48 protein-coding genes, 4 tRNA genes, 1 other RNA gene and 1 pseudogene are annotated in these 45512 nt (G+C 64.6%); 30 read left to right on the forward strand and 24 right to left on the reverse strand.

Translation table 11 applies throughout. From position 1 onward, the window contains the following. Nucleotides 1–453 precede the first annotated feature (453 nt). From DV027_RS12915 to DV027_RS12935, 5 genes are all read left to right on the forward strand, one after another. Nucleotides 454–672 (forward strand): hypothetical protein, encoded by a 219-nt coding sequence (locus tag DV027_RS12915; protein WP_130732418.1) that lies wholly within the window; start codon nt 454–456, stop codon nt 670–672. Then, a complete protein-coding gene (locus tag DV027_RS12920) occupies nt 669–1340 on the forward strand; it encodes a S24 family peptidase (RefSeq protein ID WP_130732419.1) in 672 nt (223 codons plus the stop codon). The genes DV027_RS12915 and DV027_RS12920 overlap by 4 nt, the downstream gene beginning before the upstream one ends. An 88-nt stretch (nt 1341–1428) precedes the next feature. Beyond that, on the forward strand, nt 1429–3234 hold the full coding sequence (gene lepA / locus DV027_RS12925; protein ID WP_130732420.1) for a translation elongation factor 4: 1806 nt from the start codon (nt 1429–1431) through the stop codon (nt 3232–3234). A gap of 145 nt (nt 3235–3379) precedes the next feature. Beyond that, nucleotides 3380–3470 (forward strand) — tRNA-Ser (locus DV027_RS12930). 565 nt (nt 3471–4035) lie between these two features. After that, complete coding sequence (locus tag DV027_RS12935; protein WP_130732421.1) at nt 4036–4860, forward strand: SDR family NAD(P)-dependent oxidoreductase; 825 nt, start codon at nt 4036–4038, stop codon at nt 4858–4860. Nucleotides 4861–4878: 18 nt separating this feature from the next. Here DV027_RS12935 and DV027_RS12940 read toward each other — a convergent pair whose 3' ends face one another. Then, the gene (locus DV027_RS12940) at nt 4879–6246 is read right to left on the reverse strand and encodes an 8-oxoguanine deaminase (RefSeq protein WP_130732422.1); all 1368 of its coding nucleotides are present in this window, start codon (nt 6244–6246) and stop codon (nt 4879–4881) included. 137 nt (nt 6247–6383) lie between these two features. On the opposite strand from DV027_RS12940, the gene DV027_RS12945 reads away from it, so the two are divergent. Next, nucleotides 6384–6947 carry a DsbA family protein gene (locus DV027_RS12945; protein WP_130732423.1) on the forward strand — a complete coding sequence of 188 codons (564 nt, stop codon included), beginning with the start codon at nt 6384–6386 and terminating at the stop codon, nt 6945–6947. A 249-nt stretch (nt 6948–7196) separates the two neighbouring features. On the opposite strand, the gene DV027_RS12950 is transcribed toward DV027_RS12945, so the two are convergent. Beyond that, nucleotides 7197–7271: transfer RNA gene (locus DV027_RS12950), tRNA-Thr, on the reverse strand. Nucleotides 7272–7509: 238 nt separating this feature from the next. Further along, nucleotides 7510–9630 (reverse strand): AsmA family protein, encoded by a 2121-nt coding sequence (locus DV027_RS12955; RefSeq protein ID WP_130732424.1) that lies wholly within the window; start codon nt 9628–9630, stop codon nt 7510–7512. Between the two features lie 218 nt (nt 9631–9848). On the opposite strand from DV027_RS12955, the gene ilvD reads away from it, so the two are divergent. Beyond that, entirely contained in the window at nt 9849–11711 is a 1863-nt protein-coding gene (gene ilvD, locus DV027_RS12960; RefSeq protein WP_130732425.1) for a dihydroxy-acid dehydratase, read from the forward strand. Between the two features lie 100 nt (nt 11712–11811). Here the strand turns inward: ilvD and DV027_RS12965 are convergent, their stop codons facing one another. Further along, complete coding sequence (locus DV027_RS12965) at nt 11812–12024, reverse strand: hypothetical protein (protein ID WP_061272419.1); 213 nt, start codon at nt 12022–12024, stop codon at nt 11812–11814. Between the two features lie 494 nt (nt 12025–12518). Here DV027_RS12965 and DV027_RS12970 point away from each other — a divergent pair, with 494 nt between their 5' ends. Continuing rightward, nucleotides 12519–13175 carry a hypothetical protein gene (locus DV027_RS12970; protein ID WP_242621902.1) on the forward strand — a complete coding sequence of 219 codons (657 nt, stop codon included), beginning with the start codon at nt 12519–12521 and terminating at the stop codon, nt 13173–13175. A 107-nt stretch (nt 13176–13282) separates the two neighbouring features. On the opposite strand, the gene DV027_RS12975 is transcribed toward DV027_RS12970, so the two are convergent. After that, a complete protein-coding gene (locus DV027_RS12975; protein ID WP_130732426.1) occupies nt 13283–13465 on the reverse strand; it encodes a hypothetical protein in 183 nt (60 codons plus the stop codon). A 96-nt stretch (nt 13466–13561) separates the two neighbouring features. Between DV027_RS12975 and DV027_RS12980 the strand changes: the two genes are divergently transcribed. Together DV027_RS12980 and DV027_RS12985 are read left to right on the forward strand one after the other, a co-directional pair. Then, nucleotides 13562–14380, forward strand: coding sequence for a DNA/RNA non-specific endonuclease (locus tag DV027_RS12980; protein ID WP_130732457.1), 819 nt, complete (start codon nt 13562–13564; stop codon nt 14378–14380). Between the two features lie 163 nt (nt 14381–14543). Next, nucleotides 14544–14807: a hypothetical protein gene (locus DV027_RS12985; RefSeq protein ID WP_130732427.1), complete on the forward strand. Its 264-nt coding sequence runs from the start codon at nt 14544–14546 to the stop codon at nt 14805–14807. A gap of 94 nt (nt 14808–14901) precedes the next feature. Here the strand turns inward: DV027_RS12985 and rpsI are convergent, their stop codons facing one another. Together rpsI and rplM are read right to left on the reverse strand one after the other, a co-directional pair. Beyond that, complete coding sequence (gene rpsI, locus DV027_RS12990) at nt 14902–15405, reverse strand: 30S ribosomal protein S9 (protein ID WP_010510194.1); 504 nt, start codon at nt 15403–15405, stop codon at nt 14902–14904. Nucleotides 15406–15410: 5 nt separating this feature from the next. Further along, nucleotides 15411–15893, reverse strand: coding sequence for a 50S ribosomal protein L13 (rplM, locus tag DV027_RS12995; RefSeq protein WP_130732428.1), 483 nt, complete (start codon nt 15891–15893; stop codon nt 15411–15413). A 231-nt stretch (nt 15894–16124) separates the two neighbouring features. Between rplM and DV027_RS13000 the strand changes: the two genes are divergently transcribed. After that, complete coding sequence (locus DV027_RS13000) at nt 16125–17471, forward strand: hypothetical protein (protein WP_130732429.1); 1347 nt, start codon at nt 16125–16127, stop codon at nt 17469–17471. Next, the gene (locus DV027_RS13005; RefSeq protein WP_130732430.1) at nt 17471–18337 is read left to right on the forward strand and encodes an SDR family oxidoreductase; all 867 of its coding nucleotides are present in this window, start codon (nt 17471–17473) and stop codon (nt 18335–18337) included. The genes DV027_RS13000 and DV027_RS13005 overlap by 1 nt, the downstream gene beginning before the upstream one ends. A gap of 46 nt (nt 18338–18383) precedes the next feature. Here the strand turns inward: DV027_RS13005 and DV027_RS13010 are convergent. Then, nucleotides 18384–18459, reverse strand: a tRNA-His gene (locus DV027_RS13010). A 61-nt stretch (nt 18460–18520) separates the two neighbouring features. Further along, nucleotides 18521–19708 (reverse strand): aminotransferase, encoded by a 1188-nt coding sequence (locus DV027_RS13015; RefSeq protein WP_130732431.1) that lies wholly within the window; start codon nt 19706–19708, stop codon nt 18521–18523. A gap of 154 nt (nt 19709–19862) precedes the next feature. On the opposite strand from DV027_RS13015, the gene DV027_RS13020 reads away from it, so the two are divergent. The 6 genes from DV027_RS13020 (at nt 19863) to DV027_RS13045 (ending at nt 26586) form a co-directional block, all read left to right on the forward strand. Further along, entirely contained in the window at nt 19863–20201 is a 339-nt protein-coding gene (locus DV027_RS13020) for a P-II family nitrogen regulator (RefSeq protein ID WP_110569573.1), read from the forward strand. A 121-nt stretch (nt 20202–20322) separates the two neighbouring features. After that, complete coding sequence (gene glnA, locus DV027_RS13025) at nt 20323–21783, forward strand: type I glutamate--ammonia ligase (protein WP_130732432.1); 1461 nt, start codon at nt 20323–20325, stop codon at nt 21781–21783. Between the two features lie 185 nt (nt 21784–21968). Next, the gene (locus tag DV027_RS13030; protein ID WP_207303489.1) at nt 21969–23045 is read left to right on the forward strand and encodes an NAD(P)H-quinone oxidoreductase; all 1077 of its coding nucleotides are present in this window, start codon (nt 21969–21971) and stop codon (nt 23043–23045) included. Then, nucleotides 23026–23817 (forward strand): alpha/beta fold hydrolase, encoded by a 792-nt coding sequence (locus DV027_RS13035; RefSeq protein WP_130732433.1) that lies wholly within the window; start codon nt 23026–23028, stop codon nt 23815–23817. Before DV027_RS13030 ends, DV027_RS13035 begins: the two co-directional genes overlap by 20 nt. Nucleotides 23818–23944: 127 nt before the next feature. Further along, nucleotides 23945–25102, forward strand: coding sequence for an energy transducer TonB (locus DV027_RS13040; RefSeq protein ID WP_130732434.1), 1158 nt, complete (start codon nt 23945–23947; stop codon nt 25100–25102). 29 nt (nt 25103–25131) lie between these two features. Further along, nucleotides 25132–26586: an AMP nucleosidase gene (locus DV027_RS13045; RefSeq protein ID WP_130732435.1), complete on the forward strand. Its 1455-nt coding sequence runs from the start codon at nt 25132–25134 to the stop codon at nt 26584–26586. 106 nt (nt 26587–26692) lie between these two features. On the opposite strand, the gene DV027_RS13050 is transcribed toward DV027_RS13045, so the two are convergent. The 5 genes from DV027_RS13050 to DV027_RS13070 form a co-directional block, all read right to left on the reverse strand. Beyond that, nucleotides 26693–27508 carry a TIGR00282 family metallophosphoesterase gene (locus tag DV027_RS13050; protein ID WP_130732436.1) on the reverse strand — a complete coding sequence of 272 codons (816 nt, stop codon included), beginning with the start codon at nt 27506–27508 and terminating at the stop codon, nt 26693–26695. Between the two features lie 15 nt (nt 27509–27523). Then, on the reverse strand, nt 27524–28135 hold the full coding sequence (locus DV027_RS13055; RefSeq protein WP_130732437.1) for a 5-formyltetrahydrofolate cyclo-ligase: 612 nt from the start codon (nt 28133–28135) through the stop codon (nt 27524–27526). Nucleotides 28136–28144: 9 nt separating this feature from the next. Continuing rightward, nucleotides 28145–28303, reverse strand: a non-coding RNA gene (gene ssrS / locus DV027_RS13060) — 6S RNA. A gap of 9 nt (nt 28304–28312) precedes the next feature. Further along, entirely contained in the window at nt 28313–28654 is a 342-nt protein-coding gene (locus DV027_RS13065; RefSeq protein WP_130732438.1) for a cell division protein ZapA, read from the reverse strand. Nucleotides 28655–28657: 3 nt separating this feature from the next. Beyond that, nucleotides 28658–28924, reverse strand: a complete 267-nt coding sequence (locus DV027_RS13070) for a hypothetical protein (RefSeq protein ID WP_130732439.1) — start codon at nt 28922–28924, stop codon at nt 28658–28660. An 80-nt stretch (nt 28925–29004) separates the two neighbouring features. On the opposite strand from DV027_RS13070, the gene DV027_RS13075 reads away from it, so the two are divergent. From DV027_RS13075 to thiE, 3 genes are all read left to right on the forward strand, one after another. Further along, entirely contained in the window at nt 29005–29391 is a 387-nt protein-coding gene (locus tag DV027_RS13075; protein WP_242621904.1) for a hypothetical protein, read from the forward strand. A 59-nt stretch (nt 29392–29450) separates the two neighbouring features. Further along, complete coding sequence (locus DV027_RS13080) at nt 29451–30371, forward strand: class I fructose-bisphosphate aldolase (protein WP_130732441.1); 921 nt, start codon at nt 29451–29453, stop codon at nt 30369–30371. 83 nt (nt 30372–30454) lie between these two features. Next, the gene (gene thiE / locus DV027_RS13085) at nt 30455–31087 is read left to right on the forward strand and encodes a thiamine phosphate synthase (RefSeq protein ID WP_130732442.1); all 633 of its coding nucleotides are present in this window, start codon (nt 30455–30457) and stop codon (nt 31085–31087) included. A 50-nt stretch (nt 31088–31137) separates the two neighbouring features. On the opposite strand, the gene DV027_RS13090 is transcribed toward thiE, so the two are convergent. Then, nucleotides 31138–32157: a hypothetical protein gene (locus tag DV027_RS13090; RefSeq protein WP_130732443.1), complete on the reverse strand. Its 1020-nt coding sequence runs from the start codon at nt 32155–32157 to the stop codon at nt 31138–31140. A 219-nt stretch (nt 32158–32376) separates the two neighbouring features. Continuing rightward, nucleotides 32377–33399, reverse strand: coding sequence for an EF-P lysine aminoacylase EpmA (gene epmA / locus DV027_RS13095; RefSeq protein WP_130732444.1), 1023 nt, complete (start codon nt 33397–33399; stop codon nt 32377–32379). Between the two features lie 51 nt (nt 33400–33450). Between epmA and DV027_RS13100 the strand changes: the two genes are divergently transcribed. From DV027_RS13100 to DV027_RS13125, 6 genes are all read left to right on the forward strand, one after another. Continuing rightward, nucleotides 33451–34515 carry a lysine-2,3-aminomutase-like protein gene (locus DV027_RS13100; protein ID WP_130732445.1) on the forward strand — a complete coding sequence of 355 codons (1065 nt, stop codon included), beginning with the start codon at nt 33451–33453 and terminating at the stop codon, nt 34513–34515. Nucleotides 34516–34601: 86 nt separating this feature from the next. Next, nucleotides 34602–35168, forward strand: a complete 567-nt coding sequence (efp, locus tag DV027_RS13105; protein ID WP_061272374.1) for an elongation factor P — start codon at nt 34602–34604, stop codon at nt 35166–35168. A 105-nt stretch (nt 35169–35273) separates the two neighbouring features. Further along, the gene (locus DV027_RS13110) at nt 35274–36095 is read left to right on the forward strand and encodes an inositol monophosphatase family protein (RefSeq protein ID WP_165399199.1); all 822 of its coding nucleotides are present in this window, start codon (nt 35274–35276) and stop codon (nt 36093–36095) included. A gap of 73 nt (nt 36096–36168) precedes the next feature. Then, nucleotides 36169–37116: an OmpA family protein gene (locus DV027_RS13115; RefSeq protein ID WP_130732446.1), complete on the forward strand. Its 948-nt coding sequence runs from the start codon at nt 36169–36171 to the stop codon at nt 37114–37116. A gap of 12 nt (nt 37117–37128) precedes the next feature. After that, on the forward strand, nt 37129–38175 hold the full coding sequence (locus tag DV027_RS13120) for a flagellar motor protein MotA (RefSeq protein WP_130732447.1): 1047 nt from the start codon (nt 37129–37131) through the stop codon (nt 38173–38175). A gap of 26 nt (nt 38176–38201) precedes the next feature. Next, nucleotides 38202–39152 (forward strand): peptidoglycan -binding protein, encoded by a 951-nt coding sequence (locus DV027_RS13125; RefSeq protein ID WP_130732448.1) that lies wholly within the window; start codon nt 38202–38204, stop codon nt 39150–39152. A 116-nt stretch (nt 39153–39268) separates the two neighbouring features. Here DV027_RS13125 and DV027_RS13130 read toward each other — a convergent pair whose 3' ends face one another. The 3 genes from DV027_RS13130 to DV027_RS13140 form a co-directional block, all read right to left on the reverse strand. Continuing rightward, nucleotides 39269–39859 carry a tetratricopeptide repeat protein gene (locus tag DV027_RS13130; protein ID WP_130732449.1) on the reverse strand — a complete coding sequence of 197 codons (591 nt, stop codon included), beginning with the start codon at nt 39857–39859 and terminating at the stop codon, nt 39269–39271. 100 nt (nt 39860–39959) lie between these two features. Continuing rightward, entirely contained in the window at nt 39960–40085 is a 126-nt protein-coding gene (gene ykgO / locus DV027_RS13135) for a type B 50S ribosomal protein L36 (RefSeq protein WP_003617324.1), read from the reverse strand. A 98-nt stretch (nt 40086–40183) separates the two neighbouring features. Next, nucleotides 40184–41119 carry a hydrogen peroxide-inducible genes activator gene (locus DV027_RS13140; RefSeq protein ID WP_130732450.1) on the reverse strand — a complete coding sequence of 312 codons (936 nt, stop codon included), beginning with the start codon at nt 41117–41119 and terminating at the stop codon, nt 40184–40186. Between the two features lie 127 nt (nt 41120–41246). On the opposite strand from DV027_RS13140, the gene DV027_RS13145 reads away from it, so the two are divergent. The 3 genes from DV027_RS13145 (at nt 41247) to DV027_RS13155 (ending at nt 42686) form a co-directional block, all read left to right on the forward strand. Further along, complete coding sequence (locus tag DV027_RS13145; protein WP_130732451.1) at nt 41247–41789, forward strand: peroxiredoxin; 543 nt, start codon at nt 41247–41249, stop codon at nt 41787–41789. A gap of 154 nt (nt 41790–41943) precedes the next feature. After that, entirely contained in the window at nt 41944–42471 is a 528-nt protein-coding gene (gene ahpD, locus DV027_RS13150) for an alkylhydroperoxidase, AhpD family (RefSeq protein WP_130732452.1), read from the forward strand. A gap of 138 nt (nt 42472–42609) precedes the next feature. After that, nucleotides 42610–42686: transfer RNA gene (locus DV027_RS13155), tRNA-Asp, on the forward strand. Nucleotides 42687–42784: 98 nt separating this feature from the next. Here the strand turns inward: DV027_RS13155 and DV027_RS13160 are convergent. From DV027_RS13160 to DV027_RS18130, 5 genes and pseudogenes are all read right to left on the reverse strand, one after another. After that, nucleotides 42785–43606 (reverse strand): fructosamine kinase family protein, encoded by an 822-nt coding sequence (locus tag DV027_RS13160; protein ID WP_130732453.1) that lies wholly within the window; start codon nt 43604–43606, stop codon nt 42785–42787. Further along, a complete protein-coding gene (locus tag DV027_RS13165) occupies nt 43603–44076 on the reverse strand; it encodes a low molecular weight protein-tyrosine-phosphatase (protein ID WP_130732454.1) in 474 nt (157 codons plus the stop codon). Before DV027_RS13165 ends, DV027_RS13160 begins: the two co-directional genes overlap by 4 nt. Continuing rightward, nucleotides 44077–44637 carry a gluconokinase gene (locus tag DV027_RS13170; RefSeq protein WP_165399198.1) on the reverse strand — a complete coding sequence of 187 codons (561 nt, stop codon included), beginning with the start codon at nt 44635–44637 and terminating at the stop codon, nt 44077–44079. Next, nucleotides 44634–45338: a ribose-5-phosphate isomerase RpiA gene (gene rpiA / locus DV027_RS13175; RefSeq protein WP_130732455.1), complete on the reverse strand. Its 705-nt coding sequence runs from the start codon at nt 45336–45338 to the stop codon at nt 44634–44636. The genes DV027_RS13170 and rpiA overlap by 4 nt, the downstream gene beginning before the upstream one ends. Before the next feature lie 95 nt (nt 45339–45433). Beyond that, nucleotides 45434–45512, reverse strand: a pseudogene (locus DV027_RS18130) (6-phosphogluconolactonase); the annotation flags it as partial.

A 45512-nucleotide genomic window follows, 5' to 3' on the forward strand; every position in this document is an offset into this window, starting at 1 on the left:
AAGCTTGGCTTATGATCGCTCATATCCGCAGAGTGCTGCGGAAAATCAATCAGGTCGCTTTTTGATTCAGACAGTTACACAAACGCCCGCGCCTGCCGCGACGACTGCCAGAACAAGCATATATTCACGAAACTTCATAAACGGAGCCTTGTACAAAATGGTTTCTACCTGAAACTTTACAGAAACATATGTCAGATTCCGGTCAGAAACATGACAATGCACTGTCATCATTCCTGAATATAGTAATCAGAAGCTGAAAGCGTAGCGCATGCAGCACATGCCACCTGCCCTACAAACGCAGGTGACCCCACTCCCCATGGTGGACAGCCCGCGATAATGGCACTATGTGACACATAAACACATACTATTACGAACTATACCCCTGAACCCGGCTGCATCCCGCCGCCCGCGTTGCGGCAACGCTGCCGCCTGCCCGCAATGGTCCCTGCCGCAATGTGGAATGAACCATACCTTGAAACCTGCTGCCGCTCCGCCCTGCACCGGCTGAAGCTGAGTGGTGAAAACGGACGCCCGGCCGGCCTGCGCGATGACCCTTGCCTGCGCAGGCTCACGGGCATGGGACTGGCCCATGTGCACGGCGGAACCCGCTTCACCATGACCGAGCAGGGGCAGGCCCGCCACCGGACCGAAATACTGAAACTGGCCCCATGATCACCCATGCCGACATCTGGCGCGCAATCGACCGCCTGGCCTCCGAGCGCGGACTGACCCCTTCAGGCCTTGCGCGGGCGGCTGGGCTGGACAGCACCACCTTCAACCCCTCCAAGCGGATCACCCCCTCGGGCCGCCCGCGCTGGCCGGGCACCGAAAGCCTTGCCCGCACGCTCAGCGCCACGGGCATATCCTTCGAGGGGTTCAGCCGCCTGCTCGCGGGCCACGGCGACCCCGAGGCGGCCGGCAAGGTGCATCATTCCCACCTCAAGATCGCCCCGTTCTCGCAACTCGCCCATCCCGAGCTCTTTGATGAAACCGGCCTGCCCGAGGGCGAACGGTGGGAGCAGTGGGATTTTCATGGCATGGCCGACCACCACTCCTATGCCGTGCATGTTGATTGCGATTCAATGGAGCCGATCTTCCGCCGCAATGGCACGCTGATCATCTCGCCCACGGCGGCCATACGCGTGGGCGACCGCGTGCTGCTCCATACCGCGCAGGGCATGGCCTGCTGCGGGCATGTGGTCGAGCGCTGGCATGACGCCCCCATAACTGCCCCGCTGCATGAGCTTGTGCGCATCCGTGGCCTTGGCGCCATTGATGGCCAGGAAATCATTCTCGATGGCACCACGCGCATCCATCGCATCACGATGGCGTGCATGTAGGCAGCCGCGCGGTCCCGCCCCGATATTTTCCTGCCCGGCATGACAGGTAGCGGCTGACTTTCATGCAAATTTACACTATGTCTCGCCCATGACCGACACGCCCCTCTCCCTGATCCGCAATTTCTCGATCATCGCGCATATCGACCATGGCAAATCGACCCTGGCCGACCGCCTGATCCAGGCCTGCGGCGCGCTGACCCAGCGGGAAATGACCAATCAGGTTCTGGACAACATGGATCTGGAACGTGAACGCGGCATCACCATCAAGGCGCAGACCGTCCGCCTGACCTACCCGGCGGAAGATGGCAAGACCTACGTGCTCAACCTCATGGACACGCCGGGCCATGTCGACTTCGCCTATGAAGTCAGCCGCTCGCTGGCCGCGTGCGAAGGCTCGCTGCTTGTCGTCGATGCATCGCAGGGGGTGGAAGCGCAGACGCTGGCCAATGTGTATCAGGCCATCGACGCCAACCACGAGATCGTGCCGGTGCTCAACAAGGTCGACCTGCCCGCCGCCGACTGTCCGCGCGTCAAGGAGCAGATCGAGGAAGTTGTAGGCATTGACGCCGAGGACGCCGTCGAGGTCTCGGCCAAGACCGGACTCAACATCGAGGCCGTGCTTGAAGCCCTCGTCAAGCGCCTGCCGCCGCCCACGGGTGATGCCGAAGCTCCGCTCAAGGCCCTGCTGGTCGATAGCTGGTACGACCCGTACCTGGGCGTGATCACGCTGGTGCGCGTGAAGGAAGGCCGGCTCAAGCGCGGCATGCGCATCCGCATGATGTCGTCCGGCGTGGTGCACCTTGTGGACCAGGTGGGCGTGTTCGCCCCGCGCATGACCAACGTGGCCGAGCTTGGCCCGGGCGAGATCGGCTACATCAACGCCGCCATCAAGACCGTGGCCGACACCAATGTGGGCGACACCATTACCGATGACCGCCGCCCCGCCGAGACCCCGCTGGCAGGCTTCAAGCCCTCCATCCCGGTGGTGTGGTGCGGCATGTACCCCATCGTGGCCGATGATTTTGAAAAGCTGCGCGACAGCCTGGCCAAGCTGCGGCTCAATGATGCCTCCTTCCACTACGAGGCCGAGACGTCCGCCGCCCTGGGCTTCGGCTTCCGCTGCGGGTTCCTTGGGCTGCTGCATCTCGAGATCATCCAGGAGCGGCTGAGCCGCGAATTCGACCTTGACCTGATCGCGACCGCGCCTTCGGTGGTCTACAAGATGCAGTTGACCAATGGCGAGACGGCGGAACTGCACAACCCCGCCGACATGCCCGACCTGTCGCTGATCGAGAAGATCGAGGAGCCGTGGATCAAGGCCACCATCATGGTGCCCGATGAATATCTGGGGGCCGTGCTGACCCTGTGCAGCGAACGCCGCGGCGTGCAGGAAGACCTGACCTACGTGGGCAACCGCGCCATGGCGGTTTACCGCCTGCCGCTCAACGAGGTGGTGTTCGACTTCTATGACCGGCTGAAATCCGTCACCCGCGGCTATGCCAGCTTCGACTACCAGATGGATGGCTACGAGGAGAGCGACCTCGTGCGCATTTCCATCCTCGTCAACCAGGAGCCGGTGGATGCGCTGTCCTTCATCGCCCACCGCTCCGCCGCCGAGACGCGCGGGCGCTCCATCTGCGCCAAGCTCAAGGAACTGATCCCGCGCCAGCTGTTCAAGATCGCGGTGCAGGCCGCCATTGGCAGCCGCATCATCGCGCGCGAGACCATTGGCGCCATGTCGAAGGACGTGACCGCCAAATGCTATGGCGGTGACATCTCGCGCAAGCGCAAGCTTTTGGAAAAGCAGAAGGAAGGCAAGAAGCGCATGCGGCAGTTCGGCAAGGTCGAGATCCCGCAGAGCGCCTTCCTCGCAGCACTCAAGATGGACCAGTAACCCCTGCCCCAACCGCCTGCCGGGCCGAATTGCGGCAGGCGGTCGGGGCATGCCGTTTTTCGCTTGCGCGGACGGAATTTGGTGATATGTTCCGCACCCATCGGATACCGCCACCCCACGGGCGTGGCCAGACTTCGATACGGCTGGAGAGATGGCCGAGCGGCTTAAGGCGCACGCTTGGAAAGCGTGTGTACGTTAATAGCGTACCGTGGGTTCGAATCCCACTCTCTCCGCCATATTGTGATTCCCCCTGATTAAATCAGTCAGCTTTCTACGCGCGACATGATCTCGTGTCGCAGGCGCTGACATGCGAATTCCTGTTCCTGTATTATCGGGGCGGTTTCCGGCATTGCGCCACCAACCGGCAGGCCCGTGCCCTCTGACCACGCGGATCAGAAAGCGTGATGCGACAATTAATTCTATCATTTTACAGTAACAGAACATTACAAACGGTCAAATACTGAGAATTTTGATATTCAATATAAATAATAGATGATAGTATATCAGTATTATTAAAATACGATATTCTCCTGCCCATGCTTCTCTCCTTTCCCTTACTGACCGGAAAAGGGCTTTTCAGGCGCGCATGCGTTGTCGTTGCGTCAATCCGCATGATCACATCGTAACAAAGAGTGACTGTCGCTTATCGACGGATTATTTTATTCCAGATAGCATGCCCCTTTGCAGGTCACGGGAATGCCATGATTCCGTCATGGCACGACAAAACAGCTTGCGGAATATCCGGTCTGGCGCGTATCAGGCGCGACTACAGGCATTGCGCTCAGGGAAGTACGAAGATCATTGGAAAAGAGTGCGTTAAACGAAAAACCCGGTTCAAGTGAAGGCCGGGTTGCCGTTGTTACGGGGGCAACGGGCGGTATCGGGCAGGCTCTCGTCCGTCGCATGCGCGCGCGGGGATACACCATCATCATCCTGTCACGCCAGGCACGGGCCGCAAGCCCCGGCGTCAACACCGTCATGTGTGACCTGACCGATATCAAGAGCATAAAGCAGGCCACAGCCGACATTGCCACCCATACGCCAAGGGTGGATGTGCTGGTACACTGCGCGGGCGTGATTACGCCGCAGGCCGTGGGCAAACTCGACAGCGCCACGATTGCCAGCCAGATTGCCGTTGACCTGACCGCGCCGATCGAACTGACCAATGCCCTGCTGCCCCTCATGGGCCGTGGGGGGCATATTGTTTTCGTCAATTCCATGGCGGCCGCTTTTCCGCTTGCGGGCAGCAGCGTCTATACAGCGGCCAAATTCGGCCTGCGCGGGTTTGCGCGCGCGCTCGAGCAGGAGCTGCGGCCCCGGCGCATACAGGTTTCCTCCATCTATCCCGCCAGCGTCAATACCTCCATGCTCAGCCAAGAAATGGCGGCGGGCGGCTCGATATACAACTTCATCGACCCCCCGCAGGAACCTGATGTCACGGCAGGGCGCATCCTTGAATGCTGCGAGCGCGGCAGCCGCGAGATCTTCAGTTCCGTGTTCGACAAGCTGTTCACCCATGCCTGCCTCACCTCCATGCGGCTGCTCAACCTGAGCCTGCCCATCATGAAACTGCTCGGGCGCAGGGGCTACCGCCGCTACCAGCGCGGCCTCCCCCCCCGGCCCTGAGCCACGGCAGGGCCGGGTTCAGGCCTTTTGCAGCAGTTCGCGCGCCAGTTCATTATGCCGGCGGGCCAGGCGTGCGGGGTCATGTTCGGTAAACTGCCCGCCCCGGACCAGCACGCGCCCGTTGACAATGGTGCAGGCCACCCGGCGGGGCGTGCAGAACACAAGGGCCGCCACCGGGTCGGCCTGCGCGCCGGCATGGTCGATGCCGCGCAGGTCAAACGCCACGATATCCGCCGCCATGCCCGGCGCGAGATGGCCAATATCGTCACGTCCCAGCACGGCCGCCCCACCGCGCGTGGCCAGTTCCAGCACTTCGCGCGCCTGCATCATGGGCTGGCCATCGGGCGTATCCAGCAGGCGGCCAAGCAGCATGGCCTGCCGGGCCTCGCCCAGCATGTGGCTGCCATCGTTCGAGGCCGAGCCATCCACCCCCAGCCCCACCCGCATGCCCGCCGCCGCCATGCGCCGCACGGGAGCAATGCCAGAGCCAAGGCGCATGTTGGAGCACGGGCAATGCGCCATGCCGGTATGGGTGGCGCCAAAACGGTGAATGCCCGCATCATCAAGCCGCACGCAGTGCGCATGCCATACATCGGGGCCGATCCAGCCGGTATCCTCGGCGTATTCGGCGGGCGTCATGTTGAATTTTTCGCGGCTATAGGCGATGTCGCTGGCGTTTTCGGCCAGATGGGTGTGCAGCATGGTGCCGGTGGCGCGCGCCAGGGCGGCGGCATTGCGCATGAGGTCGCGGCTGACCGAAAACGGCGAGCAAGGCGCCACCGCAATGCGCTGCATGGCCAGCGGTTCAGGGTCATGATAGGCCGCGATCACGCGCTGGGTGTCGGCCAGGATGGCATCCTCATCCTCCACCACGCTGTCTGGCGGCAGGCCGCCCTTGCTTTCGCCCACGCTCATGGCACCCCGGGCGGCGTGAAAGCGCAGGCCCATCTGCCGTGCCGCCTCGATCTCGTCATCCAGCCGCGCGCCATTGGGGAACAGATACAGGTGATCGCTGCTTGTGGTGCAGCCTGACCACAGCAGCTCGGTCATGGCCGTGCAGGCGGAAACGCGGATCATCTCCGGCGTCAGCCCCGCCCAGATGGGGTAGAGCGCCTGCAGCCACCCGAACAATGAGGCATCCTGTGCTGCGGGAATGACGCGGGTCAGCGTCTGGTACATGTGGTGATGGGTGTTGACCATGCCGGGCATGACCACGTGGCCGGTCATGTCCATGACCTCATCGGCGGCGGGCAGCGGGTCAGCGGGCGTGCCGATGGCGGCTACCTGCCTGTCACGCACCAGCACCCAGCCACCTTCGATCTCGCGCCGCGCGGCATCCATCGTCACGAGACGCAATGCATTCTTGAGCAAAAGGGTACGCGCCATGGGCCACCACCATACAGAAACGGGAAAACGCATGCTTATGCCGCATTTTGCGTGCCATGCCCATGGAACCACGCGAACGGGTATGGTTTCTAGAATTCTGAAACCGGCCTGCCCCCAACCCTGAAGGAGTTACCAACATGGCAGCACCCGCCGATACCCTGCATGTCGACCCGCTCGTATGGGGCCATGGCCCAAAAATATTCGAGGCGTTTTTAGAGCCGACCTGCCCGTTTTCCGTCCGGGCCTTCAGCAAGCTGCCCGAATTGCTGGATGCTGCGGGACCGGAGCGCATCACCATCAAGATCCGCCTCCAGTCGCAGCCGTGGCATATGTTCTCGGGCGTGATCGTGCGCTGCATCCTTGCTGCCGCAACCCTGCCCGACGGGCGGGACGCCGCCCGTGCCGTCATGGCGGCCGTGGGCGCGCACCGTGAGGAATTCGAGTTCACCGACCATTGCGCCGGACCGAACATGGATGCGACCCCCAACGACATCATCCGCCGGATCGAAAGTTATAGCGGGCTGAAACTCGCCGCGGCCTTTGCCGTGCCCGCCCTGCAGAAAGCCATCAAGTGGCAGTGCAGATATTCGCGCCAGAACGGCATTCACGTCTCGCCCACCTTCATGGTCGATGGCCTGATCGACCCCGCCATCAGCAGCGGCGATACGGTGGCGCAATGGATGGCGCGTATTTTTGCCTGACCGGCCATAAAGGGCAAAAGACCCGGCACGCTGCCTTCATTTTTAAAAAAGGCAGCGTTTCTTCAAAGTTTTAGAAAAACGCTTCACCCACACATGCCGGACCGATGTGACGGGTTTGACAGGCCAGGCGAATCGGACAGCAACAGAACACCAAGGAAACATGTTTCCCTGATTTGTTGTTGAATTGTTGTTGCTATCAGCCCCAAAAAATCGCCGTGGCGGTTTATCCGCGATTTTTGTAGGCAATCATGGTGCCGGGTGAGGGATTTGAACCCCCGGCCTTCGGTTTACAAAACCGCTGCACTACCACTGTGCTAACCCGGCATTATAGCATTCCTGCCATGCTGTTCCCCCTTTTTGCCGAAATGGCCTGCACGGTCAAGCAGGGATTCGCAGGGCTGGCGACTGCACGAAAAACCCAAACGGAAAACGGCACGCAGACAGAAGAAAGTTTTTGGTGAAGCTTTTTTCAAAAAGCTTCAAGCAACGCCGCCTTTTTGAAAAAAGGCGGCACCCAAAAACTTTTATCATTTAATATCAATTATTTAATTAGACGCAATCCTCAATGCGCTGCCATTTTCCTGGCCCAGGCGGCATGAATGCGCGCGCGTTCGGCCGCACTCAGCCCGCCACTGCCAACCGCCGGGGCCGGTGCAGGCGAAGCACTTGCCCGCGCATGGCGCCCGTGGCGCACCGGGCGCGTGGCATGCGGCGCAATGCCTGCCGCCGGGTTCTCATTCACATCCCGTATCGCGCTGGCGCAGGACGAGTTCTTGCCCACGCCGCCTTCAATGGTGGGCAGCAGGCCGATGGGCGAGAACACGAAGCCCGTCAGCACCGAGGCCACGGCACGGCCGATAATCTCGGCGCCTGGGCGGATATTGGGGCTTTTGAGCGGCCCGGTGATGTAGAGCGGGCCGGGAAAGGACGCAACGGCGAAATGCCGCGAATGCGTGAGCAGCGTATAGTCGATGGTATTGTTGCTGAACTTGATGTCGCCCTTGCCCACGGTGCGCGTATCGCCCGTCTCGAGCAGCATGGTGCGGGTGTGGAAGACGCCCTCATTGAGCGGCATGTCGGCTATGAGGCATTTGAGGTCGGTACGCGCGGGCAGGCCAAGGGCGGAAAGCAGCGCCTTGCCCAGTTCCAGCCCCAGCAGGTCGGGCAGGATGGCCGAAATGTCACCGCCCTCATCCAGCGCCACGGTAATACCACCATTGCCACTGCCCACGATCTGGGCCAGCGACTGGCCATGGCCATGCACCATGATGTGCCCGCCAATAATGCCCTGGCCGTGCAGGTTGCGGCCCATGGCCTGCATGAGGCGGGCAAGGTCGATCTGCTCCATGTCGATGCGGATGCGCGCATCCACGCCGTTGCCCTGCGGCACGAAGGTGCCGCTACTGGCCAGCCGCCCCCGGCCCACGCCAAAATTCAGGTGATGCACGTCAATCGTGCCATCGCGGATATCGGCCAGCACGTCGATATTGTCGAGCGGGACGTGTCGGTTCTCGATATGGTCGCCATGATAGGCGAGATGGACATTGGTGGCCCTGAGCCTGGGCATGTTGATCGGCGTTGTGGGCAGCACGGCGCCACTGGCCTCATGCGCCTTTGCCTCTGCCGCCTGCTGCGCGGTGGAAGGATGATCGCCCGGCGTCGCGCCAAAGAAACCACCCAGATCGGCAAGGTCCACGTGGCGGGAGTGCAGGTCGGTATCGACAAAGGTCACGGCCTGGTGCGGGTCCACGCTGAGCGTGCCGCCCAGGTCGCTGGAGCCGACCGTGCCCTCGAATTCATGAAAGCGCACCCGGCCATCGACATAATCAAGCCCGCCCGCCACATGGTAGGCGGGAGTTTGCGGAATCACCACGCCGGTCAGCGGGTAAAGCAGCGACATGTCCGGCCCCGCCAGCGTCAGCCGCAGCCGCGCGCCCCGAAACGAGAGCGGATCATCCACCGACCCCACCAGCGTCAGCCGCGTGGGGCCGTGGCGCACGTCCACGTCAACCGGGTAGGGCTTTGTGCGGTCCGCCAGCGAGACCAGCGCCCCACCCGAGAAATGGCCGATAATCGCCTGCCCGGTATAGGTGCCGCGTATGTCGGCCACGATGCGGGGCTGCACGTCGCCCTTGCCGGGCGTGGTGTGCACTTGCGCCCGCATGTCGCTGCGCAGGCCCGCATGCACGAGGTGGAGCTGGCCGTCATTGATGTTGAGTTCGCCAATCTGCGGCATGCCGCCCGATGAACTGCCGCCACTATCAGGAAACTGGTAGTTGGCCCGGCCGCCGCGCTGCGCGTTGAGTTCAACCACCGGCCTGTCGAGTGCGATGACCGGCAGGTCGATCCGCCCCCCCAGCAGGTGCCACAGGTCGAGGCCCACCGTCAGGTGATCGGCGGTGGCGAAGGGCGGCAGCTTTTCAAACCCGTCCGGCTCGTCAATGCGCACGCCATCGGCCCTGACACGGATCACGCGCCCGACATGCACATGCAGGTGGGCCACCGTCACCCTGCGGCCAAGGGCGGCGCCCGCCCTGCGCTCCACGATGGGAATGAACCAGTCCCATGACCAGAAGATGACCAGCGCCATGATCGCGACAGCCAGCACCCCCAGAACCGGAAAACGTATCTGTGCCAGCACGCTGCGCCGTGCCGTGATGTTCCTGGGTTCTGGTTGCGGCATTGCTGCTTGTGCTCCTTGTGCAGATGGGGGTCAGCCATCAGATGAACGACTGGCTGCGGGGTGGAGTTGCGCCCACACCCCCCGCAGCCTTGCACGCCACCGGTTAACGGCTGGTTCAGGCCCGTGCGCTTTGGGGTGGCGCGGGGGGCGTGCGTCCTGTATGCGATCAGGCAACTTTATCCCCTTCTGTAACCAGATTGACGCGAGAGGTCACTGTCATGCCCGCCTATCGTTCCCGCACTACGACCCATGGCCGCAACATGGCCGGTGCGCGCAGCCTGTGGCGTGCAACCGGCATGAAGGATGGCGACTTCGGCAAGCCCATCATCGCCATCGCCAATTCGTTCACGCAGTTCGTGCCCGGCCATGTCCACCTCAAGGATATGGGCCAGCTCGTGGCGGGCGCCGTGGCCGAGGCCGGTGGCATCGGCCGCGAGTTCAACACCATCGCGGTCGATGACGGCATCGCCATGGGCCATGGCGGCATGCTGTACAGCCTGCCCTCGCGCGAGCTGATTGCCGATGCGGTGGAATACATGGTCAACGCCCACTGCGCCGATGCGCTGGTGTGCATCAGCAACTGCGACAAGATCACGCCGGGCATGCTCATGGCGGCGATGCGGCTCAACATCCCCACCATCTTCGTCTCTGGCGGGCCGATGGAAGCGGGCAAGATCCTCAATAACGGCACCGAGCAGCAGGTCGACCTCATCACCTCGATGGTGGCGGCGGCCAACCCGGATGTGAGCGATGAGCAGTCGGCCACGATCGAACGCTCCGCCTGCCCCACCTGCGGCTCGTGCTCGGGCATGTTCACCGCCAATTCCATGAACTGCCTGACCGAGGCGCTCGGCCTGGCCCTGCCGGGCAATGGCAGCCTTGTCGCCACCCACACCGACCGGCGCGACCTGTTCGAGCGCGCGGGCCGCGACATCGTGGCGCTGGCGAAGCGGTGGTACGAAAACGATGATGCCACCGCCCTGCCGCGCGGCATCGCCACCAAGCCCGCGTTTGAAAACGCCATGACGGTCGATATCGCCATGGGTGGCTCGACCAACACCGTGCTGCACCTGCTGGCTGCAGCGCACGAGGGCGAAGTGCCCTTCACCATGGCCGATATCGACCGCCTCTCGCGCCGCGTGCCCAACCTGTGCAAGGTCTCGCCCTCGCGCATGGACATCCATATGGAGGACGTGCACCGCGCGGGTGGCATTCCCGCCATCATGGGCGAACTGGCCCGCATGGGGCTGCTCAACCTGGACGCACCAAGCGTGCATGCCCCCGATGTCGGCACGGCGCTGGCCCGGTGGGATATCAGCACCGAAACGGCGGATGAGGCAGCCCGCACCTTCTTCAGCGCCGCCCCCGGTGGCGTGCGCACCACGCAGGCGTTCTCGCAGTCCAGCCGCTACAGGGCGCTTGATACCGACCGGGCGAATGGCGCGATCCGTGATGCGGAGCATGCCTACAGCCGCGATGGCGGGCTGGCCGTGCTGTTTGGCAACCTGGCCGAGGATGGCGCCATCGTCAAAACCGCTGGCGTGGCTGACAACCTGCTCACCTTCACCGGGCCGGCCCGCATCTTTGAAAGCCAGGATGCCGCTGTCTCGGCCATCCTCGGCAACGAGATCGTGGCGGGCGACGTGGTGGTGATCCGCTATGAAGGCCCCAAGGGCGGCCCCGGCATGCAGGAAATGCTGTACCCCACCAGCTACCTCAAATCGAAGGGCCTGGCCGAGAAATGCGCCCTGATTACCGATGGCCGCTTCTCGGGTGGCAGTTCGGGGCTTTCGATCGGCCATATCTCGCCCGAGGCGGCGGAAGGCGGCATCATCGGCCTGCTGGAGGAAGGGGACACGATCGAGATCGACATCCCCAACCGCATCCTGCGCACCACCGTAAGCGATGCCACACTGGCCGCCCGGCGCGACGCGATGGAAGAGCGCGGCGACCGCGCCTGGCAACCTGACCGCACCCGCACGGTCTCGGTCGCATTGCAGGCCTATAGCGCGCTGACCACCAGTGCTGCCCGTGGCGCCGTGCGCGACGTCAGCCAGCTTGGCCGCCGCACCAGCCGCTAAAACGGTTCGGGGTGCCCCCGCCTGCAGGCGGGCGGCACCCCGTTTTCAAAGCTTTTCGGAAAAAAGCTTCACCGAAAACTTTTGTTTTTCAAGAGATGCCTTACGCGCCCGGCAGGCAGGCCCTGCCGCGCCCCATGCGGCGGAACGTGGCCGTAACATGGTGCCGTAGCGCCGCAAGGTCGGGCAGAATGGCGTTATGCAGCGAGCGCACGCTTTCATGCGTGGCATAAAAGCGCAGCGACGTGGCCAACCCGGTGATGATGGCCGCCCCCACGAACACGCCATCAACTTCTATAATCTTTGAATCAAACATGACTTCCTGCCCTGAACGGCCCTTTGCGCCAGCGCCGTGCGGTTCCCCCCAGGGGGGAAGAAAACCCGCATGCCGGCCATGGCCTGTTTCTTGCTATTGTCGTAACGCGCCAACGCGGCCCGGGGCGAAGGGTTGCCCGGCGAATTGGCTCTTAAAAACATTTTTTTACAGACACTTGCGTCCGATTTCGGAGCGCCGCGCCGTATCGTGTTGCCGCATGCTGTAGCATTTGCCGACAAGGATAGAAAGAGCATTATTGTGGCATTTCAAGGGCCGGTTTTATGGCATGATAAATCGATACTGGAACAATACATGGAAGATATAATATATTTTTAATAAATGCGGAAAGATGGGTTTCAATTACATAGATTTGATATGCAACCCTGCCATGAGGCATACCCCGCCTGCCGGGCAGGGCTGGCAAGAAGCCGCACTTCATGACAGGAAAGAGGCCAGAACTGTTTTCCTGACCCTGAATACGGACCGCTCCCGCCTTGCACCGCCCTGCATGCCTCCCCCACCTGCAACGCCTGCGCCGCCTGATCGGGGCTGCCGGGGCCTGTCTTGCCATGGCCCTGCCGCCTGCTCCGGGCCATGCGGCACCGGCCTATCCCGCCCCGATCATGGGGCCGCAGACCACGGCCCATGCCTGGGGCATTGAAACCCGCTTTGCCCAGAGCACACCCTGCCGGGTGGAGATGAGCATCAACCAGACGACCTTCCTGGCGCACATGCCCGAAATGATCCAGGTAGGGCTGTTCAACACGCAGGTAACACCCGCGCTGCAAGAACAGATCCCCCATTACCTCATGAACACATTGCAGATCGATGTGACGCCGGGCTTCGTGCATGCGCTCTTTACCCAGCGCGGCGCGCCCGCAAGCTGCCATTTCGACTGGTTCTACACCGCCCCCGATGGCACCCGCCACCCGATGGTGGGCTTTGACATGACCCGCGCGGCCGATGCGCGGATTGACTGGGCGCATCTGCGCTTTGGCGACATGGCGGCGGCCACGCGCAACCCGGTCATCGACCCCCGGTTCGATGCGCTGGTCAATCAGGAGACGGTGGACGTAACCATTGCGCTCGGTCGCGCCACGCCAGAGACCGACCTGCCGCCCCCCTCAAACGCGGGCAAGGCCGCGCGGTAACCGGCTGCCCCCGGTTTGAAGGTGCTGTCTTTTTTAAAAAGCATTTGTTTTCAAAGCTTTTTGAAAAAAGATTTGCCAAAAACTTTTATCATTCTTCTTTGCGTGCGCTAGGCGGGGTGCTTTACGTACTGGAGCACGAGGTCAATCAGGGCTGCTACCAGCAGCAACACCGTCACCACGCGCAGCACCAGCCGCAACCGGCGTTCACGCGGGGTGGGGGCGAGTTCGCGCCGATTCATGATAAAGGGCTGCGACTGGCGCGGATTGCCTTGATCGGGTCGTTCAGCCATTGCCCTGTTCCACCAGATGTTTCATGGATAAGCCGCCGTTTTACCAGAACAGATGGATAACACCAGAGCGTGCCCCTCCCCTTTCTCCGCCCGCGCATGGCCTGGTCCGCGCTGTTTTTTGCCACGGCCCTTGTCGCCACCCTGCCCGCACGCGCCGAAGGCTGCGCGGAACTCGGCGCAGGCCAGCAACTGCCCGTGGTGGATAACCCGAAACTGGCGCGTGGGACGCAACTCCTGTGCAGCACCCGCTTCGCCGTACTGTATTCCGCCCTGGCGCGTGAGCCACTCTGGGCGGCCGAGCACCTCGACACCGCCATGGTCCGCGCCGCCATGCAGACCCCGCGCGAAGGCGAATTCCACCCCGACACGCGCATTGCCCCCGGCGCGCGCGCACAGCTTGAGGATTACGTGCGCTCCGGCTTCGATCGCGGGCACATGGCCCCCTCGGGCGACATGCCCGACCGGCAGAGCCAGCAGGAAACCTTCGCACTCTCCAACATCGTGCCCCAGCGCGCGGTGCTGAACCGGGGCCGCTGGGCCGAGATCGAATCCGCCGTGCGGGGCCTCGCCCTGCGCACGGGCAATCTTTACGTGGTCACCGGCCCGGCTTTCCACGCAAGCAGCCTGTCGGCCATCGGGCCAGACCGGGTGCTGGTGCCCACCTCTACATGGAAGGCGGTCTATGACCCCCACAGGCAGCTATCGGGCGTGTATGTCTGCCACAATGTGGCGCGCAGCCCCGGTTGCAGCCATGTCAGCGTGGCGGAACTGACCCGTATCACCGGCGTCGATCCCTTCCCCGCGCTGCCAGCCAGCGTCAAGCAGAGCTGCATGGCGCTGCCGCTTGGCCATGCGCGCGCGACCACGAAGCACGCGCGGCGGCATACCCGGCGGCGTGTGTATTATCGCTGGTAAGATAACGTTGATAAAAAAATAAAAGTTTTTGGGTGCCGCCTTTTTTCAAAAAGGCGGCGTTCCTTGAAGCTTTTTGAAAAAAGCTTCACCAAAAACTCCTGCTTGTTCGTGGGCTGATTTTGCACCTGCCTGCAAGGACCATTCTGGAGAAGGAGACATGACCATGACCGCCCACTCCCCCGCCCTTGTGCCCTTTGCCGATAACAGCGCCAGCCGCACCATTGGCGGCATGACAGTGGAAAACGGCACCGACAGCATCGCGTTCTATGGCCAGACGGATTTCAGTCGCGACAAGGCCGGGCTGGCCCGCGCACAGGCGTTGCTGACGTTCATGCAACAGGTGGTCACGACGCTTGAGGCCCAGAAAGACCTGCCCGATGCCCTGCCACCGCGCAAACCCGCCAAGGTGGACAATCCCTTCGTGTAAAACCTCCCAAACGCACAACGGGGCCGGTCCATTGCTGGACCGACCCCGTTGAAAAACCTGTTCCCCGCAGCACAGGGCTGCGGGGAAAACCGGATCAGCGCTTGCTGAACTGGAAGGAACGGCGGGCCTTGGCGCGGCCGTACTTCTTGCGTTCAACAACACGCGAATCGCGCGTCAGGAAGCCAGCAGCCTTCAGGATGCTGCGCAGCGCGGGCTCGTAGTGGGTCAGCGCACGGCTGATGCCATGACGGACCGCACCGGCCTGGCCGGACAGACCACCACCAACGACGGTGCAGTACACGTCGAACTGGTTGTAGCGGTCAGCCACGAGGAAAGGCTGCGTGATCAGCATGCGCAGCACGGGGCGCGCGAAGTAGGTGCCGACCGGACGGCCATTGACGATGATGTCGCCCTTGCCCGGCTTGATCCACACGCGGGCCACGGCATCCTTACGGCGACCGGTGGCGTAGGCACGACCCTGCGCATCGCGCTTGGCTTCGTAAACCGGAGCAGCTTCCTGCGAGGACGTCACCTGGCCAGAAGCAACGGCTTCCTTGAGGTCAGCAAGCGTGCCTGTACGTTCTTGGGTTTCAGACATGTGGTTCAGCCCCCGACCTTCTGGGTGTTGACGGCATTCTTGCGGTTGAGCGATGCAACATCGAGAACCTGCGGCTTCTGCCCCTCATGCGGGTGCTCGGCGCCGGCATAGACATACAGGTGCTTCATCTGCGCGCGCTGCAGCGGGCCGCGCGTGATCATGCGCTCGACCGCCTTGCGCACGACATGGCCGGGGTTCTTGCCGGTCAGGCGCTGGGTGATGGTGCGCTCCTTGATCCCGCCGGGGTAGCCGGTGTGATAATGGAACAGCTTCTGGTCAACCTTGTTGCCGGTCAGGCGAACCTTCTCGGCGTTGATGATGACGATATTGTCGCCACAATCAACGTGCGGGGTGAACTGCGGCTTGTGCTTGCCGCGCAGGCGCTGGGCAACGATGGCGGCCAGACGGCCCAGAACGAGGCCCTCGGCGTCGATCAGGGTCCAGCCACGCGTCACCTCGGCGGGCTTCAGCGAAAGTGTGGTCTTCATGGATCTAGTGTTCCGTCCAGTAATGTAGCGGTAACAGGTGGCGCGTTATCAGCCGCATCATGTGCAAACGTCAAGCACATAATCCCGCAACGGCGGCATTTTTCCGCTAAAAAATCGTGTGTGGTATCATGATACCGCCACCTTTCGCATCACGACCTTTCCACGGGCGATTGCCGAGGGGGGGCACAATGCGATAGCAGTCAGTTCAAGGTCATTACGGATATCAGCCTCGTGAAGAAACTCTATCCCGCCATTCCCCTGCTTGTACTGGTGCTGCTGGTTGGCAGCTGGGGGGTGCATCACTTTGCCCAGCACAGGCTTGAAGCCGGCATAGCCGACTTCCGCGCCTCCATCGGGCCGAACGCCACGTTCAGCTACGCCACGGCCCGGCCGCGCACGCTGGCGCGGGGCGCGCATTTCACAGCCGTCACCTACCGCAACCCCGCCATGACGCTGATCGCGGCTGACGTGCGGCTGGGGGGGCTGAGCGGCAACAACGTGCAGGGCGAGAAGATCGGCAGCATCGTGCTGCGCGATGTCAAGATCATGACCCAGAGCAGTACCATCTCGCTTGATGAGGTGGACCTGCGCAACCTGGTGCTGCCCAACACCGCCCGCGCAAGTGCCGATGCCAGCCGCCCGCTCGGCTTCGATTCCCTCGTGCTCGATGATGGCACGTTCACCAACATGCACCTTGCCGTGCCCGCCAGCCAGACCGATGTCACCGTCGCCCGCATGACCGTGGAGCAGTACGGGGTGGGCCGCGCCTCGCATCTCGACCTCGACCGGCTGGCCACCCAGATCAACCTCACGCCCACGCGGCGCATCTCGGTCGATCACCTCAAGATCGACGGACCGGATTTTGCCAGCGAGGTCGCAAGCCTGATCCAGTCGGGCCACCTGATCCATGAAAGCCATCCGCATACGATGGACCTGAAAAAGGTGGAGATCGACAGCACCCACCCCATGCTCCAGATCGACCATGTCGCCACCTCCAGCTTCTCCACCGCGACAGAGGACAAGATGGACACGACGCTGGGCGACCTCACGCTGTGGTCCACCGGCAATGATAACCAGACGATTCTCAATGCGTTCGGCTATGACCATTTCAACGGCAACATCCATATCAACAGCACCAGCGACCGCAGTGCGGGGCGCGTGCATCTCGAGCCGATGACCATCGAGTCGGCCGACATGGGCAACCTGACCGTGGTGGCCGAGCTGGACCAGATTCCCTTTGATGACATGGCCATCATCCCCGAGACCGCGCGCATCGTCTCCGCCGCCATGACGTGGGAGGACCACTCCCTGGCCAGCCATGTGCTGGCGGGCCTGGCGAAAAGCCGCAATACCGACCCCGAGGTCTACCGCCAGAACCTGCTGGCAGCCCTGGCCACGTCCGATGATGCCTCGCTGCGCGCCATGGGCCGGTTCCTGCAATCCCCGCAGGACCACCCGCTGCAGATCGCACTGCGCCCGATGAAGCCGGTCAACCTGATGATGCTGGGCGTTGCCCTGTCGATGGCGGGTGACCCGTCGGTCGCGGCCCCGCTGGGCCTGACCATTTCCACACCCTGATGCCCTGCTCCGGCCCCGTGCATGTCATCGGGGCCAATGGCCGCTCGGGGCTGGCGCTGTGCCAGGCGCTACGGGCCGGGGGGCAGGATTTCGTGCCCATCGTGCGCGACAGCGCGCGCTGGCAGGCAACCCGCCTGCCCGTCCCCGCCCGGCTGGCCGACCTTGCGCATGATCCCGCCCGCCTGCGCCACGCCCTGCGCGATGCCACCACCATTGTCCTGACCGCCCATGCCCGCCACCTGCCCGCCGTGCTGGCGGTGGCGCCCCCGCAGGCGCGACTCGTTGCATTGGGCAGCACGCGCCTCTTTACCCGCTGGCCCGATGCGCATGCGCGCGGCGTGCTGCACGGCGCGCAGGCGCTGGCCCGGTCGGGTCGCAACGGCGTGCTGCTGCACCCCACCATGATCTATGGCGCAACGGGCGAGAACAATGTGCAGCGCCTGGCCGCCCTGATGCGCCGCCTGCCGGTGCTGCCGCTACCTGGCGGCGGGCGCGCGCGGCTCCAGCCCATCTGGCAGGGTGATGTCACCCGCGCGCTGCTCGCCGCCATCGGGCGCGACTGGCATGGACCGCATAGCCTGATTATCGCGGGCGGGGATCAGGTCAGCTACCGGGATTTTACGCGCATGGTGGCTCTGGCCGCCGGGCTGGGGCCCCGCCCGGTGCTGCCGGTGCCGGGTGCCGTGCTGATGGCGCTGGCGCGGCTCAGGCTGCCGGGGCTGCCCGTCATTACGCCTGCCGAGGTCCGGCGGCTCATGGAAGATAAGATTTTCGACATTACCCCCATGCGCACGCAGCTCGGCCTTACGCCGCTGCCGCTGGCTTTGGGGCTTGCGCGCACGTTCGGGCCGACGGCTTTCTGCTGAAAAGCCGCACAGGACAAAATGTTCTGATTTTAAGGGAAATACGGGTTGGGGCGAACGACGGGGCTCGAACCCGCGACCACCGGTACCACAAACCGGCGCTCTACCAACTGAGCTACGTCCGCCACAACTGGAGCGGTTATTTAGAGAAGGCGGGCAAACCCGTCAATTACCCTTTTTGCATTTTCATGTATTTTCCGCGCAGAGCTGTCCGCGCACGCCCTGCAGCCGCTGCACCGCCTGCGAAATGACGCCCGTTTTCTTGCAGAACGCAAAACGCACGTAGCGATCGGGAATATCCGCCCCCGCCTGATCATAGAAGGCCGAGACGGGAATCGCCGCCACCCCGACCGTGCGCGTCATCTGCTGGCAGAACGCCACATCGCCCCCCGCAAAGCCCAGCGGCGCGATATCGGCGATCAGGAAGTAGCTGCCATCGCACGGCAGCACGTCGAATCCGGCCCGGCCCAGCCCTTCGGCCAGCCAGTCGCGCGCCGAGCACATGCTCTCGGCCAGCCGCTCGAAATAGGCCGTGTCCTTGTCCAGCCCCACCGCCACGGCGCGTTGCAGGTTGGGCGCCACGGTAAAGGTGAGCAGCTGATGCGCCTTGGCCACGAGGGCGGCCAGCGGCGCGGGCGCGGTGACGTAGCCCACCTTCCACCCGGTCATGGAGAAACTCTTGCCCGCACTGCCAATGCGGATGCAGCGCCCGCGCATGCCCGGCAGCGCCATCAGCGGCACGTGGCGGGCGGGGGCGAAGGTCAGGTGCTCGTACACCTCGTCGCACACGGCATAGGCATCATGCTTCGCCACGAGGCCCGCGATGAATTCCAGCTCATCACGTGTGAAGACCTTGCCCGTCGGGTTCATGGGCGTGTTGAGCAAGATGGCCTTGGTGCGCGGGGTAAAGGCGGCGGCAAGTTCCGCGCGCGGCAGGTCCCACCGTGGCGGGGCGAGGCGCACGGTGCGCACCACGGCGCCAAGCAGGCGCAGCACCGGCAGGTAGGTGTCGTATAGCGGTTCGAACACCACCACCTCGTCGCCCCGGTTGACCAGCGCCATGAGCGAGGCGGTGATGGCCTCGGTCGCACCACAGGTCACCACCACCTCACGCGCGGGCTCGACGGCAATGCCATAAAAACGTGCATTCGACCGCGCCACCGCGCCCTGCAGCTCGGGCAGGCCGGCGAGCGGGGGGTACTGGTTGCGCCCGTCGCGCAGGGCGCTGGCGGCGGCCTCGACAAGGTCGGCCGGGCCTTCGGTATCTGGAAAGCCCTGGCCGAGATTGATGGCGTCATGCTCCACGGCCAGGGCCGACATGACGGAAAAAATGGTGGTCGGCAGCCCTGAAAGCATCGCGTTGGCGGGTTTCATCGTCTTATCCTGTCCGTGTGCGCATGGGTGCGGGCAATGCGCATTTTTGCCCATATCACCCGATTGCCTGAAAACGAAAGCCGTGCAACCCTGCCACGGCAACACGGGCGGCATGCACTACAGATGCCATGAGACGGAAGACAGACCAACAGGCATGAAAAAGATCGAGGCCATCATCAAGCCCTTCAAGCTCGACGAGGTGAAGGATGCCCTCCATGAGATCGGCCTGATGGGCATCACCGTCACCGAGGCCAAGGGCTTTGGCCGCCAGAAAGGCCACACGGAACTGTATCGCGGCGCGGAATACATCATCGACTTCCTGCCCAAGGTAAAGCTTGAAATCGTCTGCCCCGATGACATGACCGAGCGCGCGGTCGAGGCCATCATGGCCGCGGCCCGCACCGGCCGCATTGGCGATGGCAAGATCTTCATCACCCCCGTCAGCGAGGTGATCCGCATCCGCACGGGCGAGCGGGGGCCTGACGCCATCTGAGGGTTGGCCTGCAAACATGGGTCTCATGGCCGCTGGCCTATCGACAGCGGCCCTGCGTTTCCGTAACCATAACCGCCGCGCCGCATGGAACGGCACACCAAAGTCAGGACAGGTAATTAACATGGCAAAAAAAGCACAGGCTTCAGCCTCGGTTTCCACACCGTCGCATTCCGCTGAAGCCATCGCGAAGGTCTTTGAAATCATCAAGGAAAACGCGGTCGAGATGGTTGACCTGCGTTTCACCGATCCGCGCGGCAAGTGGCACCACACCACCCAGTACGTCACCACGATCGAGGATGACACCTTCCGCGAAGGATTCATGTTCGACGGTTCTTCGATTGCTGGCTGGAAGGCCATCAACGAAAGCGACATGATCCTGCTGCCTGACCCGACCACCGCGGTGATGGACCCGTTCTCCGCCAAGCCGCAGCTGATCCTGATCTGCGACATCGTGGAGCCCTCCACCGGGCAGTTCTACAACCGCGACCCGCGCGCCACCGCCAAGCTGGCCGAGCAGTACCTCAAGTCGACCGGCCTGGGTGATACCGCCTTCTTCGGCCCCGAAGCCGAATTCTTCATCTTTGACAGCGTGCGCTTTGGCACCGGCCCGAACTTCGGCACCTACGAGCTTGAAAGCATCGAAGGCCCCGGCGCGTCGCTCAAGGACTACCCCGAAGGCAACATGGGCCACCGCCCGGGCGTCAAAGGCGGCTACTTCCCGGTCGCACCCGTTGACAGCGAAGGCGACCTGCGCGCCGAAATGCTGACCACCATGGGCGAGATGGGCCTGCCCATCGAGAAGCACCACCACGAAGTGGCACAGTCGCAGCACGAGCTGGGCACCAAGTTCGACACGCTGGTCCGCTCCGCCGACTTCATGCAGATCTACAAGTACTGCGTGCACAACGTCGCCCATTCCTACGGCAAGACGGCAACCTTCATGCCCAAGCCGATCTATGGCGATAACGGCTCGGGCATGCATGTGCACCAGTCGATCTGGCGCAACGGCAAGCCCACCTTCGGCGGCAACGGCTATGCCGACCTGTCCGATGAGGCGCTGTACTACATCGGCGGCATCATCAAGCACGCCAAGGCGCTGAACGCCTTCACCAACCCGTCCACCAACTCCTACAAGCGCCTGATCCCGGGCTTCGAGGCACCCGTGCTGCTGGCCTATTCCGCCCGCAACCGTTCCGCCTCGTGCCGCATCCCGTATGCGACCAGCCCGAAGGCGAAGCGCGTCGAGGTCCGTTTCCCCGACCCGACCGCGAACCCCTACCTCGCCTTTGCCGCCATGCTCATGGCCGGCCTCGACGGCATCAAGAACAAGATCCACCCCGGCGATGCCATGGACAAGGATCTGTACGACCTGCCGCCGGAGGAACTCAAGCAGATCCCGACCGTGGCCGGCTCCCTGCGTGAAGCCCTGACCGCGCTGGAATCCGATTTCGAGTTCCTGCTCGCCGGTGGCGTGTTCACCAAGGACCAGATCGAGAGCTACTGTGAAGTGAAGTGGCAGGAAGTCTACAAGTTCGAGCACACGCCGCACCCGGCCGAGTTCGAAATGTACTACTCCGTCTGATCCTGCCTCCCTCCACGGGGAACGGGACCGACATGAAAAGCGCCGGAACCTTGCGGGTTCCGGCGCTTTTTTCATGTCCGGCCCTGTTGGTGCGCACACGTTTGCTCGATTGCGCGGCCCGCGCACTGGTCGCAGCCGCCATATCGCCTACACCTTGGGAGCCTCCACCAACGCAAGGACAGACCATGACCCAGCCACCCCCCGCCACCATGCAGGCCGTGACCGCAAGCGAACCGGGTGGCCCCGATTCCCTGCGCATCGCCACCGTGCCCGTGCCCCGGCCCCGCGCGGGCGAGGTGCTGGTGCGGGTCATGGCCGCAGGCATCAACCGTCCCGACATCATGCAGCGCCAGGGGCTGTATCCACCGCCGCCGGGCGCCAGCCCCCTGCTGGGGCTGGAAGTGGCGGGCGAGGTCGTGGCGGTGGGCGAAGGCGTGCCACCCGATGCCTTTCCCATGCCGGGCGCGCGGGTGTGCGCGCTGGTCAATGGCGGGGGCTATGCGCAGTACTGCACCGTGCCCGTGGGCCAGTGCCTGCCATGGCCCGCAGGGTTTGACGCGCTGCATGCGGCCGCACTCCCCGAGACATTTTTTACCGTATGGTCCAACCTGTTCATGACAGCGGGGCTGAAACCCGGCGAGAGCGTGCTGGTGCATGGCGGCACCAGCGGCATCGGCACCACGGCCATCCAGCTCGTGCATGCGCTGGGCGGCACGGTTTACGCTACCGCCGGCACGGACGAGAAATGCACGCTATGCACCACGCTGGGGGCGCGCGCCGCCATCAACTACCGCACCGAGGACTTCCCCACGCGCATAAAGGAACTGACGGATGGCGCGGGGGTGAATGTCATCCTCGACATGATTGGCGGGGCCTATATGGAGGGCAACCTCAAATCCCTTGCCGTTGCCGGGCGGCTGGTCATCATAGCGCTCCAGGGCGGGGCGAAGGCCGATGGGGTCAGCCTTGCTCGCATCATGACCCGCAGGCTGGTGGTGACCGGCAGCACGCTGCGCCCGCGTGATGCAGCCTACAAGGCTGAAATCGCCCGCGAACTGGAGGCCCATGTCTGGCCGCTGCTGGCACAGCGCGCCATCCGCCCGCTCCTCCATGCCACCTTCCCCTTTGCGCGGGTTGCCGACGCCCATAAACTCATGGAAAACGGAACCCATATGGGCAAGATCATGCTGGACCTGCAACAGCCTGCCCCGACAGACGACCGGACGATAGGAACACAAGCTGGTGCTACTGAACGTCATTGAGCGCGGACCCGAGCAGAGCGGGCCCGACACGGCCGGCAGGCCCCCCATCGTCCTGCTGCACGGCCTGTTCGGGCGGGCGCGCAACCTTGGCTTCTTCCAGCGCAGGCTCGCACGCACAAGGCGCACGCTGGCCATCGACCTGCGCAACCATGGCGAAAGCCCGCACGGGCTGATGGACTACAACACCATGGCGGGCGACCTGCTGGAAACGCTGGCCCACCACAACGCGCTGCCCGCAACGCTGGTCGGCCACTCCATGGGCGGCAAGGTGGCCATGACCCTGGCCCTGACCCGACCGGGCATGGTGCACAGCCTGCTGGTAGCCGACATCCCGCCCGCGCGCACCGGCCACGGGCAGTTCGCGCTGGGCGAGCAGATGCTGCGGGTGCCGTTTCCGCCCTTTCTCAACCGGGCGGGAGCGGAGCGGCTGCTCCAGCACTACATCCCCAACACCGATGTGCGCGCGCTGATGTTGCAGAACATCCGCGTGGGGGAAAATCCCGGCTGGAGCATCGGCCTGCGCGAGATGGTGGAATCGATGTCCAATGTCGAAAGCTGGCCCTACATCCCCGAAGGCTATACCTATCCCGGCCCCACGCTGTTCCTGGCAGGCGGGAATTCGCCCTATATCCGCCCCGAACATTATGCCATCATGCGCAGGCTTTTTCCGTGCTACCGGCTGGAACTGATCGAGCGGGCAGGGCACTGGCTGCATGTCGAAAACCCGGAGAGATTCGCCGAACTGCTGGAAAACTTTGTCGAAAGCTACTGAAGTAGCCCTCCGTTACGCATCCGGTCCTTGACAGCCCCCCCCCAGGCGTCAGTTATGCTGGCAACATGCCAGGGCAGGCAGGCAGGCCCCGGCAACAGATCCACATGGCGGAGACCCGCAGCCTTTCATGACGGTGACACTCAGTCCCTCCTCCCGGCGGCCAGATGCCGTGGAGCCCGTACTGATCCCCCGCGACCCGCCTGCTGGGGGCGGCCTGCCACGCAATGGCCGCACGGAACAGTACAACCCGCCCGGGCGCGAAAGGCTGCTGCCCGGCACCCCCGTGTCGCCACCACCCGGCTACCGCAAGCTGCGCCCCATGATGTCGGGCCTGATCCGGCCCGACACGGTGGAAACGCCCGGGCCAGGGCGCGCCATCGCCATATCGGGGCTGCTGCATGCCGCCCTCCTCGCCGCGATCCTGATTGAATCCGCCCATCACAGCCAGCACGGCACGCCCGATGCCTCGCAGACCGAGCCGCAGGTGGAGATGGTGTTCTCGCCCCCCTCGTCCAGCGGGTTGCAGGGCCAGTCCTCGCCCGACATGGCGGGCGGGCAGAATGCACCAAAGCAGGCGCAGAACAAGCAACCCAGCGCGCAGGAAAAGACAGACAACCCGCAGCAGAACAACGAGGATTCGTCACCCTCCCCCAACACCGCCAGCGAGCAGACCCCCTCCGCCCCGCCAATGAGCGATGCGCCCTCCGACCTGTCTGTGCCGCAGGCGGAGCAGCACGACCAGTTCAACCCCGCCATGCAGAACTCCGGCCATGGCAGCCGCCCGGCCCAGCAGTCGCACAGCCAGTCCGCGCCCAATGCCTATGCGGCGTTGCAGCACCCGATGAACTGGTCGCTCTCCGCCTCCCCCCTGCCCCGGCGCAGCAAGCAGGGGCGCGCGGGCGGCACCGGCGGGCCGATCGACCTTTCGCTCGGGCCGGTGGTGCAGAATGGCAAGGTCAACGCCCCCTATTCCAGCAATACCCAGATCAGGGGCGTGAGCGAGGATTATGGCGCGGAACTCGATCGCTGGATCCGCAGCCATATGTACTACCCGCAGGAAGCCGCACAGGCCGGCGAGGAAGGCCCCTCGTCAGTGCATGTGGAACTTGACCGCGACGGCCACGTGACCAAGGTGCGCCTGACCGGGCAGTCCGGCTCGTACTATCTTGATGCGGCAACGGTGGGCATGTTCCGCAACGCCCAGCTCCCCCCCGTGCCACCCGACATGCAGGGCGATACCTTCCCCATCGACCTGACCATCAACTACATCCTGATCCGCCGATAACGCGCGGGCAGCCGGGAGATTTCATCGCCATGGACACAGCACGACTCCTGCAGCAGGCCGGGCATGACTTCCACGCCTTCGACAATGCCGATGCCGCCGTGGCCCGCATTACCGAACTCTATGACCACGCCGCCGGGTTGATCCGCCGCGCCTTCGCCACGCGCGATACATCGGGCCTGGAAAACGCGGTCTATCCCTACCTCGCCTTCATGCCCGCCACGGCCCTGCCCGCCGACGGGCCGCGCCCGCCCTTTGACGTGGTGCTCGAGCCCGGCTTCTATGGCACCACGCTCACCCGCCCTGCCCTGTTTGGCGCCTACTGGCGCGAACAGATCGAAAGCCTGCTGCGCCATTACCGCACGCCGGTCATGGTCGGCCTGTCGCGCCAGCCCATCCCGCTCTCCTACGTGATGGAGGAGGCGGTGACCTCGCTGACCGAATCCGACCTTGCCTGGATCCAGGCCCATTTCGCGCTGCCTGACCTGCACGTGACCGATGATTCGATCGCCAATTGCGACTACATCCCCCGTCCCGGCGTGCCGCGCCCGCTCGCGCTGTTCACGGCCCAGCGCACCGATTACTCGCTGGCGCGGCTGCACCATTATACCGGCACGGCGCCAAGGCATTTCCAGCGTTTCATCCTGCTCACCAACTACCAGCGCTATGTCGATGCATTTCGTGAATACGGGCATGCGCAGGTGGATGCGGGGTCGGAATACACGGCGTTTGTCGAGCCGGGCGAAATCATCCACACCCGCGACGCCCCGCACGCGGCCACCCATGCTGGCCAGAACCTGCCGCAGATGCCCGCCTACCACCTGTGCCGCCCCGATGGCGATGGCATCACGCTCATCAACATCGGCGTGGGCCCCGCCAACGCCAAGACCATTACCGACCACCTGGCCGTGCTACGCCCACATTGCTGGCTGATGGTGGGGCACTGCGCGGGGCTGCGGCGCAGCCAGAAGCTGGGCGACTACGTGCTGGCGCATGGCTACCTGCGCGATGACCACGTGCTGGACGACGACCTGCCGCCCTGGGTGCCCGTGCCCCCCATTGCGGAGGTGCAGATGGCACTGCAGGACGTGACCGCCCGTGTGACCGGCCTGCATGATGCCGAGGTCAAGACCCGCCTGCGCACCGGCACGGTCATGACCACCGACAACCGCAACTGGGAGCTGCGGCTGGGTGCGCTGTTCACGCGCATCAACACATCCCGCGCCATTGCGGTGGACATGGAATCAGCCACGATCGCGGCCAATGGCTTCCGCTTCCGGGTGCCATACGGCACGCTGCTGTGTGTTTCGGACAAGCCGCTGCATGGCGAGCTCAAGCTGCGCGGCATGGCCAATGCCTTCTACCGCGAGCGCGTGCGCCAGCATCTGGTGGTGGGGATCGAGACCATGCAGCAGTTGCGCGCGCAGGGCGTGGACCGGCTGCACTCGCGCAAGCTGCGCGGGTTTGACGAGCCCGCTTTCCGCTAAATCATTAAAATCATAAAAGTTTTTGGGTACCGCCTTTTTTTCAGAAAGGCGGCATTCCTTTGAAGCTTTTTGGAAAAAAGCTTCACCAAGAACTTTGATCTGTTGATCAGAAATCCGGCAGTGTCGGGGCCAGATGCCCGCCCTGCCGCACCGGGGCCATGCGGCGGGCCAGGCCGGTGGCATCATCGGTTTCCACCATCATGCCTGCGATGCTCGCTTCACCCTCCGCCGGTTGCAGGCGCTCGCCGGGCATCTTGCGCACGAATCGGGCAATGGCAGCCTCCTTGCCCATGCCGATCACGCTGTCATAGTCGCCACACATGCCCGCATCGGTCTGGAAAGCGGTGCCGTGGGGGAAGATGCGGTGGTCCGCCGTGGGCGTGTGCGTGTGCGTGCCGATGACCAGCGACACGCGGCCATCAAGGAAATGGCCCATGGCCCATTTCTCGCTCGTGGCCTCGGCATGCACGTCCACCACGGCGGCGTGCATGGTCACGCCCAGCCGGTGGCGCGAGAGGATATCGGTCACGCTGCGGAAGGGGTCATCCATCGCATCCATGAATTGCCGCCCCATGATGCTGACCACCAGCGCCTTGCGGCCATCGACGAGTTCCACCACCACGCTGCCCTGCCCCGGCGTGCCGGGCGGGTAGTTGGCGGGGCGGATGATGCGGGGTTCGCTGCCGATATGGCCGATCAGGTCGCGCCGGTCCCAGCTATGGTTGCCCAGCGTGATGACATCGGCCCCCGCCTCAAGCAGGTCGCGGCCGATGGCGGGCGAGAGGCCAAAGCCGTGGCTGGCATTCTCGCCATTGACCACCACGAGGTCGAGGGCGAGATCGCGCCGCAGGCCGGGCAGCCGGGAAATGACGGCCTCGCGCCCCACGCGCCCGACAATATCGCCCAGAAACAGTATTCTCAAAAAAACAGCCTTTATCTACCGCGTCCGCCCGTCACCACGACACCGGATCCATTCACGCTCGGTCACGATCGCGGGCAGCGCCACGTCATACCGGCCGGTCGGGATGCACGCCACTTCCTGAAAGGAAAAGCCAAACCCCACGGCCCGCGCCGCAGGCAGGCTGGCCAGCGTGCGATCATAATAACCCCCGCCATATCCCAGCCGCATGCCCCGCCTGTCAAATGCCAGCAGCGGCACGCACACCACATCAGGCTGCACGATGGGACCTTCAGGGTGGGATGTGCCATAGCGGCCCGCGCGCATGGCGCAGCCCGGCTGCCACAGGCGGAAGGCAAGCCTGTGGCCCTTCGGCGTGGTTTCGGGCAGGGCAATGCACAGGCCATCGGCGTGGAGCGCGTGCATGACGGGCTGGAGCGCGCTCTCGCCGGGCAGTGGCCAGACAAGGGCTACGGAATCGCCTGCGGCAGCCATGGCGCGCAGGGCGCGAACCATGCGGTGCTGGAGGGACTTCTCGGCCATCTCGCGCCCCGGCGCCGTGGCAAAGGCGGCCCGCCTGCTGGCCATGACGCCACGCAGGGCCTGTTTGGCATGCGCGGTGGACCACGATTCGTTTGCGATGGAAGTCATGTGAAATGATACGGAGCCGCCATGGCCGTTGGTCGGATCAGCCCTCCCGGACCTGCTGACGCAGGTGGGCGCCAGATAACGTGACCACGATCACGACAGTGCCAGCTCCCTAGGAAGTGCTTATCGGCCCAGGGGTTGAATCATGCCTGACGCACCCGGCAGCCCCGCCCTTTCTATCTAGTCTTCTTCCAGTGCGTCCGCAATGTTTTCCGCACGCTCGACAAGATGGGCAAGCTGCTCGGCGCGGCGTGCGTTCTCGATGCGCGCCTGCCGGCCCTGCGCAAGCTGGTGGGCGGTGTCCGATGACATCTTTTCCGCCGTCAGGTCATGGATCTCGTCGGCCATGAGCAGGGCGGCGAGCGCAAGCAGCCGCCCCTCGCCGCTGTGGCCACCGAGTTCGCGGATGCGCTCGATCCGGCGCTCGACTTCCTGCGCCATGGCCTGGAGGTGTTTCTCCTGCCCTTCCTTGCACCCCACGGCGTAGGAAAAACCGTTGATGCGCACGGTAACCTGGCTCATGGCCTATTCCTCCCCGCTGGTGGTTTCCCCACCTTCATCAAGCACGTCGCGCACGCGGGCAATAAGCGCATCGATATTGGCGGCAAGTGCCTGCAGGTCGATATCGGGCGCGGGGGGCTGCTGGATGGCAGCCTCCGCCGTGCGGCGATCAAGGGCGAAGGCGATGCGATTGAGGGCGAGTTCAAGGCGGTCAGCCGGATTCTCTCCAGCCTCCGAGGGGGAGCGCGCGGCGTCCTGTTCCGGTGGCATGATAATATCAGACACGTTCATCCTTTCCCTCATTCCTCCCCTTGAACTGATCGCGCGGTGCGGTTTCAACGTCAAGCATGATCGACAAACATGACCATTATATGCCGCTTATAACAGTTTCAGGCGCAGGAGAGCTGGCGCTGGTCACCAACACGGCAGCATCGCTACGCATGGCGTGCGCCGTGGTTTCCCCGCCGGGCGCCGGATGTTTCATGGGGGTGCCGTGGTGGGCGGCGCTGGTGGCAGGCTGCCCGCTGCCCGCCTGGCTGGACTGCGGGCAGGCGGCGGGCCATGCGGCAGCCGCCCTGCGCGCAGGATTGAGCGGTGTCATTGTCAGCGCCACGGCCCCGCAGCACCATGCGCTGGCATCACTGGCACGCATGACGGGTGGCCACGTCCTGCACCAGCGCCCGCATGCGCTGGAACTGCCACCAGAGGGTGCGAGGGATGCGCTGGAAAGATACCTGCGTGCCCCCCGCATGCCATGACAGGACCGCCCGGGCAGGCGCAGGATGCACGCACACCCATCTGCCAAGGGGAACGACACATGACGCTGACACCACAGGTCAAGGCCATCCTTGACCACTATGAAAGTGACACGCCGGGCACCAAAGCCAACCTCTACCGGCTCATGAACACCGGCAAGCTCGCGGGCACCGGCAAGCTGGTGATCCTGCCGGTTGACCAGGGCTTCGAGCACGGGCCGGGCCGTTCATTCGCCCCCAACCCGCCCGCCTATGACCCGCATTACCACTATTCGCTGGCCATCGAGGCCGGGCTGAACGCATTCGCAGCGCCCCTGGGCATGCTCGAGGCCGGGGCCGGCACGTTTGCGGGCCAGATCCCCACCATCCTCAAATGCAACAGCTCCGACAGCCTGACCACGCAGAAGAACCAGGCCGTGACCGGCACGGTGGCCGATGCGCTGCGGCTGGGCTGCTCGGCCATCGGGTTCACCATCTACCCCGCCAGCGACTACCAGTTCCACCAGATGGAGCAGCTGCGCGAGATGGCGCGCGAGGCCAAGAATGCGGGGCTTGCCGTAGTGGTGTGGAGCTACCCGCGCGGCCCGATGCTGGACAAGGCGGGCGAGACGGCCATCGACATCTGCGCCTATGCCGCCCATATCGCAGCCGAGCTTGGCGCCCACATCATCAAGGTCAAGCCCCCGACCGAGGACCTGTGCCTGCCCGCGGCCAAGAAGGTCTATATCGATGAGAAGGTCGATATCGCCACCCTGCCCGCGCGAATCCGCCACGTGGTGCAGTCGGCCTTTGCGGGCCGCCGCATCGTGATCTTCTCGGGTGGCGAGCACACCACCACCGCGCACCTGCTCGACACCATCCGCGGCATCCACCAGGGCGGCGGGTTCGGTTCGATCATCGGGCGCAACACCTTCCAGCGCCCGCGTGCCGAGGCGCTGAAGCTGCTTGGCGAGATTACCGGCATCTTCGCGCAGAAGGCCTGATCCTTCCGCCGGTGCCCCGCATGGCAAGGCTGGCCATGCGGGGGCTGTTCGCAGCCGTCCCGGTGGCATAGGATCGGCCCGACATGACCGATTGCCAGCTCTATCTCATCACCCCCGAATCGCTTGATCCGGCCACCTTCGCCCCCCTTCTGGCCGAGGCGCTGGACGCAGGCCCGGTTGCGGCGGTGCAACTGCGCCTTAAAAACGTCGATGACGACACGATCCGCCGCGCGGTGGAGGTGCTCCAGCCCATAACCCATGCGCGGGACGTGGCCTTCATCATGAACGACCGCCCCGACCTTGCCGTAAGCTGCGGCTGCGACGGGGCGCATGTGGGCATGGATGATACCGATGTGGCCACCGCCCGGCGCATATTGGGTGACAGCCTGCAACTCGGCGTATCGTGCTACGACAGCCGCGACATGGCCCTGCGCGCGGGCGAGGCCGGGGCGGACTACGTGGCGTTTGGCGCGTTCTTCCCCTCGCCCTCAAAGGAAACCGAAGTGCGGGCCGACCCGGCGCTGCTCACGTGGTGGAGCAGCATGATCGAACTGCCGGTCGTGGCCATTGGCGGCATCACGCCAGAGAACTGCGGCACGCTGGTGCGCGCAGGGGCAGATTTCCTGTCGGTCATCAGTGCGGTGTGGTCGCACCCTGATGGACCGGGTGCAGGCGTAAAGGCCATGAACACGGCAATCGCAGCTGCAGAAGAATAAAAGCTTTGAAAGACACCGCCTTTTTGAAAAAAGGCGGCACCCGAAAACTTTTAATCCATGACCCCTGTCTGGCGCTGCAGGTAACCTGCCCACCGCCGCACGGTCGGGCTCCGGTCAGCCTCAAGCACAGGCACAATCAGCGCCAGATCAGGGAAATCCCGCCAGCAATGCGCCAATGCCCGCAGCGCCGTGCGCCTGACCATGGCCGAACGGTCATGCAGGGCCGAGGCGATCAGGGCATTGCGGTCAACGGGCAGGCTGATATCACGCCGCGCCAGTACTGGCGCAGGGCGGTTGAAGCCCAGTAACCTGTTCACCCATTCCCGCCGGATGCCCGTTTTCCACCGGGCCTGTCCCCATAGCAGCACCTGTAGCGCCGTGGCCCGCACGCTGGCCTGCCGTGCCATGCCCGCCAGCATGGGCAGGGCAGCATCAAGCAGCGGCGTGCGCAGGAAGGCGCGCAGGGTCACGCCCAGCGGGCCATCGCATGCGGTGGCGAACCGCGCGACCAGCTGCACCCGCACGGCGGGCCGGGCAAACAGCCGATCCATGCAGACAGCCTGCGCGGGCGCCCAACGGGTCCATTCCTGCCAGTGCCCCCGCAGGGCCAGCCCCATGGCGACCGCGACATCAGGCGCAACCTGCAAGAACAGCCTGCCCGCGCACCGTGCAGCGGCCTCGCGCACGGGGCCTGCCCAGTCATTGAGGCGCATGGCAAGGGCCGCCAGCATGAAAGGCGAGCGCGGCACGGTGGCCAGCGCGTTGAGGGCAGCCTCGCGCACATGGCCATCGCGGTGCAATAAGAGAACCTGCGCCAGCATGGGCATGGTGGCCAGCACGCCGCATATCAGGCGGCGATCCTGTTCAGGGTCCACGGGGTAATAAAAACAGCACAGCGCGTTTCTGATCCGCACGCTCGCCGTAACAACCTGCGCTGCCGGCAGGCCATCAAGCCCCGCAACACACGCCGCGACAAGGGCGATGGGCGGTCTGGTCCCCGCCAGCAGGCATTGGCCAAGCGCTACCAGATCCGCCTCCAGCGCAGGGGGCAGGTCGTAATCCGTCAACATGGTAAGAAATGCTCCATGACCGGGTTCAGGCATCCCGAACGGGATGAATACCTGCCGACATGAGGCCGGTGATCTTTTTACCAGCGAGGCAGAAGGTTGCAAATCCTAATATACCAAAAAGAACAAATGTTTTTGGGTGCTGCCTTTTTTCAAAAAAGCGGTGTTCTTTGAAGCTTTTGAAAAAAGCTTTACCAAAAACTTTTATTTATTTTGAATGGTTTACGACGCATCTCCCAGCCACTGCACATCCGCAATGCGGTTCGTGCCCGCTGCCAGCATCACCAGCCGGTCAAAGCCCAGCGCAATACCCGCACACGGCGGCAGGCTGCCAAGGGCGGACAGGAAAGCCTCGTCCATCGGCCAGTCCAGCCCGGATTCGCCGGGGTAAAGCCCTAGCCGCCGCGCCCGGTCGGCCTCAAAGCGGGCGCGCTGCTCGGCAGGGTCGGTCAGTTCCTCGAACGCATTGGCCAGTTCGATACCCCCTGCATATAGCTCGAAACGCAGCGCCACGCGCGGGTCCGCCGGGTCACGCCGGGCCAGCGCCGCCTGGCTTGCGGGCCAGTGGGTGAGGAAGGTGGGGCGCGTGCGGCCGATATGCGGCTCGATGCGTGCCATCATCAGGCGAAAGAACAGGTCCTCCCACGTCTCATCGCGGCGCAGGTCACAGCCTGCGGCCTCAGCCAGCGCCGGGGCGTCGCCCTCATGCGCCAGAATGTCCACGCCCGCATATCGGGCAAAGGCTTCGGCCACCGTCAGCCGCTCGAAGGGGGTAGCAATACTGATCTCATCCCCTCCCACCCGCACCACCGGCGGCAGGACGGCACGCAGCAGGGCTTCGGTTTCATCCATCAGGCTGCCCAGCGTGGCGCCGGGGCGGTACCATTCCAGCATGGTGAATTCATGGGCGTGCAGCCTGCTGCCCTCGGCATTACGCCACACCCGCGCCAGTTGGTACACAGGCAGGCCGGTGGCGGCGACGATGCGCTTCATGGCAAATTCCGGGCTGGTGTGCAGCCACAGCCGTTCGCGGCTGCCATCAGCGCCTGCCCGCTCGGTGGCAAACACCTTGAGATGCACCTCCTCGCCCGGAGTCGGCACGGCGTAGGGGGTCTCGACTTCCGTGTAACCGCGCGCATCAAAAAAGGCCCGCACGCCGCGCAGCACGAGGTTGCGGCGCAGCAGCCGCGGCAGGCGGTCGGCAATGCGGGCGCAGTCGGGGCGTGGGGACAGGGACTCGGGCATGGGGCACGCTCCTGGGTTGCAGCAAGGGAAGGCGCGCAGTACAGCCCCCGCATGGCACTCCCGGTCAATCCCCCCCAACCCCCGCGCACGCTGCGCAGCGTGGCCGACCTGCTTGCGGCAGGGCTGATCACGCCCGCGGAGGCCCCCGCGCTGGAAAACGTGGCGCAACACTACGCCACCGCCATTCCCCCCGCCTTTGCCAAGCTGATCGAATCACCCGATGACCCGATCGGCCGCCAGGTCATTCCCGATGCGGCGGAAGGCCACACCGACCCCACCGAAGACCCCGACCCGATTGGCGATGACGCGCTCTCCCCCGTGCCGGGCATCGTGCACCGCTATGCCGACCGCGCGCTGCTCAAGCCGCTGCTGGTCTGCCCGCTTTACTGCCGCTTCTGCTTCCGCCGCGAGCATGTCGGCCCCGGCGGCGGCGTGCTCGATGAGGCCGCACTCGAGACCGCGCTGGACTGGCTGCGCACGCACCCCGACATTCATGAAGTCGTGATGACCGGCGGCGACCCGCTCATGCTCTCGCCGCGGCGCATGCGCGCGATCATGCAGGCCCTTGAGGGCATGGAACATATCCACACCATCCGCATCCATTCCCGCGTGCCGGTGGCCGACCCCGACCGGCTGGATGAGGAAATGGCGGATGCGCTGGAGACCACGCGCTCGATGTGGCTGGTGGCGCACATAAACCATGCCCGCGAACTCACGCCCGCTGCCCGCGCCGCCATCCGCCGCGTGCAGGCGCGTGCCATACCGGTACTGGGGCAGTCCGTGCTGCTGCGCGGCGTAAACGACACGCCTGAAGCCCTCGAGGCGCTTTTGCGCGCGCAGGTCGCCGCCCGCATCCGCCCCTATTACCTGCACCAGCTTGACCCGGCACCCGGCACCGCGCGCTTTCACGTGCCCATACGCGAGGGGCAGCGCCTGCTGGCCGACCTGCGCGGGCGGGTGACGGGCATTGCGTGGCCGACCTATGTGCTCGACATTCCCGGTGGGCATGGCAAGGTGCCGATCGGGCCGGATTACCTGCGCACCGGGCCCGATGGCATGCTCGCGGCAGTGGCGCCTGATGGCACGCTGCACCGCCTTGCGCGCGAACGGGGCTGAAAAGAGGGGCGCGAAACCTTGCCCTTCCGCGCGCGGGGCGCTAGAAGCCGAACCGCCATACTTCCCACAACCATACAGGGACCACCATGAAGCAGCAGGCAAACCTGATCCGTGCCGGGCAGGTCATCGAGCACGACGGCCGTCGCTGGACGGTCCTGAAGCAGCAGATCATCACGCCGGGCAAGGGCGGCGCATTCATCCAGGTGGAAATGCGCGACCTCAAGACCGGCAACAAGACCAACGAGCGCTGGCGCACTGCCGACACCGTTGAACGCCTGATGACCGAGGAGAAGGAATACACCTACTCCTACATGGACGGCGACAACATCGTGCTCATGGACCCCGAGACCTTCGAGCAGCTGCTCCTGCCGCTTGACCTGCTCGGCGATCAGGCTCCCTTCCTGCAGGACAACATGACCCTGGTGCTCAACCTCGTTGAAGGCGACCCGGTTGGCGTCGTGCTGCCAGCACAGGTGACGCTCGAGGTGGTCGAGGCCGACCCGGTGGTCAAGGGCCAGACGGCAAGCTCGTCCTACAAGCCCGCCCGCCTGTCCAATGGTGTCAAGACCATGGTGCCCCCCTTCATTGAAGCTGGCGAGCGCATCGTGGTCCGCACCGAGGACAGCAGCTACGTCGAGCGCGCCAAGTCCTGAGCCCACAGGGGCCGTGGCCTGCCTGCCCGCAGGCCGCGACCCGCCTTTCCTTCACCCCCTACACCCGTTCCACCGCCGAACCAGACAGGACCGATCACCGTGGCAATGCGACTCTCTCCCCATATGACGGTGATGCAGAACGCTGCCCAGAAGGCCGCGCGCCGCCTTCTGCGTGACTTCAGCGAAGTCGAGCAGCTTCAGGTCAGCATCAAGGGGCCTGGCGATTTCGTCTCGCAGGCCGACCTGCGGGCCGAAACCACCATCCACGAGGAACTGGCCCGCGCCCGGCCCGGCTACGCCTTCCTGATGGAGGAAAGCGGGGCCTCGGGCAGCGAGGGCTGGACATGGCGCTGGGTGATCGACCCGCTCGATGGCACCACAAACTTCCTGCACGGCGTGCCGCACTGGGCCATTTCCATCGGCCTGCAGCGCCGCCTGCCCGATGGCACGATCGAGATCGTGGCGGGGCTGGTGTACAACCCCGTGGTCAACGAGATGTTCTGGGCCGAAAAGGGCGTGGGCGCGTTCCTCAACGACCGCCGCCTGCGCGTATCCGCCCGCCGGTCGATGAACGAGGCGCTGTTCGCCACCGGCATCCCGTTCGCCAAGGTCTCGGCGCGCAACCGCCTGTCATTTGCCCGCACGCTGGGCGCGCTCATGCCGCAGGTTGCTGGCATCCGCCGATTCGGCGCTGCCGCCCTCGACCTCGCCTGGGTCGCGGCAGGCCGGTATGATGGCTACTGGGAGCTGGGCATCAAGCCGTGGGACTGCGCAGCGGGCATCCTGCTCGTGCGCGAGGCCGGTGGCTACGCAACCGACCCGGCGGGCGAGGATCTGAACGATCTTCCCGCCTCCATCGATGCGGTGGTGGGCAACCCCCACATGCACGGCCCGCTGCGCGAACTCGTGGCCAGCAGCATCGGCTGATGCACGGCACGGGCCCCCGTGGCCCGTTTGCCGATTGCGCCCCCGCCTGCGGCCCGGTAGCCTGCCGGGCATAATGCAGCACTCATTCCCCTCCCTTCCCCGCCGGTCCGCGCGCGTGCTGGCCGTGCTGGGCGTTGCCACCTGCGCCCTGCTGGGCAGCGCGCACGCACAGGTCACCACCAGCAGGAGCGCGCTGGATGCCCTTGGCGCGCCCAAAAAACGCCCTGCCATGCTGCCCGATGGCGGCAGCATGAGCCTGTCGGGCGCCACCACGCCTGATGCGCCGGACAGTGCGACAAGCGCGCCGCCAGCAGCCCAGGTGCCTCCCACGCCCACTTCCCGCCCCCGCAACGCTGCCACCACCCCGCCACCTGCCACCCGCCACGTAGCGACCCCGGCACCGCAGCCAGCCAGCCCCGCGGCAGCAGCGCCGACCGCAACAGCCCCGGCCAGCACGCACGCTCCAGCCGCAGCACCCATGCCAAGCAGCAGCACCAACACCGTGGCCCCCGCCGCCGCCATTGCCGCCCTGCCGCCCGTAGCCGTCAGGCCCCCCGATAACCCGGTGCTGCACCCGCCCGAGACACATGTGCCGCTGCACCCCTTCACGCCCCCGCCCGAGGTCAAGCCCGACCCGCAGGCACGCGGCCGGGCGGAAAAGGTGACGGGTGGCACGCGCCTGCACTTCAACATCCAGTCAGCCGACATGAATCCGCGCATGATCGCGGCCCTGCAAACATTTGCCACACTCATGCAGAAGCTGCCTGACCAGCACATCAACATCGTGGCCTATGGCGAAGGCCGCCCCGATGATCCCTCAACGCCACGGCGGGTTGCCTTGAGCCGCGGGCTTGCCGTGCGTTCGGTCCTGATCCATGCGGGCGTGGCCCCCACCCGCATCTATGTGCGCGCCATCGGACTGCCTGATGAAAACGCCCAGGGCGCGGGTGCGGATTGTGTTGACGTGACCCGTTCCGGTGTGGTGGCCTCAACCACCCAAACCGAGCCACCGGCGCATTAAGGAAACCACTGCGTGACACGACCGACGACCTACCTTTTACGGGTTCTTGTGTTTCTTCTGGCTGTCGGGGTTGTCGCAGCCCTGCTTTCCCCCACCCTCTATCAGGCGTTCTGCAACAATCCCTATCTTGATGGCCTGATCATCGGCATCCTCGTGCTCGGCGTGGCGTGGAACATCATCATGATCCTGCGCCTCATCCCCGAGGTGCGCTGGGTCAACATCCTGCGCCACCCGCGTGAGGGGCTGACCACGCCGCCGCCCCCGCGCCTGCTCGCCCCCATGGCCTCGATGCTGGCCACGCATGACAAGGGCCGCAGGCTCACGCTGTCCGCCCCGGTCATGCAGTCGCTGCTCGACAGCCTCTCCGCCCGCCTTGACGAGGGGCGCGAGCTTTCGCGCTACCTCACCGGGCTGCTCATCTTCCTCGGCCTGCTCGGCACGTTCTATGGCCTGCTGCTGACCGTGGGCTCCATTGCCGATGTGATTGGCAACATGTCGGTGGGCAATGGCGACACCAACGCCATGTTCGACCAGCTCAAGACCGGGCTGGCAGGCCCGCTGCATGGCATGGGCACCGCGTTCTCGGGCTCGATGTTCGGCCTGGCAGGCGCCCTTGTGCTGGGCTTCCTGGACCTCACGGCAGGCCAGGCCCAGACCCGCTTCTTCAACGAACTTGAGGAATGGCTGGCTACCATCACCCGCCTCTCGGCAGGCGGGCTGCAGGTTGGCGGCAATGATGCCAGCGTGCCCGCCTATGTGCAGGCGCTGCTCGAGCACACCGCCGAGAACATGGAAAAGCTGCAGGCCCTCATGGCCCGCAGCGAGGAGACGCGTGCGCAGGAGCAGCGCCTGCTGACCGCGCTGAACGACCGCCTGGCCCAGCTGGCTGACAACCGGGGCGAGGACCACCTGCAGGGCATCGAATCCCTGCTGGCCCGCCTTGTGCAGGAATCGGCGGCAGGCCGCGAGCAGATGGCAGCCGACATCCGCAACGACCTGCGCCTGCTTGCGCGCACCATTGCCGCGAGCACGCCCGGAACGGGCCACTCCGCTTCCTGACCGCAGATCAAGGCAAGGTTTATTTCATGGCGCGCCGTTCCCGTCGCTCGATCCGTTCCGAACTGAATGCCTGGCCAGGCTATGTTGATGCGCTGTCAACACTGCTCATGGTCATCATCTTCGTGCTGCTGGTGTTTGTTCTGGGGCAGGCTTTCCTGTCCGTAACCCTGAACAAGCGCCAGCAGGCCCTTGACCAGCTCGAGCACGAGGTGGCCCGCCTGGCCCAGATGCTCTCGCTCGAGCACAGCCACACCACAGCGCTGCAGACCGAGATCGCCACCCTGCACAAGGAGCACGAGGCGGACGTGGCCACCGCCACCTCGCTCAACGCCCAGCTCAACCAGCAGACCAGCGAGCGCGATACCGCCCAGAGCCACGCCTCTGCCCTTGATGCGCAGCTGGCGCAGCTCAGCGCCGTCAGCGCCGCACTCGAGGTGAGCGAACAGGCCGTGCAGGAGCGCGACCACAAGATCGACAACCTTGGCATGCAGCTCAACGTGGCGCTGGCGCGCAAGGTGGAGCAGCTGCAGCAGTACCGCTCGGAATTCTTTGGGCGCCTGCGCAGCGTGATGCAGGACCACAAGGGCGTGCAGATCGTGGGCGACCGCTTCGTGTTCCAAAGCGAGGTGCTGTTCCCCGTCGGCAGTGCCGACCTCTCGCCCGAGGGCGTGGAGCAGATCAAGATCCTGGCCAAAACGCTGCGGCAGGTCGCCGCCCAGATTCCACCCGATGTGCCGTGGATCCTGCGCGTGGATGGCCATGCCGACCGGCTGCCCATCCACACCGCCTTCCCCAGCAACTGGGAGCTGTCATCCGAGCGCGCCATTACGGTGGTCAAGCTGCTGATTGCCGAGGGCATCAACCCGCACCATCTGGCCGCGACCGGCTTTTCGGACTACCAGCCGCTCGATAACGGCACCACGGCAGAGGCCTATGCCCGCAACCGCCGCATCGAGTTCCGCCTGACGGACCGCTGATAGGCAAGGATCAGGATCAAACGTTTTTGGGTGCCGCCTTTTTTCAAAAAGGCGGCATTCTTCGAAGCTTTTTGAAAAAAGCTTCACCAAAAACTTTTATCGTTTAATGAGATTTTTCAGGTGGGCTGGCCAAAGGCCTTCAGGCGCAACTGCTCGGTCTGGTGGGCGGCATCGGGAATGGTGGGCTCAAGCTGCACCACATGCTGCCATGCTTTCCACGCGGCCTGCCAGTCGCCGCGCTGCTCTTCCGTCTCCTGCAGGATCTTCCAGGCCATGACATCGCGCCCGTCATGATGCAGCGCCACGCCAAGGTCGGCCACCGCGCCATCGGGGTTGGCAGCGGCCAGGCGGGCCTGCGCGCGGTTGCGCCACAGCACCTCAACATCGGGCTGGAGCAGCAGGGCATCATCCATGTCCTGCTCGGCATCGAGCGGGCGCTGGGCGTCAAGGTCGTCCTGCGCGCGGCGCACAAGCAACGTGGTGGTGGGGGCCAGATCCTTCAGGCGCAACTGCTCGATGCGCCCGAGCAGGTCGCGCGCGCCGCGCGCGGTGGCCGCATGGGCCAGTTCCGTCTCGAGGCTGTCGAGCGATGGCTCGGCCGGTGTGCTGCCCTGCGCCCTGGCGGGAGGACCTGCGTGCCGGTCAAGCCCGTGGGCCGAAGCATCTGCCGCATGGGCCTGCAGGGGCAACAGGCTGGCTGCAAGCATGAGTACGCACGCAAATCCACGCACACAGGTTACTGAAAACCTGCCTGCGCGGCTTTGCGGCTGTTCAAAGATGAACCGGACGGTCAAGGCCGCCTGGCAATCAGCCCTGACGGGCCTTCATGCGCGGGTTCTTCTTGTTGATGACGTAGACCTTGCCACGGCGACGGACCACACGGCAGTCCTTGTCCCGAACCTTGGCCGATTTCAGGCTGTTTCTGATTTTCATGATCCGACCCTCGACTAGCGGCGATGTGCCGCAAAAGAGGCGCCCGAATACCCTTACCTGCGCCCGGAGTCAACTCCAGCGGCGGATTCTGGCGCCATTTACAGCAGGGAATTCGCCTGCGGGATCGAATCTGGCACAAAAAGCGGGGCAATGGCGTGGAAATCCGCCATGCGGGGCGAGCGCGGCCGCCAGGCCAGCCCGATCGTGCGCCAGGCCTGCGCGCCGCTTACGGGGCGCACGGTCAGGCGGGTCCAGTCCATCAGCGGCGATTCGACCGCCAGTTGCGGCAGCAGGGCCAGCCCCATGCCCGCGGCCACCATTTCCACCAGGGTGAACAGCGAGGTGACGGCGCACTGTGTCTCGTCCTCCGGGCGCGACCACTCCCCCGCCTGGCGGCACATGGCCAGCGTCTGCTCGCGCAGGAAGTGCCCGTCCTCGAGCAGGATCATGCGCTCATGCGCAAGGTCGGGCACCGGCACCACGTCAAGGCGGGCAAACGGGTGTGCGCGCGGCATGACCAGCATGAAGGGGTCGCGCCACAGCGGCAGGGTCTCGCTATCGGCGCAGTCGCACGGCATGGCCAGCAGCACGAGGTCAAGTCGCCCCCGCGCCAGTTTTTCCATCACGTTATGGGTCAGGTCCTCGCTCAGCGACAGGCGCAGGCGGGGGTACTGGCCCGGCAGGCGGGCCACGAGGGTGGGCATGACAAACGGCCCGATGGTGGGAATGACGCCCAGCCGCAAAAGCCCGCTCATCGGCTCGCGCGAGGCCACGGCCATGTCGAGCACGCCCTGCAGGGCCTCGAGCGCGTGGCGGGCCTGGCACACCACCCTGTCCCCCAGGGGGGTGAACACGACTTTCTTGCCCACCTCACGGTCGAGCAGCTGCACATCCATCTGGCGCTCAAGGGCCAGAATACCGGCGGAAAGCGTGGACTGGGTTACGGCGCAGGCCTTGGCCGCGCGGCCAAAATGACGCAGTTCGGCCAACGAGACCAGATAACGGAGCTGCTGGGCGGAAGGCATCGGAAGCATCGATAATGCCGATCAATATACGTATGAATTATTCACTGGCATGATAGCAGCATCCCCGTCATAGATACAGTTGCCGGGTTGTGATAACGCCCCGTTTCATATTTTAACCCAAACAGGAGATTTCCTGATGCTGACAGTCGGTGACAAGTTTCCCGCCTTCAACCTGACCGCCGTTCCCGGTGGGCCCGAAGGGCTCAAGGGCGAGTTCGTGCAGATCACGGACGCATGCAACGAAGGCAAGTGGAAGGTCGTGTTCTTCTGGCCGCTCGACTTCACCTTTGTCTGCCCGACCGAGATCGTGGCCTTCGGCAAGCTCAACGGCGAGTTCAAGGACCGTGACGCCGTGGTGTACGGCGTGTCGATCGACAGCGCCTTCGTGCACCTGAACTGGCGCCTGAACCACGAGGACCTCAAGAACCTCGAGATCCCGATGCTGGCCGACATCAAGCGCGAGCTGATCGAAAGCTGCGGCGTGATGGCCCAGCAGGCAGGCGCCGCGCTGCGCGCCACCTTCATTGTCGACCCCGAGGGCATCATCCGCCATGTCAGCGTCAATGACCTGTCGGTTGGCCGCAACCCGCAGGAGGTGCTGCGCATCCTCGACGGGCTGCAGAGCGACGAGCTGTGCCCGTGCAACTGGAACAAGGGCGACGCCTTCATCAAGGCCTGATCCCTTTCCAGTCCGGGTTTCCGCGCGGGTCATGGCCCGCGCGGCAGCCCGCGCCGCCTGCCCCGACCCCTGCCGCGCCCAGATGCTGCACACAGGGGTGGGGACAGGCGGGGCCATGCCCCCTCATATCCCCTGACATCCATGGAGAAAGCCCGTGTCGATCGACTCCATCAAGGCCGCGCTGCCCGACTACGCCAAGGACCTCAAGCTCAACCTCGGCTCGCTGGCCAATGACATAACGCTTACGCCCCAGCAGCTTGGCGGCACGTTTGTCGCCTCCGCCATCGCCACGCGCAACACGGCGCTGACCCATGCGCTCGTGGCCGAGTATGGCTCCAAGCTCACCCCCGAGGCGCTGGAAGCCGCCCGGGCGGCGGCGGCCATCATGGGCATGAACAATGTCTATTATCGCTTCGTGCACCTTGTGGGGGGCGACTATGCCAAGATGCCTGCGCGCCTGCGCATGAACATCATTGCGCGGCCCGGCGTGGAGAAGGCCGATTTCGAGCTGTGGTCCATGGCGGTCTCGGCCATCAATGGCTGCGGCATGTGCATGGAAAGCCATGAGCAGCAACTCCGCGCGGCGGGCATGAGCACCGAGCAGATCCAGACCGCCGTGCGCATTGCCGCAACCGTGAGCGGCCTGGCCGTTGTGCTTGAAGGCGTGGAAATTCCTGCCTGATTACTGGTCCGCTCCTGAAAAACGCCATAAATCGGAAGATCATGGCGTTTTTTTTCGCCTGCCCTGTTGCCATGGCGGGGCCAGCCTGTTATTTGCCCTTTCACCGAATGGTTGCCACCCCACGGGGTTGCAGCGGATGCGGGTGTAGCTCAGTTGGTTAGAGCGCCGGCCTGTCACGCCGGAGGTCGCGGGTTCGAGCCCCGTCACTCGCGCCACTTTATGGTGCCCTCCCAAAATCAAGACTGTCTCCATAAGAGATCAGGAAGAACATCGCCTTTTTTGAAAAAAGGCAGCGCCCGAAAACGTCCGTTTTTTAGCCCACCCCGGCATCATCAAGATACTGCGCCACCATGGGCCGGTATGTCGCGCCAAACAGGCGCAGGTGCACCAGCGCGATCCACAGCCGGTAAATGGCAAAACGCACCGCATGGCCCGGCTCCAGCGGGCCCCCGGCCATGTAGAACGCTGCCGGCGGCTGCGAGAACACGCCCACGGTTGCCAGATCCACCTCCGCATGGCCGTAATAGCAGCACGGGTCGATCAGGCCGGTCACGCGCCGGTGCGCCACCAGCACGTTGCCACTCCACAGATCGCCATGCAGCAGGGCGGGCGCAGGTGTTGCGGGCAGCAGGTCGGGCAGGCGGCGCATGAGCTGTTCAAGGCGGCGGGCCACGTCAATGGGCACATGCGCCAGATGTACGCCCAGGCGCTGCGCGGCCCAGAATTCGGGCCAGCGATCGGCCCATGTGTTGCATACGCTGACCGCACCAAGGGCGTAATCCCCCGCCCAGCCATAGCGGATCATGCCACCTTCGGGGCGGGCTTCATGCATTTGTGCCAGCACGCGGCCCAGATCGCCCCAGCAGGTGGCCAGCGTGCCCTCCATGGGCCGGTATTCCATCACCAATGCATCCGCATCCACCGCCAGGACAGCGGGCACCGGCGCACCACTGCCGCCAAGAGCGCGCAGCATGGCGGCCTCGGCCAGCGGGTCGGGGCCATTCTTGGCCACCACCGTGCGCCCGTCATTAAGGTAGACCAGCAGGGTCTGGGCAATATCGCCGCCCTGAAGCGGATGCCAGTTCCACAGCCCTGAGCCCACCAGAGTGGCGGCATGGCGGGCGAGGCGGCTCATGGCCGGGCCTGCAGCAGCCTGACCAGCGCCTGCGCCCCGGCGCTGACATCGCGCCATGTGGTCTCGAACCCGCTGGCATCGCCATAATACGGATCGGCCACCGCCTCCCCCTGCCTGCCGGGCACATGGTCGAGCAGCAGGGACAGTTCGGCACGCGCCCCCTCCGGCCGCATGGCACGCAGATGCGCAAGGTTGGCGTGATCGAGGGCGATGATGTGGGTAAAGCGGGTAAAATCGGCGGGCCGGACCACGCGGGCACGGTAGCGGCCCATGTCAATGCCGTGCTGGAGCGCCACGGCACGGGCCCTGCGGTCGGGTGGCGAGCCGGCATGCCAGTTGCCCGTACCCGCCGAATCGACCACCACCTCCAGCCCGGCCGCCTGCGCTGCCTGCCGCAACGCGGCCTCGGCCAGCGGCGAGCGGCAGATATTGCCCATGCACACGAACAGGACGGCAGGGCGGCTGGTCATCTAGCCCTCTTTGCGCTCGGGGAATTTCTGCGCAAGAATTCCAAGCGTCTCGGCAATGAGGGCGGCGGGCGTCTCCTCAAGATGCACCACGATGGGGTGCTCATCCGCCGCAGGCGGCTCGAGCGTTGCAAGCTGGCTGGGCAGCAGGCTGGGCGGCATGTAATGCCCGCGCCTGCGCTTGAGGCGGTCGTAGAGCGTATCTTCAGGAATTTCGAGATAGATGAACACGATATCCGCCGCCCCGTCCGCGCGCAGCAGGTCGCGGTAGGAACGCTTGAGCGCCGAGCAGGTCAGGATGCCCCCCTGCCCTGACGCCACGCGCCCCAGCAGCCATTTATGGCATTGCTCAAGCCAGGGCAGGCGGTCGGCATCGGTCAGGGGAATACCCGCGGCCATTTTTTCCACATTGGCGCGCGGGTGCAGCAAATCGCCTTCCTGATAGGGCCAGCCCAGCACGTTGTGCAGCCCTTCGGCCAGCGTGGTCTTGCCACAGCCCGAAACCCCCATGATGACCAGGACCAGCGGCCTGATGCCCTGATCCTGCAAGGTGCGCCCGGTCATGCCACGCCCAGCCGCTGCAGGCCATCGGCGGTGGCCACGATCACCTCCGACGTGCGACCAATGAACAGCCCGGTCTCGATCACGCCCACGATCTGCTCGAGCTGGCGCTGCAGGGAGGCGGAATCGGCAATCGGGCCAAAGTGGCAGTCAAGGATCATGTTGCCGCCATCGGTCACGAACACATTGCCGCCCCGGTCCAGCCGCTGGGTGATCTTTGCCCCCAGCGCTTCGAGCTGGCGGGCGGTGCTGGTCCAGCCGAAATTGGCGACCTCCACCGGCACCGGCACGCGCGTGCCAAGGCGGTCGACAAGCTTGCTGTCATCGACCACCACCACGAATTTGCGCGCGGCGGCGGCCACGATCTTCTCGCGGAATAGCGCGCCCCCCAACCCCTTGATCAGGTTGAGCGAGCCACGCTCGACCTCGTCGGCGCCATCGATGTCGATATCGATCTGCGGATGGGTGGCGAAGGTGACCAGCCTGATGCCGTGCGAGCGCGCCTGCTCGGCCGAGCGCTCGGAGGTGGGAATGGCGCAGAAGCGCAGGCCTTCCGCCCAGCGGCGGCCCAGCTCCTCGATCATGAAGGCCGACGTGCTGCCCGAGCCAAGGCCGACCACCATGCCGTCCTTGACCATGTCGGCGGCTTCGATGGCGGCCTGCCGCTTCAGTTCTGCCCGTGGGTCCGCGTTATGGGTGGACATGCGCTGTTTCCTCTTCCTGCAGGGCATCCCGGCTACGGGTGCCCCGTCATTTTTATTGCCTGACAGTGCCGTGCGGGCACGACACCTTCCCGCACTTATTGCCCCGCCGCCGCCTTGTCCATAAGCCAGATGAGTTCACCCTCGGTGGTGATATGGCTGGCAGGCTCCGCCGGG

It is taken from the genome of Komagataeibacter xylinus (assembly GCF_004302915.1).
Lineage (GTDB): Bacteria > Pseudomonadota > Alphaproteobacteria > Acetobacterales > Acetobacteraceae > Komagataeibacter > Komagataeibacter xylinus_C.

Coding starts and splice junctions, on each gene's coding strand:
- DV027_RS12920 (WP_130732419.1), top strand. CDS start 669: ATGATCACCCATGCCGACATCTGGCGCGCAATCGACCGCCTGGCCTCC.
- efp (WP_061272374.1), top strand. CDS start 34,602: ATGAAGCAGCAGGCAAACCTGATCCGTGCCGGGCAGGTCATCGAGCAC.
- DV027_RS13170 (WP_165399198.1), bottom strand. CDS start 44,637: ATGACCGGGCGCACCTTGCAGGATCAGGGCATCAGGCCGCTGGTCCTG.
- DV027_RS12955 (WP_130732424.1), bottom strand. CDS start 9,630: ATGCCGCAACCAGAACCCAGGAACATCACGGCACGGCGCAGCGTGCTG.
- DV027_RS12940 (WP_130732422.1), bottom strand. CDS start 6,246: ATGGCGCGTACCCTTTTGCTCAAGAATGCATTGCGTCTCGTGACGATG.
- DV027_RS12975 (WP_130732426.1), bottom strand. CDS start 13,465: ATGGCTGAACGACCCGATCAAGGCAATCCGCGCCAGTCGCAGCCCTTT.
- epmA (WP_130732444.1), bottom strand. CDS start 33,399: ATGCCCGAGTCCCTGTCCCCACGCCCCGACTGCGCCCGCATTGCCGAC.
- DV027_RS13055 (WP_130732437.1), bottom strand. CDS start 28,135: ATGACTTCCATCGCAAACGAATCGTGGTCCACCGCGCATGCCAAACAG.
- ilvD (WP_130732425.1), top strand. CDS start 9,849: ATGCCCGCCTATCGTTCCCGCACTACGACCCATGGCCGCAACATGGCC.
- DV027_RS12915 (WP_130732418.1), top strand. CDS start 454: ATGTGGAATGAACCATACCTTGAAACCTGCTGCCGCTCCGCCCTGCAC.
- DV027_RS13080 (WP_130732441.1), top strand. CDS start 29,451: ATGACGCTGACACCACAGGTCAAGGCCATCCTTGACCACTATGAAAGT.
- DV027_RS13130 (WP_130732449.1), bottom strand. CDS start 39,859: ATGCTTGCAGCCAGCCTGTTGCCCCTGCAGGCCCATGCGGCAGATGCT.
- DV027_RS13160 (WP_130732453.1), bottom strand. CDS start 43,606: ATGAGCCGCCTCGCCCGCCATGCCGCCACTCTGGTGGGCTCAGGGCTG.
- DV027_RS13165 (WP_130732454.1), bottom strand. CDS start 44,076: ATGACCAGCCGCCCTGCCGTCCTGTTCGTGTGCATGGGCAATATCTGC.
- DV027_RS13040 (WP_130732434.1), top strand. CDS start 23,945: ATGACGGTGACACTCAGTCCCTCCTCCCGGCGGCCAGATGCCGTGGAG.
- DV027_RS13115 (WP_130732446.1), top strand. CDS start 36,169: ATGCAGCACTCATTCCCCTCCCTTCCCCGCCGGTCCGCGCGCGTGCTG.
- DV027_RS13075 (WP_242621904.1), top strand. CDS start 29,005: ATGCCGCTTATAACAGTTTCAGGCGCAGGAGAGCTGGCGCTGGTCACC.
- rpiA (WP_130732455.1), bottom strand. CDS start 45,338: ATGTCCACCCATAACGCGGACCCACGGGCAGAACTGAAGCGGCAGGCC.
- rpsI (WP_010510194.1), bottom strand. CDS start 15,405: ATGTCTGAAACCCAAGAACGTACAGGCACGCTTGCTGACCTCAAGGAA.
- ykgO (WP_003617324.1), bottom strand. CDS start 40,085: ATGAAAATCAGAAACAGCCTGAAATCGGCCAAGGTTCGGGACAAGGAC.
- DV027_RS13125 (WP_130732448.1), top strand. CDS start 38,202: ATGGCGCGCCGTTCCCGTCGCTCGATCCGTTCCGAACTGAATGCCTGG.
- DV027_RS13070 (WP_130732439.1), bottom strand. CDS start 28,924: ATGAACGTGTCTGATATTATCATGCCACCGGAACAGGACGCCGCGCGC.
- DV027_RS12980 (WP_130732457.1), top strand. CDS start 13,562: ATGGCCTGGTCCGCGCTGTTTTTTGCCACGGCCCTTGTCGCCACCCTG.
- thiE (WP_130732442.1), top strand. CDS start 30,455: ATGACCGATTGCCAGCTCTATCTCATCACCCCCGAATCGCTTGATCCG.
- DV027_RS13145 (WP_130732451.1), top strand. CDS start 41,247: ATGCTGACAGTCGGTGACAAGTTTCCCGCCTTCAACCTGACCGCCGTT.
- DV027_RS12985 (WP_130732427.1), top strand. CDS start 14,544: ATGACCGCCCACTCCCCCGCCCTTGTGCCCTTTGCCGATAACAGCGCC.
- rplM (WP_130732428.1), bottom strand. CDS start 15,893: ATGAAGACCACACTTTCGCTGAAGCCCGCCGAGGTGACGCGTGGCTGG.
- DV027_RS12945 (WP_130732423.1), top strand. CDS start 6,384: ATGGCAGCACCCGCCGATACCCTGCATGTCGACCCGCTCGTATGGGGC.
- DV027_RS13015 (WP_130732431.1), bottom strand. CDS start 19,708: ATGAAACCCGCCAACGCGATGCTTTCAGGGCTGCCGACCACCATTTTT.
- DV027_RS12965 (WP_061272419.1), bottom strand. CDS start 12,024: ATGTTTGATTCAAAGATTATAGAAGTTGATGGCGTGTTCGTGGGGGCG.
- glnA (WP_130732432.1), top strand. CDS start 20,323: ATGGCAAAAAAAGCACAGGCTTCAGCCTCGGTTTCCACACCGTCGCAT.
- DV027_RS13065 (WP_130732438.1), bottom strand. CDS start 28,654: ATGAGCCAGGTTACCGTGCGCATCAACGGTTTTTCCTACGCCGTGGGG.
- DV027_RS13110 (WP_165399199.1), top strand. CDS start 35,274: ATGCGACTCTCTCCCCATATGACGGTGATGCAGAACGCTGCCCAGAAG.
- lepA (WP_130732420.1), top strand. CDS start 1,429: ATGACCGACACGCCCCTCTCCCTGATCCGCAATTTCTCGATCATCGCG.
- DV027_RS13100 (WP_130732445.1), top strand. CDS start 33,451: ATGGCACTCCCGGTCAATCCCCCCCAACCCCCGCGCACGCTGCGCAGC.
- DV027_RS13030 (WP_207303489.1), top strand. CDS start 21,969: ATGACCCAGCCACCCCCCGCCACCATGCAGGCCGTGACCGCAAGCGAA.
- DV027_RS13090 (WP_130732443.1), bottom strand. CDS start 32,157: ATGTTGACGGATTACGACCTGCCCCCTGCGCTGGAGGCGGATCTGGTA.
- DV027_RS13020 (WP_110569573.1), top strand. CDS start 19,863: ATGAAAAAGATCGAGGCCATCATCAAGCCCTTCAAGCTCGACGAGGTG.
- DV027_RS13140 (WP_130732450.1), bottom strand. CDS start 41,119: ATGCTTCCGATGCCTTCCGCCCAGCAGCTCCGTTATCTGGTCTCGTTG.
- DV027_RS13005 (WP_130732430.1), top strand. CDS start 17,471: ATGCCCTGCTCCGGCCCCGTGCATGTCATCGGGGCCAATGGCCGCTCG.
- DV027_RS13045 (WP_130732435.1), top strand. CDS start 25,132: ATGGACACAGCACGACTCCTGCAGCAGGCCGGGCATGACTTCCACGCC.